At 61.3% G+C, this 57671-nt stretch carries 52 protein-coding genes (1 of these 52 running past the window's edge); 34 read left to right on the top strand and 18 right to left on the bottom strand.

What is annotated here, in order from left to right; genetic code table 11:
• The 3 genes from R3F72_RS10535 to R3F72_RS10525 all read left to right on the top strand — a co-directional run.
• Positions 1-721: the end of a peptide chain release factor 3 gene (locus R3F72_RS10535; protein ID WP_332779596.1), read on the top strand. 869 nt of this gene lie to the left of the window's left edge; only the last 721 of its 1590 coding nucleotides appear in the window; the start codon falls outside the window, past its left edge; the stop codon is at positions 719-721.
• Between the two features lie 145 nt (positions 722-866).
• A complete protein-coding gene (gene mscL, locus R3F72_RS10530) occupies positions 867-1349 on the top strand; it encodes a large-conductance mechanosensitive channel protein MscL (protein ID WP_087719701.1) in 483 nt (160 codons plus the stop codon).
• A gap of 3 nt (positions 1350-1352) precedes the next feature.
• Positions 1353-2123 carry a TatD family hydrolase gene (locus R3F72_RS10525; RefSeq protein ID WP_332779595.1) on the top strand — a complete coding sequence of 257 codons (771 nt, stop codon included), beginning with the start codon at positions 1353-1355 and terminating at the stop codon, positions 2121-2123.
• A gap of 15 nt (positions 2124-2138) precedes the next feature.
• On the opposite strand, the gene ygfZ is transcribed toward R3F72_RS10525, so the two are convergent.
• A complete protein-coding gene (ygfZ, locus tag R3F72_RS10520) occupies positions 2139-3179 on the bottom strand; it encodes a CAF17-like 4Fe-4S cluster assembly/insertion protein YgfZ (RefSeq protein WP_332779594.1) in 1041 nt (346 codons plus the stop codon).
• Between the two features lie 208 nt (positions 3180-3387).
• On the opposite strand from ygfZ, the gene R3F72_RS10515 reads away from it, so the two are divergent.
• From R3F72_RS10515 to R3F72_RS10480, 8 genes are all read left to right on the top strand, one after another.
• Positions 3388-3585 carry a heavy-metal-associated domain-containing protein gene (locus R3F72_RS10515; protein WP_332779593.1) on the top strand — a complete coding sequence of 66 codons (198 nt, stop codon included), beginning with the start codon at positions 3388-3390 and terminating at the stop codon, positions 3583-3585.
• Between the two features lie 101 nt (positions 3586-3686).
• Positions 3687-5720: an excinuclease ABC subunit UvrB gene (uvrB, locus tag R3F72_RS10510; protein WP_332779592.1), complete on the top strand. Its 2034-nt coding sequence runs from the start codon at positions 3687-3689 to the stop codon at positions 5718-5720.
• 45 nt (positions 5721-5765) lie between these two features.
• Positions 5766-6587 carry an endonuclease VIII gene (gene nei / locus R3F72_RS10505; RefSeq protein WP_087719706.1) on the top strand — a complete coding sequence of 274 codons (822 nt, stop codon included), beginning with the start codon at positions 5766-5768 and terminating at the stop codon, positions 6585-6587.
• 187 nt (positions 6588-6774) lie between these two features.
• Positions 6775-8280, top strand: a complete 1506-nt coding sequence (locus R3F72_RS10500) for a fumarate hydratase (RefSeq protein ID WP_332779591.1) — start codon at positions 6775-6777, stop codon at positions 8278-8280.
• A 170-nt stretch (positions 8281-8450) separates the two neighbouring features.
• Positions 8451-9881: a cardiolipin synthase gene (gene cls, locus R3F72_RS10495; RefSeq protein WP_442978344.1), complete on the top strand. Its 1431-nt coding sequence runs from the start codon at positions 8451-8453 to the stop codon at positions 9879-9881.
• 60 nt (positions 9882-9941) lie between these two features.
• The gene (locus R3F72_RS10490) at positions 9942-10859 is read left to right on the top strand and encodes a LysR substrate-binding domain-containing protein (protein ID WP_303854345.1); all 918 of its coding nucleotides are present in this window, start codon (positions 9942-9944) and stop codon (positions 10857-10859) included.
• A 165-nt stretch (positions 10860-11024) separates the two neighbouring features.
• A complete protein-coding gene (locus tag R3F72_RS10485; RefSeq protein WP_256961287.1) occupies positions 11025-12020 on the top strand; it encodes a YihY/virulence factor BrkB family protein in 996 nt (331 codons plus the stop codon).
• Positions 12007-12231: an acylphosphatase gene (locus R3F72_RS10480; protein WP_303854343.1), complete on the top strand. Its 225-nt coding sequence runs from the start codon at positions 12007-12009 to the stop codon at positions 12229-12231. Before R3F72_RS10485 ends, R3F72_RS10480 begins: the two co-directional genes overlap by 14 nt.
• 57 nt (positions 12232-12288) lie before the next feature.
• On the opposite strand, the gene R3F72_RS10475 is transcribed toward R3F72_RS10480, so the two are convergent.
• From R3F72_RS10475 to R3F72_RS10465, 3 genes are all read right to left on the bottom strand, one after another.
• Entirely contained in the window at positions 12289-13245 is a 957-nt protein-coding gene (locus R3F72_RS10475; RefSeq protein ID WP_087719711.1) for a nucleoside hydrolase, read from the bottom strand.
• An 83-nt stretch (positions 13246-13328) separates the two neighbouring features.
• Entirely contained in the window at positions 13329-14273 is a 945-nt protein-coding gene (locus R3F72_RS10470; RefSeq protein WP_303854339.1) for a ribokinase, read from the bottom strand.
• Between the two features lie 11 nt (positions 14274-14284).
• The gene (locus tag R3F72_RS10465; RefSeq protein ID WP_332779589.1) at positions 14285-15217 is read right to left on the bottom strand and encodes a D-2-hydroxyacid dehydrogenase; all 933 of its coding nucleotides are present in this window, start codon (positions 15215-15217) and stop codon (positions 14285-14287) included.
• Positions 15218-15588: 371 nt separating this feature from the next.
• Here R3F72_RS10465 and R3F72_RS10460 point away from each other — a divergent pair, with 371 nt between their 5' ends.
• From R3F72_RS10460 to R3F72_RS10400, 13 genes are all read left to right on the top strand, one after another.
• On the top strand, positions 15589-15864 hold the full coding sequence (locus R3F72_RS10460; protein ID WP_303854336.1) for an FmdB family zinc ribbon protein: 276 nt from the start codon (positions 15589-15591) through the stop codon (positions 15862-15864).
• A 30-nt stretch (positions 15865-15894) separates the two neighbouring features.
• Positions 15895-17676 (top strand): aspartate--tRNA ligase, encoded by a 1782-nt coding sequence (aspS, locus tag R3F72_RS10455; RefSeq protein WP_332779588.1) that lies wholly within the window; start codon positions 15895-15897, stop codon positions 17674-17676.
• Between the two features lie 194 nt (positions 17677-17870).
• Positions 17871-18410 carry a crossover junction endodeoxyribonuclease RuvC gene (gene ruvC, locus R3F72_RS10450; RefSeq protein WP_256961289.1) on the top strand — a complete coding sequence of 180 codons (540 nt, stop codon included), beginning with the start codon at positions 17871-17873 and terminating at the stop codon, positions 18408-18410.
• A gap of 75 nt (positions 18411-18485) precedes the next feature.
• A complete protein-coding gene (gene ruvA / locus R3F72_RS10445) occupies positions 18486-19091 on the top strand; it encodes a Holliday junction branch migration protein RuvA (protein ID WP_087719717.1) in 606 nt (201 codons plus the stop codon).
• A 7-nt stretch (positions 19092-19098) separates the two neighbouring features.
• The gene (gene ruvB / locus R3F72_RS10440; RefSeq protein ID WP_087719718.1) at positions 19099-20166 is read left to right on the top strand and encodes a Holliday junction branch migration DNA helicase RuvB; all 1068 of its coding nucleotides are present in this window, start codon (positions 19099-19101) and stop codon (positions 20164-20166) included.
• Positions 20159-20569 carry a tol-pal system-associated acyl-CoA thioesterase gene (gene ybgC, locus R3F72_RS10435; RefSeq protein WP_087719719.1) on the top strand — a complete coding sequence of 137 codons (411 nt, stop codon included), beginning with the start codon at positions 20159-20161 and terminating at the stop codon, positions 20567-20569. Before ruvB ends, ybgC begins: the two co-directional genes overlap by 8 nt.
• A gap of 13 nt (positions 20570-20582) precedes the next feature.
• Positions 20583-21272: a protein TolQ gene (tolQ, locus tag R3F72_RS10430; protein ID WP_087719720.1), complete on the top strand. Its 690-nt coding sequence runs from the start codon at positions 20583-20585 to the stop codon at positions 21270-21272.
• A 14-nt stretch (positions 21273-21286) separates the two neighbouring features.
• A complete protein-coding gene (gene tolR / locus R3F72_RS10425; RefSeq protein ID WP_087719721.1) occupies positions 21287-21742 on the top strand; it encodes a protein TolR in 456 nt (151 codons plus the stop codon).
• 9 nt (positions 21743-21751) lie between these two features.
• Positions 21752-22933, top strand: coding sequence for a cell envelope integrity protein TolA (tolA, locus tag R3F72_RS10420; RefSeq protein ID WP_332779587.1), 1182 nt, complete (start codon positions 21752-21754; stop codon positions 22931-22933).
• Positions 22934-22944: 11 nt separating this feature from the next.
• Positions 22945-24258: a Tol-Pal system beta propeller repeat protein TolB gene (tolB, locus tag R3F72_RS10415; protein WP_442978343.1), complete on the top strand. Its 1314-nt coding sequence runs from the start codon at positions 22945-22947 to the stop codon at positions 24256-24258.
• Positions 24259-24305: 47 nt separating this feature from the next.
• On the top strand, positions 24306-24818 hold the full coding sequence (gene pal / locus R3F72_RS10410; protein WP_303854764.1) for a peptidoglycan-associated lipoprotein Pal: 513 nt from the start codon (positions 24306-24308) through the stop codon (positions 24816-24818).
• An 18-nt stretch (positions 24819-24836) separates the two neighbouring features.
• Positions 24837-25694 carry a tol-pal system protein YbgF gene (gene ybgF / locus R3F72_RS10405; RefSeq protein WP_087719725.1) on the top strand — a complete coding sequence of 286 codons (858 nt, stop codon included), beginning with the start codon at positions 24837-24839 and terminating at the stop codon, positions 25692-25694.
• A 47-nt stretch (positions 25695-25741) separates the two neighbouring features.
• On the top strand, positions 25742-26500 hold the full coding sequence (locus tag R3F72_RS10400; RefSeq protein ID WP_332779586.1) for a YciK family oxidoreductase: 759 nt from the start codon (positions 25742-25744) through the stop codon (positions 26498-26500).
• 37 nt (positions 26501-26537) lie between these two features.
• On the opposite strand, the gene R3F72_RS10395 is transcribed toward R3F72_RS10400, so the two are convergent.
• Both R3F72_RS10395 and ubiG read right to left on the bottom strand, forming a co-directional pair.
• The gene (locus R3F72_RS10395; RefSeq protein WP_332779585.1) at positions 26538-27215 is read right to left on the bottom strand and encodes an HAD-IA family hydrolase; all 678 of its coding nucleotides are present in this window, start codon (positions 27213-27215) and stop codon (positions 26538-26540) included.
• Positions 27212-27994: a bifunctional 2-polyprenyl-6-hydroxyphenol methylase/3-demethylubiquinol 3-O-methyltransferase UbiG gene (gene ubiG / locus R3F72_RS10390; protein WP_332779584.1), complete on the bottom strand. Its 783-nt coding sequence runs from the start codon at positions 27992-27994 to the stop codon at positions 27212-27214. Before ubiG ends, R3F72_RS10395 begins: the two co-directional genes overlap by 4 nt.
• A gap of 290 nt (positions 27995-28284) precedes the next feature.
• On the opposite strand from ubiG, the gene galU reads away from it, so the two are divergent.
• A complete protein-coding gene (gene galU / locus R3F72_RS10385) occupies positions 28285-29172 on the top strand; it encodes a UTP--glucose-1-phosphate uridylyltransferase GalU (protein WP_087719729.1) in 888 nt (295 codons plus the stop codon).
• Between the two features lie 4 nt (positions 29173-29176).
• Positions 29177-30457: a nucleotide sugar dehydrogenase gene (locus tag R3F72_RS10380; protein WP_087719730.1), complete on the top strand. Its 1281-nt coding sequence runs from the start codon at positions 29177-29179 to the stop codon at positions 30455-30457.
• 51 nt (positions 30458-30508) lie between these two features.
• Here the strand turns inward: R3F72_RS10380 and R3F72_RS10375 are convergent, their stop codons facing one another.
• Positions 30509-31093 carry a superoxide dismutase gene (locus R3F72_RS10375; RefSeq protein WP_303854757.1) on the bottom strand — a complete coding sequence of 195 codons (585 nt, stop codon included), beginning with the start codon at positions 31091-31093 and terminating at the stop codon, positions 30509-30511.
• 356 nt (positions 31094-31449) lie between these two features.
• Between R3F72_RS10375 and R3F72_RS10370 the strand changes: the two genes are divergently transcribed.
• From R3F72_RS10370 to msrA, 4 genes are all read left to right on the top strand, one after another.
• Positions 31450-32475 (top strand): hypothetical protein, encoded by a 1026-nt coding sequence (locus R3F72_RS10370; RefSeq protein WP_332779583.1) that lies wholly within the window; start codon positions 31450-31452, stop codon positions 32473-32475.
• 4 nt (positions 32476-32479) lie between these two features.
• The gene (gene tamA / locus R3F72_RS10365; RefSeq protein ID WP_332779582.1) at positions 32480-34354 is read left to right on the top strand and encodes an autotransporter assembly complex protein TamA; all 1875 of its coding nucleotides are present in this window, start codon (positions 32480-32482) and stop codon (positions 34352-34354) included.
• Positions 34318-38514 (top strand): autotransporter assembly complex protein TamB, encoded by a 4197-nt coding sequence (gene tamB / locus R3F72_RS10360; protein WP_332779581.1) that lies wholly within the window; start codon positions 34318-34320, stop codon positions 38512-38514. Before tamA ends, tamB begins: the two co-directional genes overlap by 37 nt.
• Before the next feature lie 80 nt (positions 38515-38594).
• A complete protein-coding gene (msrA, locus tag R3F72_RS10355) occupies positions 38595-39233 on the top strand; it encodes a peptide-methionine (S)-S-oxide reductase MsrA (RefSeq protein WP_087719734.1) in 639 nt (212 codons plus the stop codon).
• Positions 39234-39292: 59 nt separating this feature from the next.
• On the opposite strand, the gene R3F72_RS10350 is transcribed toward msrA, so the two are convergent.
• From R3F72_RS10350 to R3F72_RS10310, 9 genes are all read right to left on the bottom strand, one after another.
• A complete protein-coding gene (locus tag R3F72_RS10350; protein ID WP_332779580.1) occupies positions 39293-40321 on the bottom strand; it encodes a hydrolase in 1029 nt (342 codons plus the stop codon).
• 8 nt (positions 40322-40329) lie between these two features.
• Positions 40330-41667 carry a Xaa-Pro dipeptidase gene (gene pepQ, locus R3F72_RS10345; protein WP_332779579.1) on the bottom strand — a complete coding sequence of 446 codons (1338 nt, stop codon included), beginning with the start codon at positions 41665-41667 and terminating at the stop codon, positions 40330-40332.
• A gap of 24 nt (positions 41668-41691) precedes the next feature.
• Positions 41692-42600: a LysR family transcriptional regulator gene (locus R3F72_RS10340; RefSeq protein ID WP_332779578.1), complete on the bottom strand. Its 909-nt coding sequence runs from the start codon at positions 42598-42600 to the stop codon at positions 41692-41694.
• 170 nt (positions 42601-42770) lie between these two features.
• Positions 42771-43829, bottom strand: a complete 1059-nt coding sequence (locus R3F72_RS10335) for an ABC transporter ATP-binding protein (RefSeq protein WP_332779577.1) — start codon at positions 43827-43829, stop codon at positions 42771-42773.
• Positions 43826-44842, bottom strand: a complete 1017-nt coding sequence (locus R3F72_RS10330; RefSeq protein WP_332779576.1) for an ABC transporter ATP-binding protein — start codon at positions 44840-44842, stop codon at positions 43826-43828. Before R3F72_RS10330 ends, R3F72_RS10335 begins: the two co-directional genes overlap by 4 nt.
• 4 nt (positions 44843-44846) lie before the next feature.
• Complete coding sequence (locus tag R3F72_RS10325; protein WP_332779575.1) at positions 44847-45788, bottom strand: ABC transporter permease; 942 nt, start codon at positions 45786-45788, stop codon at positions 44847-44849.
• On the bottom strand, positions 45785-46831 hold the full coding sequence (locus R3F72_RS10320; RefSeq protein WP_332779574.1) for an ABC transporter permease: 1047 nt from the start codon (positions 46829-46831) through the stop codon (positions 45785-45787). Before R3F72_RS10320 ends, R3F72_RS10325 begins: the two co-directional genes overlap by 4 nt.
• Positions 46828-48417, bottom strand: coding sequence for an ABC transporter substrate-binding protein (locus R3F72_RS10315; protein ID WP_332779573.1), 1590 nt, complete (start codon positions 48415-48417; stop codon positions 46828-46830). Before R3F72_RS10315 ends, R3F72_RS10320 begins: the two co-directional genes overlap by 4 nt.
• Positions 48418-48673: 256 nt before the next feature.
• Positions 48674-49318, bottom strand: coding sequence for a carbonic anhydrase (locus tag R3F72_RS10310; RefSeq protein ID WP_332779572.1), 645 nt, complete (start codon positions 49316-49318; stop codon positions 48674-48676).
• A gap of 221 nt (positions 49319-49539) precedes the next feature.
• Here R3F72_RS10310 and gorA point away from each other — a divergent pair, with 221 nt between their 5' ends.
• The 4 genes from gorA to R3F72_RS10290 all read left to right on the top strand — a co-directional run bounded on the left by gorA (position 49540) and on the right by R3F72_RS10290 (position 53666).
• A complete protein-coding gene (gorA, locus tag R3F72_RS10305) occupies positions 49540-50901 on the top strand; it encodes a glutathione-disulfide reductase (RefSeq protein WP_332779571.1) in 1362 nt (453 codons plus the stop codon).
• A gap of 349 nt (positions 50902-51250) precedes the next feature.
• On the top strand, positions 51251-51838 hold the full coding sequence (ectA, locus tag R3F72_RS10300) for a diaminobutyrate acetyltransferase (RefSeq protein WP_071230023.1): 588 nt from the start codon (positions 51251-51253) through the stop codon (positions 51836-51838).
• Between the two features lie 84 nt (positions 51839-51922).
• Positions 51923-53188: a diaminobutyrate--2-oxoglutarate transaminase gene (gene ectB / locus R3F72_RS10295; protein WP_332779570.1), complete on the top strand. Its 1266-nt coding sequence runs from the start codon at positions 51923-51925 to the stop codon at positions 53186-53188.
• An 85-nt stretch (positions 53189-53273) separates the two neighbouring features.
• On the top strand, positions 53274-53666 hold the full coding sequence (locus R3F72_RS10290) for an ectoine synthase (protein ID WP_087719747.1): 393 nt from the start codon (positions 53274-53276) through the stop codon (positions 53664-53666).
• Positions 53667-54017: 351 nt separating this feature from the next.
• Here R3F72_RS10290 and R3F72_RS10285 read toward each other — a convergent pair whose 3' ends face one another.
• Together R3F72_RS10285 and lnt are read right to left on the bottom strand one after the other, a co-directional pair.
• Positions 54018-55724, bottom strand: coding sequence for a peptidoglycan DD-metalloendopeptidase family protein (locus tag R3F72_RS10285; protein ID WP_071230020.1), 1707 nt, complete (start codon positions 55722-55724; stop codon positions 54018-54020).
• 138 nt (positions 55725-55862) lie between these two features.
• On the bottom strand, positions 55863-57323 hold the full coding sequence (gene lnt, locus R3F72_RS10280; protein ID WP_071230019.1) for an apolipoprotein N-acyltransferase: 1461 nt from the start codon (positions 57321-57323) through the stop codon (positions 55863-55865).
• Positions 57324-57671 lie beyond the last annotated feature (348 nt).

Below are 57671 nucleotides of genomic sequence, written 5' to 3'. Positions count from 1 at the left end.
GGCCGACGATGGGCGTTTTTCCGGCTTCGTTTTCAAGATCCAGGCCAACATGGATCCCAAGCACCGGGACCGGGTGGCGTTTCTGCGCATCTGCTCCGGCAAGTACGAACGCAACATGAAGATGCGCCACGTGCGTATCGGCAAGGACGTCAAGATCGCGGACGCGTTGACGTTCATGGCGTCCGATCGGTCTCACGTCGAAGAGGCCTGGCCCGGCGATATCATCGGTCTGCACAATCACGGCACGATCCAGATCGGGGATACCTTCACGGCCGGCGAGGACATGCGCTTCCTCGGGATCCCGCACTTTGCCCCGGAACTGTTCCGCCGCGTCCGGCTCCGTGACCCGCTCAAGATGAAGGCGCTGCAGAAAGGGCTCCAGCAGCTCTCCGAGGAGGGCGCGACGCAGGTCTTCCTGCCGCTGGACAATAACGACCTGATCGTCGGTGCGGTTGGCACGTTGCAGTTCGATGTGGTCGCGCACCGGCTCAAGGAAGAGTACAAGGTCGACTGCATTTATGAGCCCGTCAATGTCAATACGGCGCGCTGGATCTACAGCAAGGATGCCAAGAAGCTCGACGAGTTCAAGCGAAAGGCCAGCACTAACCTGGCCCTGGATGGCGGGGACTACCTGACCTATCTGGCGCCGACCCGAGTCAACCTGCAGATGACCCAGGAACGCTGGCCGGAAATCGAGTTCAGGGCCACCCGCGAGCACTGAACCCGCTGTCGTCCGACAGGAGCGGTCGCGTCGATCTTGCCGCTCCGTAGTGCTTGCGCCATGCTGACGAAGTTCACTCCATGCGTCAGAAGGCGCCGTTGGTTTGTGCTCGGCTATTCGGTCGACCAGAAAAAGGAGAATGACGATGGCTTCCAAATTCTTGAAAGAGTTTCGAGAGTTTGCCGTCAAGGGTAACGTCGTCGATATGGCGGTGGGCATCATCATCGGTGGTGCGTTCACGTTGATTGTGCAGAGCCTGGTGAAGAATATCTTCAATCCGGTGCTCGGGTTGCTCATCGGTGGCGTCGACTTCGCGAATTTCTTCGTCGTGCTCAAGGAAGGCGGCATACCGGGACCATATGCGACGTTGTCGGCTGCGCAGGAGGCCGGCGCCGTCACGCTGGACTACGGGCTGTTCCTGAATGCGGTGATCAGTTTCGTCATCGTTGCCTTCGTCGTCTTCCTGCTGGTACGCACCATCAATCGCTTGAAGCGCGAGGAGGCGGTCGCTCCCCAGGCGCCGTCGGACAAGGCGTGCCCGCACTGTTTCATGACGATACCCATCAAAGCGACCAAGTGCGGCCACTGCACGGCCGATCTTCCACCGGAAAATGGCATTGCGAGCTGATCGATGCTGTTCGACGCTCACTGTCATCTGGATTTCGACCGTTTCGACGCCGACCGCGAGGCCGCTTTTGACCGCGCCCATGCGGCCGGCGTTTCGCGTTTCATGGTGCCGGGAACGACGCGCCAGCGCTGGAACCACGTGCTCGAGCTGAGCCGACGCGATGACGTCGTCGCGTCGCTGGGGCTGCATCCCTATTTCACCGACGAGCATGCCGACAGCGATCTGGAAGCGCTGGCGGATGAAATCGGGCGTCACGAATCTCTGGTCGGTATCGGTGAATGCGGCATCGATGCCAGATTCGAGGATACGCTGGAGCAGCAGTGGTCGCTGTTCGAGGCGCAGCTTCAACTGGCCAAACGGCATCGGCTACCCATCATCATTCACTGCGTCCATGCCGACGACCAGGTGGCCAAGCGGCTCAGGCAGCTCGATCTGCCGGCACGGGGATTGATTCATGCTTTCGGAGGTAGCCCGCAGCAGGCCGGGAGATTTCTGGATCTCGGCTATAGTCTCGGGTTGGGAGGCGCGGTGACTTACGATCGGGCTAAACGACTGCATCGGGCGGTGCAGTCGATCCCCGACGACGGCTTCGTGCTGGAAAGCGACAGCCCGGACATGCCGCTATCCGGGCGTCAGGGGCAGCGTAACGAACCTGCTCACCTGATGGAGACAGCCGAGACGGTTGCCCGTCTGCGAGGCCAGACACGGGAATCCGTGATCGCCAACGCCTGGGTCAACACGCATCGACTGTTCGGTCTCGATGCTGACGGGTGAACGTCGGTTCGTGTTTCAGTCGCCCACGATCCGCTCAGGGTCGAGACGCTCCAGCGGATAAGGCAAGTCACGCAGGGTCAGCTTGCGATCCCCCACGAACAGCGCCGATTCGCCATCCACACTGGTATTGATGACAGCGAGGATGTCGCAGTGTTTGGTGTCGTCACCGGCCGTGGCCTGGAAGATTTCGCCCACGCGCTTGTCTTCCGCGCTACGGATCTCGTCGCCGATGGCCGGTACCGAAGCGCCTTCCAGGGTGGCGATCTGCAAGCGTCGTTTGACCTGCCCGCGAAAATGCGCCCGCGCCACGACCTCCTGCCCGGTGTAACAGCCCTTGCGGAAACTGATGCCGCCCAACGCTTCCCAGTTGATCATCTGCGGCAGGAACGCATCGCTGTGTTCGGCGGTTAGCCAGGCGACGCCGGCACCGATGTCCGCGCGCCGCCACAGGGCCGTATCGGCGGGCTTGGCATGCCGACTCAACGTGTCCCACCGCGCAGCGGCCCGAGACGCGGGCAGAATCAACACGAAGCGTGATCGGCTGGCAGGGTGGCGCAAGGCAAGAACGTCGTCCTGCTGCGTCATATGCCAGTCGAGGCGGGGTAGATCGGGAAGATCGGCGTCGGCCCATGATTCGGGCTCGCCAATCATGCCGATGATTGCCAAATCCTCGCGATGACGCAGCGTCATCTTGTAGAAAGGGGCGTATTTTCCCAGCTGTGTGGCCAGCGGTCCCGCCAGGGAGGCATCCAGCAGCAGCCAGTAGCGTTCGGCAGAGACCTTGAGTATCTCGGCATTGGCGATCATTCTGCCCTTGGGCGTGCAGAAGGCCGTCAGCGGGGCAAAAGCGCCATCGGCGTGATCGATGTTGGCACTGGTCTGGCCCTGCAGAAAGCGGGCGGCATCGGGACCTTCGCATTCCAGAATGCGGAAATGCGTCAGCGGTATCAGGCCATTGCCCTCGGCAAGCCGATGACCGCCTTCCGGGAAATGCCAGTCGTGATCGTTCAACTGGCGCCCGCCTGCGGCCTTGAGATGTGCCAGCCAATCGTCCATCCAAACTCTCCTGTAACAATATTGATGATGTACCGGGATATCCGATGCCTGGATATCGGTACAAGTCTGGCGTCAAGATGGCGTCGATTCCCCTCCATTGCAACGTCAGCCCTGAAAACGACGTGCTACGCTATGCTGCTGGCCTGAACGTTGTCTGAACCTTGTCGCAGAAAGGCCGTCGTAAAAAGACCGTAGTGGAGAAACCTGCATGTCCCGGATCAATCTGACGCTGAAAGGGGTATCCACTCCTGAAGATCTCAACCGCGTTACCACGGCCCTGATGATGGTGGACGGTGTCGAAAGCGTCGATATCGGAAGAGAATGGGCCGAAGTCGAGGGGCGTGTCACCCGCGACGCGCTGATCAAGGCCGTTGCCTCGTTGAAGGCGGGTTTCACCGCACAATGATTGATTCAACGGCGCAGTGAGACGTTAGTCCGCAACGCGACAATGGTCGAATGAACCGGCTTGCCCTTGAACGTAGATACTTTGACCCCTAATTAGTGATCATGAACAAACCCTTCAAGATTCAATCCAAGTATCGTCCGGCCGGGGACCAGCCGGCCGCCATCGAAGGGCTGGTTCGCGGCCTCGGTGCCGGCTTGTCGCACCAGACACTGCTCGGCGTCACCGGCTCCGGCAAGACCTTCACGATGGCTAACGTCGTCGAGACGCTGCAGCGGCCGACGATCGTGCTCGCGCCCAACAAGACGCTGGCGGCCCAGCTCTACGGCGAATTCAAGAGCTTCTTCCCGGACAACGCGGTCGAGTATTTCGTCTCCTACTACGACTACTACCAGCCGGAAGCGTACGTGCCTTCTTCCGACACCTTCATCGAGAAGGACGCCTCGATCAACGATCACATCGAGCAGATGCGGTTGTCGGCGACCAAGGCGTTGCTGGAACGTCGAGACGCCTTGATCGTGGTATCGGTCTCCGCGATCTACGGTCTCGGCGATCCCGAGCAGTACATGAAGATGCGCCTGCATTTCAATCGGGGCGAGCAGATCGACCAGCGCAGCTTTCTGCGCCGGCTGGCTGAGCTGCAATATACGCGTAACGATTCGGACTTCCGGCGCGGGACGTATCGTGTGCGCGGCGATGTCATCGATGTCTTCCCGGCGGATGCCGAGGACGAAGGCGTGCGCATCGAGCTGTTCGACGACGAAATCGACTCGATTCGACTGTTCGATCCGCTGACGGGAGAAGTGCGCGGGCAGGTACCGCGCATGACGATCTACCCTAAGAGCCACTACGTGACGCCCCGCGACACGATCCTCGGCGCGATCGAGTCGATCAAGCAGGAGCTGGCGGACCGGCTCGAATATCTCAGAAAGCACGAACGTCTGGTCGAGGCGCAGCGTCTCGAGCAGCGCACGCTCTACGACATCGAGATGATGCTCGAGCTGGGCTACTGCAACGGTATCGAGAATTACTCGCGCTATCTGTCGGGGCGAGCGCCGGGGCAGGCGCCGCCGACATTCTTCGACTACCTGCCGGATGACGCGCTGCTGTTCATCGACGAATCGCACGTCAGCGTGCCCCAGGTCGGCGGTATGTATCGGGGCGACCGTTCGCGCAAGGAAACCCTGGTAGAATATGGCTTCCGCCTGCCCTCGGCGCTGGACAACCGCCCCATGACCTTCGAAGAGTGGGAGGGCATCGTCCCGCAGACGGTATTCGTCTCGGCGACGCCCGGACCGTATGAGGCAGAGCACGCCGGCCAGGTGGTCGAGCAGGTGGTGCGTCCGACGGGGCTGGTCGACCCCGACATCGAGGTGCGCCCGGCGAGCACGCAAGTCGACGATCTGCTCTCGGAGATTCGGTTGCGCGTCGACGTCGGAGAGCGCGTGCTGGTGACGACCTTGACCAAGCGGATGGCGGAAGACCTGACCGAGTATTTCGACGAGCACGATATTCGCGTCCGCTACCTCCATTCGGATATCGATACCGTCGAACGGGTCGAGATCATCCGTGACCTTCGGCTGGGCAAGTTCGACGTGCTGGTCGGCATCAACCTGCTGCGCGAGGGGCTCGATATTCCGGAAGTCTCGTTGGTCGCGATTCTGGATGCCGACAAGGAAGGCTTCCTGCGTGCCGAACGTTCTCTGATCCAGACGATCGGCCGCGCCGCCCGTAACGCCCACGGCAAGGCGATTCTCTATGGCGATCGCATTACCGACTCGATGCGACGAGCCATGGACGAAACCGAACGCCGCCGCAACAAGCAGATCGAGCACAACGAGCGGCACGGAATCACGCCGATGACGGTGACCAAGTCCGTCGCCGATATCATGGAAGGCGCGCAAGCGCCGGGCAGCCGCAAGGGCGGCCGCAAGCGTACCGAGCAGCTGGTGGCGGAAGCCCCGGGCGACTATACCCGCGAAGCTCTGAGCGCGATGAACGCGCCGCAGTTGACCAAGGAAATCGGCAAGCTCGAGGATCGTATGCACGAGGCTGCACAGAACCTGGAGTTCGAGCAGGCCGCGAAGCTGCGTGATCAATTGCATACCTTGAAGGCGCGTCTGCTGGAACTGGGATAAATCGACGTCGGGATAGACGAATCTGCATCGAGGTAGCGTTGTTTTATGCCGGAAGGCCCAGAAATCCGTCGCGTCGCGGATCGATTAGGCAAGGTATTGGTTGGTGTGCCGCTGACGCAGGTCTGGTTTGCCTTCCCTGAGCTTGAAGCGATGGCAGGGCGCTTGCGGCAGACTCACGTGACCGCGGTCGATTGCTGGGGCAAGGCGCTGCTTGTGATATTTGCCGACGGTCACGTGCTCTATTCCCATAACCAGCTCTATGGCGTCTGGCGTCTCCATCGGAGCGACCAGCCGCCTCGGACAAATCGCATCCTGCGCGCCCGGTTGTCGACCTCTCGGCATACGGCGAGCCTCTACAGCGCTTCCGATATCTCGTTGTGGACCACAGAAACCCTGGAGCGGCAGCCATTTCTGGCGCGACTAGGCCCGGACCTGCTGACGCATGATGTCTCGACAGGGGATATCGTCGCGAGACTGGGCGAGCGTCGGTTCGCGAGCCGAGGCCTGGGCAGCTTGTTGCTCGATCAAGGGTTCTACGCAGGCATCGGCAATTACCTGCGCTCGGAGATCCTGTTCTATGCCGGGCTCAGGCCCATGAAGCGGCCCAAGGATCTGTCTGATACCCAGCGGGAAAAACTCGCGAACAGCATCCTGACGACGATTCACCAGGCGTATCGCGAAGCGGGCGTGACCAATCGGCCGGTCTGGCGAAAGCGAATGCAGCAAGCCGGTGAGCGTCGCGCCCAGTGGCGATTCGCCGTTTTCGATCGTGATGGAAAGCCTTGCCACGCCTGCGGCGCCACTATCCAGCGTGAGTCTGTCGCGTCTCGCCGGTTCTATTATTGTGCTGTTTGCCAGCAGGGCTGAAGAAATCGCATGGGGTCGTATTAGAGAATCAGATGAAGTAAAAGATTATACCGTTATCTTTTATACTGACACCTTGTAACAAACTGCCAATTTCCAGTTGCTCAGGTATAATTCCCGCGCTTGAAATTACCGACTCACGGGCGATGAACCCGTCGGGCAGTTACCGTGACCAGCCAGGAGTACCTTGATGACCATGATCCGCCAGGAGGATCTCATCCAAAGCGTGGCCGATGCGCTGCAGTACATCTCCTATTACCATCCCAAGGATTTCATCGATGCCATGCACGCGGCGTACCAGCGGGAAGAGAATCCCGCCGCGCGCGATGCCATCGCACAAATCCTGATCAACTCGAGGATGTGTGCCACCGGCCACCGTCCGATCTGCCAGGACACGGGCATCGTCACGGTCTTCGTTCACGTCGGCATGAATGTTCGCTGGGAAGCGGACATGAGCCTCGACGACATGGTCAACGAAGGCGTTCGCCGCGCCTATACGCTGCCGGATAACGTCCTTCGCGCATCAGTCCTGGCCGATCCCGATGGCAAACGCCAGAACACCGGCGACAACACGCCGGCGATCATCCATCACAAGCTGGTGCCGGGCGATACGGTGGAAATTCATGTCGCCGCCAAGGGCGGCGGCAGTGAAGCGAAATCCAAGTTCGCCATGCTCAATCCGTCGGATAGCGTCGTCGACTGGGTCATGGAACAGCTGCCCAAGATGGGGGCAGGCTGGTGTCCGCCGGGCATGCTGGGTATCGGCATTGGCGGAACCGCGGAAAAGGCGATGGAACTGGCGAAGGAAGCGCTGCTCGATCCCATCGATATCCAGGCGTTGCAGGCTCGTGGCGCCAACAACCGGGCCGAGGAGCTGCGTCTCGAGCTGTTCGAGAAGGTCAACCAGAGCGGCATCGGTGCTCAGGGGCTGGGCGGTCTGACGACGGTGCTCGACATCAAGGTCAAGGATTACCCGACCCACGCCGCCAACAAGCCGGTCGCCATCATTCCCAACTGCGCGGCGACGCGCCACGTCCATTTCACTCTCGATGGCAGCGGTGCTGCCGAACTGCCGGCGCCGAAGCTCGACGACTGGCCGGAAATCACCTGGGAGGTGGGCGAGGGCGTGCGCCGCGTCAACCTCGACGAGATCACTCCCGAAGCCGTGCGCGAGTGGCAGCCTGGCGATACCGTGCTGCTGTCGGGCAAATTGCTGACCGGGCGTGACGCTGCCCACAAGCGAATGGTCGATATGCTGGCCAAGGGGGAGAGCCTGCCGGTCGATCTGAAAAACCGGTTCATCTACTACGTCGGGCCGGTCGATCCGGTGGGTGATGAAGTGGTAGGGCCGGCAGGGCCGACCACCGCCACCCGCATGGACAAGTTCACGCGTACCATGCTCGAACAGACCGGCCTGCTCGGCATGGTCGGCAAGGCGGAGCGCGGGGCAGTGGCGATCGAAGCCATTCGCGACAACCAGGCGGTGTACCTGATGGCTGTCGGTGGCGCGGCGTACCTGGTGGCACAGGCCATCAAGAAAGCGGAAGTCATCGCTTTCGATGACCTGGGTATGGAAGCGATCTACGAGTTCGAGGTCGAGGACATGCCGGTTACGGTCGCCGTGGATCACCTGGGAACATCGGTCCACCAGACCGGACCTGCCAAGTGGAAAGAGATCATCGCCGAGCGAGTTTGACGGCTACGCACGGCATCATCGTGGTTGCGCGGGACCCTGGCCGAAGCGTCAATCGGAGAGGGAAACGCTGAAAGAAGAGAGCCCTGTGGGGCTCTCTTCTTTTTTCGGTATGATGCTGGTTGGCTTGACGATTTCGGCGGGAGCGATGACATGATGCGATATGGTGAACGATGGCGGACATGACCTGGCTGATCGGTATGCTGCTGTTCGTCTCCCATGTTGCGGGCATCGTTACGGCAGTGGTGGCGCTGATGTCGAGCCGCACTTCTCAAGGCGCCGTCGCATGGATCGTCACGTTGATCAGCTTCCCTTACATCGCCGTGCCCATTTTCTGGACTTTCGGTCGTCCGCGGTTCTACGGCTATGTCTCCGCTCGGGGCGAACGCGATACCGTGCTTCGCCAGGTGCTGCAGCGCTATCGTCCGCAGACCGAACCTTACATTTCCCGGCCGGAGACCGTCAGCGGGCGCATTCGCGCCGTCGAGGAGCTGGCACGGATGCCGATGACCCGGGGCAATCGGGCCGAGCTGCTGATCGACGGCGACGAGACTTTCGAAAGCCTGTTCAACGGTATCGATCGTGCCGAAACCTACATTCTGGTCCAGTTCTTCATCGTCCGCGCCGACGAGATCGGCATGGTCTTCAAGCGGAAGCTGATCCATCAGGCCGAGCGTGGCGTCAACGTCTACTTTCTCTATGACGAGATCGGTAGTCGAGGGCTATCCGGTGGCTATCTACGGGATCTCGAAGAGGCGGGCGTCCGCGTTTCGGCCTTCAATTCGTCTCGCGGTTGGCGGCATCGTTTCCAGATCAATTTCCGCAACCATCGCAAGATCGTGGTGATCGACGGTCACGAGGGGTGGACCGGCGGATTCAACGTGGCCGATGAATACCTGGGGCGCGTCGAGCGGTACGGCAAGTGGCGTGACACGCACCTCAAGCTGCAGGGGCCGAGCGTGCTGGCACTGCAGGAGGCCTTCTGGGAAGACTGGTACTGGGCAACGGGGGATATCCTGGCGCTGGGCTGGCAGCCCGAGGCCGTATCGGGAGCGTCTCAACACGTAGCCGTCGTGCCTTCCGGCCCGGCGGATGGGCGCGAAACGGCAAGCCTGCTGGTGCAGCATGCCATTCACGGGGCCCGGCATCGCCTTTGGGTGACCAGCCCGTATTTCGTTCCCGATCATGGCGTTCAGGACGCGCTGACGTTGGCAGCGCTGCGCGGTGTCGATGTTCGTGTTTTGATCCCTGAACGACCGGACCACCTCCTGGTGTTTCTCTCGGCCTTTGCCTTCTTGCCGGAGATGATTCGTAATGGTGTAAAAATATACCGTTATCAACCGGGTTTCCTACACCAGAAAGTCCTCCTCGTGGATGACCACACCTCAATGGTGGGAACGGTCAATCTCGACAACCGGTCCTTCAGGCTGAATTTCGAGGTCACCGCCTATATACCCGACAAGATCTTCGCGGCTGCCGTGTTCGATATGCTCGAGAAGGATTTCGCCAACAGCCGCCAAGTCAGCCAGCGTGAGCTTGCCGAGCGTCCGCTCTGGCGCAAGCTGCTCTCGCGGGCCACTTATCTACTGTCACCCGTACAATGATGACGCAGCCTTCACTACCGGCCCGGTGGCCGGGTAGCAGAAGGGATGCCGGAGGCTTCATTGAATCTTGAAACCAAATGGCTCGAAGACTTCATTGCCCTAGCCAATACGCGCAGTTTCTCGGGATCCGCGCGTCAACGCCATGTCACGCAACCGGCTTTCAGTCGCCGGATTCGTTCGCTGGAGCAGGCGATCGGCGCCACTCTGGTTGACCGCTCGACGACACCGGTAAGCCTGACACCAGAAGGCCAGCTCTTCCTGGTCACCGCACGCAATATCGTCGAACAGCTCAACGATAGCCTGGCCCATCTTCGTGGCCTGGCAATGGACAACGAGGCGCTGGATATCGTCGCCGCGCATTCGCTGGCACTGGCCTTCTATCCACCCTGGATTTCACGCTTGCAGAAGGGGGTAGGTGAACTGCCGACGCGTCTGGTGGCCATGAATGTGGGCGATGCCATCCATGTGCTGCGAGAGGGCAATTGCGACCTGATGCTGGCGTATCACGATCCCTATGCCACCATGCAGCTGGATGCGGAGATATTTCCCTCGTTCTCCATCGGCCAGGTCAAGATGCTGCCCGTGAGCGTGCCGGATGCCGCCGGCGGGCCGAAATTCTCCTTCGATGGGGAAGGCGCGATACCGTTTCTTTCCTACACTCAGGGCGCTTTTCTTGGCCGCAGCGTACGCATGCTGCTCAAGAACGAGCCAGGGCGCATGCGACTGAAAACGGTCTATGAAACTGCGATGGCGGAAGGGCTCAAGGGCATGGCTCTCCAGGGTGTCGGCCTCGCCTGGATCCCCGATTTCTGCATTCGCGACGAGTTGGCCAGCGGCAAGCTGGTCCGTGCGGCGGGGGAAAACTGGGATATCCCGCTGGAGATTCGTCTCTATCGTTGCTCACTGGTGCACAAGCCGGGCGTGGAGAAACTGTGGCGGCGGATGATGAAGCTTCCGAGCGACTTCCTGCGAGCATGAGCCGAGCCCGGCGCGTGAAATTGCCGAGTGCCGAATTTGCTCATGGGCTGGGTACGGCCGCGATCTCGTCTAGACTGTTGATGTATCGACAAAACAGCCCATGACCAGTGATTCCCGGAGTTCGTCTGCACCTCGCCGGGTGACAGCCAACAACAAGGAACCAACGTGACAGCCCTCCATTCCAACGCCATCTCCTTCTTCAAGTACTGGGTCGCCGTGGTCCGCGATTCCGTCAAGCTGTGGCTCGATCGTAATGCCTTCAGCTATGCCGGTTCGCTGGCGTTCTACACGCTGTTTTCCTTGGCACCGACGGTGATCATTGCGGTCAGCGTGGTCGGATTGTGGTTGGGTGAAGATGCTGCCCGCGGGGAAATCGTGGCCCGGTTGCAGAATACTCTGGGGCCTTCCGCAGCCAACGCGATCGAGGATGCCGTAGCGCAGTCCAGTATCGAGGCTTCAGGCATTCTGCCCACCATCATCGGCTTCGTGACGCTGCTGATTGGTGCGACCACGGTTTTCGGCCAGATGCAGTTCTCGCTCAATACCATCTGGGGCGTCGCGCCCAACCCGGACCGAAACAGCGTTCTACTGTTTGCCAAGAAGCGCCTGCTATCCATGGCGGTGGTACTGGCCATCGGCTTCGTGCTGATGGTGTCCCTGGTGTTGGGCGTGATCCTGCGGGTGACCTTCGACTACGCGGGTGACTGGGTGCCGGGCAGCGTATTCCTGCTGGACACGGCCCAGTTCGTCCTGTCCATCGTGGTCGTGACGCTGTTTTTTGCCGCGATTTTCAAGGTGTTGCCAGATGTCGTGCTTTCCTATCGCGATGTGCTGCTGGGTGCTCTGGTGACGGCGGTGCTGTTCATCATCGGGCGCAATGCCATCGCCGCCTATCTGGCACATACCGCAACGGCATCGACCTATGGGGCGGCCGGCTCGGTCGTGCTGGTTCTACTATGGGTGTATTACTCATCGCTGATTCTGCTGTTTGGCGCCGCGTTTACCCGGACGCATGTCCTTGCCAAGGGCGGTCATATCGTGCCTCGCAACACAGCGGTAGTGATACGCCATGAAGTGATTACAAAGGAGAATTCATCTCATGACCCATCGGACGATCAAGGCTCGGGTGAGCGGGCGAGTGCAAGGCGTGAGCTATCGTGAGCATGTGCGTCGCCATGCGGAACGCTGGGGCATCACCGGACATGCGATCAACCTCGAGGATGGCCGGGTCGAAGTGGTTGCCTGCGGTGAAGCTGTCGCCATCGCCGAATTGATCGATCAACTGTGGGAAGGTTCGCCAGCGGCCGACGTGACCGACGTCGCCGTGGAAGAAGCCACGCTCGCGGCGCCGGCGAGCTTCACTACGGGCTGAAGCCGAACGGCAACGAACTCGCCCGATCGCCACGAATAGCGACCGGGCGAGCGCGCATCAGGGAGATGGGTAGGTCGTGAGCGTTTCGACGATCCAGTCGATCACGCCCGGGCCGTTGGCGCTCAGGCAGACCTCAGCCGCCGTACCCTGCGACCAACGCGTGTCCACGAACTCGCGCTGCTCCGGCGCCATCACCGTCTGGCCTTCGGCCAGCCCATCGGTAACCACGCTCAAATGGCCTCGTTCGACGCTGAAGAGATCGGGTCGAAGTAGCCAGACCAGCGCGCAACTGTCGTGGGGGCAGCAGCCATCGATGCCCAGCGCCTGCTGGTAGAACTGGCGGTAGAAGGCATAGCTTTCATCCAGCACCTTTCCCAGCGCCCCTTGGGCTTCGACGATCCGCGCCATGCTCTGCGGGTCCAGCACGCAGCGATGCGTCGCGTCCAGCCCGACCAGCGTAAGCGGCCAGTCCGCCTGCAGGACCCTGGCGGCAGCGTGAGGATCGTTGAAGATGTTGGCTTCCGCGACCGGCGTCACGTTGCCGCCTTCGCGAATCGAGCCCCCCATCACCACCACTCGCTTGACCTTGTCGACCAGACCGGGGTCGAGCTGCAGCGCAGCAGCGAGATTCCCCAGCGGCCCGACGGCCACCAGAACGACTTCACCAGGGCGGGCATTGACCTGGTCGACGATGAACTGGGCGGCGCTCTGTTTCAGCGCCTGTGTCGTGATTTCGGGTAGCGCGATATTACCCAGGCCGTTGTCTCCATGGATGTGACCCGGCGGCGGATTCTTGCGCTTGACCATGGGGCCCGCCGCGCCCTGAGCGACCGGGATCGATTGACCGGCCAGCTCGGCGAGCAGCAGCGCATTGTGAGTCGCGACCTCTATCGTGACGTTGCCGAAAGTCGTCGTCAGCCCCAGCAGTTCGATCTCGGGGTGAGCCAACGCGATGGCGATGGCTTGCGCGTCGTCGACGCCGGGATCGGTGTCGAAAATGATGGGTATGGGCATGCTAGTTCCTGGGTTCGATCTTGTTGCAAGCCAGCCAAGGCGCTGGCCATGAAGGGTTGATGATCATCGATGACGGCCCTCGATCAGCCGCTCCGTTGCTCGAGGGTGAGGGCAGGCAGCGTCGTCAGCGCCTCTTCGACGGCGGCGACGATGGGGATGCTCGGCTCGGCGCCGGCCTGCTGGACGCACAGCGCCGATGCGGTCGTCGCCAGACGAAGAGCCTGCTCGATGCCGTCGCCCCGTTGCCTAGCCGCCATGAAATAGCCGATGAAGGTGTCGCCGGCAGCGGTCGTGTCGACGGCCTCCACGCGATGAGCGGCCAGCGTCACCCGCTCGCCACGGTACTGATGGCAAACGCCCTCGCTACCCAGCGTCAGCACGATCTCGACGTCCGGCAGCCGTGTCGTCAATGCTGCCAGCAGGGTGTCGGCATCGGCGTTTTCGTCCTGCGCCACCAGCGCTGCCGCCTCGCCACGGTTGAGAAACAGGATCCGGCAGAGCTCCAGCGGCAGGTCGACGACATCGGGGGAGAGCGGTGCGGGATTGAAGGCGACGGAAAGTCCGCGCTCTGCCGCGAGACGCAGCATACGCTCAGCGGCGTTGCACTCGTTCTGCATCAGGACCCAGTCGCCGGATTCGGCAGCATCGACCAGCGCGCTCAGACGACTCTCCTCGAAGCCGTGATTGGCGCCGGGGTAGAGGATGATCGCGTTTTCGGCAGCGTCATCGACCTGAATCAGCGCATGACCGCTGGCTCCGGCAACCAGTTCGACATCGCTCACCTCGACGCCCGCTTCGATCAGCGGGGCCAGCGCCCAGCGGTCGGCCTCGCCGAGGCGGCCCCAATGGACGACGCGCCCGCCGGCACGTGCCAGTGCCAACGACTGGTTGGCTCCCTTGCCCCCCAGGACCTGATGCAGGCTGGTGCTGGAAAGCGTCTCGCCGGGCCGAACCAGGTGGGGAACCCGATAGACGTGATCGATATTGATAGAGCCGTAGTTGTAGACCACCGGTGTTTCGTGTGCCATTTCGTTGCTCCTCAAGCCAGCCAGCCGCGCAGATTGTCTGCCGTCAACTCGACGACGCGCTGACGCGCTTCCGGCGTGATCCAGGCATTGTGAGGGGTCACGATGAGATTGAGCGGCTCGGCTAGCGCGTCGAGTAGCATATGGCCCTCGCGCGGCGGCTCGCTGGGCAGACTGTCGACGGCCAGGCCACCGAGACGTTGATCCCGCAAGGCGGCCAGAGCGGCGGCTTCATCGATGATACCGCCGCGCGCGCAGTTGATCAGCAGCGCATCGGGCTTCATGGCGGCCAGCGCAGCGCTGTCGACGAGGCCGCGCGTCTCGTCGGTCAGCGGGCAGTGCAGGCTGAGAACATCGGCGGTGTCGAGCAGCGAGGCAAGCGCCGGGCGGGAATCGTTGGCCTCGTTACCGGGGCGGGCACTGAACGTGACCCGCATGCCGAACGCTTCGCCCAGCCTGGCCACGGCGGTGCCGAGTACGCCACTGCCGACGATGACCAGATGCTTGCCGGCGAGCTGCAGCGTACGCTGATCCAGCAGGCAGAAAATGTCGCTACGCTGCCAGGCGCCAGCCTTGACCTCGTTCTGGTAAAGCGGGAGCCGGGCGGCCAGCGCCAGCATCAACATCAGAGTATGCTGCGCAACGCTCGCCGTACCATAGGCAGAGACATTGCGCACGACGATTCCCCGTCGCTCGGCGGCTGCCATGTCGATATTGTTGGTGCCGGTCGCAAGTACGCAGATCAGCTTAAGTTCCGGCAGCGCATCGATCAGTTCGGCATCGATGACGACCTTGTTGGTCAGGGCGATCGTGGCACCGGTCAGGCGCTTCCGCGTCTGCTCGGGCGAGGTGAGCTGATGGACATCGAGATTCTCGACGAGGGCGCGAATCGGGGTGAGATCGACATCGTCACCCAGTGAGGCGGCATCCAGAAGAACGGCTTTCATGCTTCTTTTTCCTTGTCTCTTTCCTGTCTCGAATCGCATGGCATGGCAATCGCTGGCGTGCGAACGACGACATTGGCGTTATCAGCCGGTAATATTGCCCGCGACCGGCTGCTGCGCGCTATACTATGCGGCTTTCGAACGCGGCTTGGAAAGCGCGACGCCAGGTGCCGCCTCGGTCGCCTTCGAGATCGACCGAAAGACGCGCTTGAAAAGGCGGAAGCAGCCCCGATTTTCAAGAACGGTTTGAAACGCGGCGCCCCCATCAGTCGTGGTGGCAGGGCGACGCGCAGAGGCCCCGGCGACGGGGCGCGTCGATAGCAGGGCAGTGCCGAAGCATGAAGCGGCGCTATCCCGTATAGAGTGATGAAACCATGCCCATCTACGAATATGAGTGCAAGGCCTGCGGCCATCGCCTGGAAAAACTCCAGAAGCTCAGCGCGGCGCCGCTGACCGACTGTCCGGCCTGCGAGCAGTCGGAGCTGTCCCGTCTGGTGTCGGCAGCTGGATTCCGGCTGGCCGGAGGTGGTTGGTACGAAACCGATTTCAAATCGGGCAGCAAGAAAAATCTCGTTGGCGATAGCGCCAGCCCCGCACCGGCAGGCGAAAGTGGCAGCAAGTCGAGCGGCGACAGCAAAGCCTCAGCCTGAGTTACAGTCTTTACCAATCTAGGATCCAGCATGCGCAGTCATTATTGCGGCCAATTGAACGAGTCATTGATCGATCACGAAGTCACGCTATGCGGGTGGGTGCATCGCCGCCGCGACCATGGCGGTGTCATTTTCCTCGATATGCGCGATCGAGACGGTGTCGCTCAGGTGGTAGTGGATCCCGATACCGCAGAAGCGTTCGCCAACGCCGACCGCGCGCGTAGCGAATACGTGCTGCGTATCGTCGGCCGTATTCGACTGCGCCCGGCAGGCACCCAGAACCCCAACATGCCAACTGGCATGATCGAGGTGCTGGCCAAGCAGGTCGATGTCCTGAATACCGCCGCCACGCCGCCTTTCCAGCTCGACGAGCATGGCAAGGTGGGCGAGGAAGTCCGGCTCAAGTATCGCTACATCGATCTGCGCCGTCCGGAGATGATCGAGAAGCTGCGCCTGCGTTCGCGGATCACCCACAGCGTGCGGGCGTATCTTGAGGAGCAGGGCTTTCTCGATATCGAGACGCCGATTCTGACCCGCGCCACGCCGGAAGGTGCGCGTGATTACCTGGTGCCGAGCCGGACTCACGACGGTCACTTCTTCGCGCTGCCGCAGTCTCCGCAGCTGTTCAAGCAGCTGCTGATGGTGTCCGGTTTCGATCGCTACTATCAGATCGCCAAGTGCTTCCGCGACGAAGATCTGCGTGCGGATCGTCAGCCCGAGTTCACCCAGATCGACATCGAAGCCTCGTTCATCGACGAGCAGGACATCATGGGCACCACCGAGCAGATGGTGCGCCAGCTGTTCCAGGAAGTGCTGGACGTCGCGTTGCCGACGTTCCCGCGCATGCCTTACAGCGAAGCGATGCAGCGCTATGGCTCCGACAAGCCGGATCTGCGCATCCCGCTTGAACTGGTGGATGTCGACGACCTGATGCAGTCGGTGGACTTCAAGGTCTTCTCCGGCCCGGCGAAAGCGGAAGACGGTCGTGTGGCCGCGCTCAAGGTCAGCGGCGGCGCCAAGCTGTCACGCAAGGAGATCGACGACTACACCAAGTTCGTCGGCATCTACGGCGCCAAGGGGCTAGCCTGGATCAAGGTCAACGAGCGCGCCAAGGGGCTCGAGGGTCTGCAGTCGCCGATCGTCAAGTTCATGGAAGATATCGTCGAGCAGCTGCTGGATCGCGTCGGGGCGGAAGATGGCGACATCATCTTCTTCGGCGCGGACAAGGCCCGCATCGTCAACGAGGCGATCGGCGCGCTGCGCGTGAAGCTGGGCGAAGATCTCGATCTCTATACTGCCGAGTGGGCGCCGTTGTGGGTCGTCGATTTCCCGATGTTCGAAGCGGACGATAACGGCCGGCTTTCGGCGTTGCACCATCCGTTCACCGCGCCGTCGTGTTCGCCGGAAGAACTGCAGGCCTCGCCGGCCACGGCGCTATCGCGCGCCTACGATATGGTACTGAACGGCACCGAACTGGGTGGCGGGTCGATTCGTATCCACGACCAGGCCATGCAGCGTGCCGTCTTTGAAGTGCTCGGCATCGGCAAGGAGGAAGCCGAGGAGAAATTCGGCTTCCTGCTCGACGCGCTGCAGTTTGGTGCGCCGCCTCACGGCGGCCTGGCCTTCGGTCTCGATCGTCTGGTGATGCTGATGACCGGCTCGCGTACCATCCGCGATGTCATCGCCTTCCCCAAGACGCAGAGCGCCGCCGACCTGATGACCGATGCCCCCGGCGAAGTCAGCAGCCAGCAGCTCCGGGAGCTGCATATCCGCCTGCGCCAGAAGGCGAAGCCGGACAGCGCCGGCGAATAACGAGTCTCGTGGTCAAAGATGCCGGCGCCCCCAGGGGCGCCGGCGTCGTTTCGAGGGGCATTGCTGGGTGCGCGTTCTATCCTGGCATGCTCGGCGATGTATTCCTTGGTGTCGATCGGAGCGGTTCATCGATATCGATCGGAGAGAAGCATGGCAATGACGATTTACGGCCGGAGGGTCGGGGAGTTCAACACGTGATTCTGCTGGGTATCGACCCCGGTTCACGGGTGACCGGCTATGGCGTGATCGATGTCGCCGCCAAGCCGCGCTATGTCGCCAGCGGCTGCATTCGCATCGAGGGCGCGGATCTCGCCCAGAAGCTGGCGCGGGTCTATGCCGGCGTCAGCGAGTTGATCGGCCTCTATCGGCCGGCGGAGTTCGCCATCGAGCGCGTATTCATGGCCAAGAACGCGGACTCCGCGCTCAAGCTGGGCCAGGCCCGCGGCAGTGCCATCGTTTGCGCCGCCAATCATGGCCTCCCGGTGCATGAATACGCCGCCCGTCAGGTCAAGCAGGCGGTCACGGGCAATGGCGGTGCCGAGAAAGCCCAGATCCAGCATATGGTGATGGCGATACTCTCCCTGGAAGCGCCACCGCCTGCCGACGCCGCCGATGCGCTGGCCATTGCGCTGACCCACGGATATGCCTGTCAGGGATTGTTGGCAGTGTCTCCCCAGCGTCGCGGAAAGACGTCGCGAGGCGGGCGGTGGCGAGACTTCAGGCCCGATGATTAGAGGCAATGAAGGTAGCTAGTCAGTTGAATCGGCGATGCGTATAGTGGACGCCGTCAGAGTAAGGATACGGATGGCATGATTGGACGTTTGCACGGCACGCTGCTGGAGAAACATCCCCCCTGGATCGTCATCGATGTGCATGGTGTCGGTTATGAGCTCGAAACCTCGATGACCACACTGGTCTCGATGCCCGGCGTGGGGGAAGAGGTGCGACTCTACACGCATCTCAGCGTGCGGGAAGACGCCCACCTGCTCTACGGCTTTGCCCGCGACGAAGAACGACAACTGTTCCGGGCGCTGATCAAGGTCAATGGTGTCGGGCCCAAGCTGGCACTGGCCATTCTGTCGGGGATGGATACCGACGCCTTCATACACTGCGTGATGGAAGGTGACAGCAAGGCGTTGACCAAGCTGCCCGGCGTCGGCAAGAAGACGGCGGACCGGCTGATCGTCGAAATGCGCGATCGTTTCCCCCACTGGCAGGAAGGCCAGGGGTCGCTGCTCGAGGGTGACTCCGCCATGACCAGGCGCGCGTCCGATCCGCAGGCGGATGCCGAGGCTGCGCTGGTCACGCTGGGCTACAAACCCACGGAAGCGTCACGCATGCTTTCCGGCCTGGACAAGACCCTACCGACCGAAGCGCTGATCAAAGCGGCGCTGTCACGCCAGCTGGCTGGATAACGCCCCCATGATTGAACCCGACCGTCTGATCGCGGCACCGCCGCAACAGGGCGAGAAGCAGGTCGACCATGCGATTCGGCCGCGCCGACTCGGTGACTACATCGGTCAGCCGCGAGTGCGCGAGCAGCTCGATATCTTCATTTCCGCCGCGCGCCAGCGGGGCGACAGTCTCGATCACACTCTGGTTTTCGGCCCGCCCGGGCTGGGCAAGACCACGCTCGCCAATATCATCGCCGCCGAAATGGAGGTCGACATCAAGTCGACCTCCGGTCCGGTACTGGAGCGGGCCGGCGACCTGGCCGCCATGCTCACCAACCTGCAGCCGGGAGATGTGCTGTTCATCGACGAGATTCATCGTCTCTCCGCGGCGGTGGAGGAAGTGCTCTATCCGGCGATGGAGGATTTCCAGCTCGACATCATGATCGGCGACGGTCCGGCCGCGCGATCGATCAAGCTGGATCTGCCGCGTTTCACGTTGGTCGGGGCGACCACTCGCGCCGGGCTGTTGACCTCGCCGCTGCGCGACCGATTCGGCATCGTCCAGCGTCTCGAGTTCTATGCCATCGACGAGCTGACCGAGATCGTCACCCGCTCGGCGCGACTGCTGGGCGTTCAGGCGGATGTCGCTGGGGCCCGAGAGATTGCACGCCGCGCGCGTGGCACGCCGCGGATCGCCAACCGCCTGCTGCGGCGGGTGCGCGATTTCGCGGAGGTCAAGGGCGACGGCAAGGTCAGCGCTCCCGTCGCCGACCAGGCGCTGAACATGCTCAATGTCGATAGTCACGGGCTCGATCACATGGATCGCCGGCTGCTGCTGGCGATGATCGAGAAATTCGATGGCGGACCGGTCGGGGTCGACAGTCTCGCGGCGGCCATCAGCGAGGAGCGCGACACGATCGAGGACGTCATCGAACCCTATCTGATCCAGCAAGGGTTCATGATGCGTACCGCCCGAGGCAGGATCGTGACTCGCTCCGCCTATACCCATTTCGGCATCGTCCCGCACGAGCACGTGCTGGGCGAGCCGGCAGCCCGAGCCGGCATGTCCCGCGACGACGGAGCCGGCAATGCGTGAGTTCACCCTGCCGGTGAAAGTCTACATCGAAGATACCGACGCCGGCGGTATCGTGTACTACGTTAACTATTTGAAATTCATGGAGCGTGCGCGTAGCGAATGGCTCAACGCGCTAGGTTTCGGTCAGCGAGGGTTGATCGAGCAGGGCGTGCAGTTGGTCGTCCATTCGTTGAACTGTCGCTATGCACGTCCGGCCAGACTCGACGATCGACTGGAGGTAACAGCCAGCGTCAGTCGTGTTGCTGCCTGTTCGTTACAATTCGAGCAGGCAGTTCGGTACGACGGGGATACATTATGCGAAGCAACGGTCGATATTGCCTGTGTCGACGCGCAACGCCTGAAACCGATACGTTGGCCCAGCGAACTACGCGCGGTCCTGACGTCCGACATTCCAAGCCAGTGATTCGAGGTTTTTCGTGAACGACTCCATGTCCATCCCCCATCTGATCATGAATGCCAGTCTGGTGGTCCAGCTGGTCATGCTCCTGCTGTTGGCGGCTTCCGTGGCCTCCTGGATCGTCATCTTCCAGCGCAGTTTCGCGCTGAGCCGAGCCAGAAAGGCGCAGAAAGCGTTCGACGAGCGATTCTGGTCGGGTGTCGATCTCAACGAGCTCTACCGTGATGTCCCGGAGAACTACGAGGCCCAGGGCTCCGAGCATGTGTTCCGTGCCGGTTTCCGCGAGTTCAATCGCCTGATGCCCAAGACGCGCAGCAGCGAAGCGGTGCTCGACGGCGTCCAGCGCTCGCAGCGCGTGGCTCTGTCACGCGAAGAAGATAGCCTCAACGCCAATCTGACACTGCTGGCGACCGTGGCATCGGCCAGCCCATACATCGGCCTGTTCGGCACCGTCTGGGGCATCATGGGTTCCTTCCAGAGTCTCTCGATGGCACAGCAGGCCACGCTCTCCACCGTGGCGCCGTGGATTGCCGAAGCGCTGGTTGCAACGGCCATGGGGCTGTTCGCGGCAATACCGGCGGTCATTTTCTACAACCGCCTGTCATCCATTGCCAGCCGCCTGCTCGGCGAGTACGAAGACTTCGCCGAGGAGTTCCATTCGATCCTGCACCGTAACCTGCAAGGTCGCGGCGGCAACCAGGCGGCCTGAGCCGGAGGTTCGACATGGGTGGACCCTATAGCCGCCATCATCGGCGCAAGCCGATGGGCGAAATCAACGTCGTCCCGTTCATCGACGTCATGCTGGTACTGCTGGTGATCTTCATGATCACCGCGCCAATGCTGACCCAAGGGGTGCAGGTCGATCTGCCTCAGGTCACGTCGGAGCCGATCGACACCGAGGAGCAGGAGCCGATCATCGTCTCCGTGGACAGCCAGGGTGAGTACTACATTTCTCTGGGCGAGCAGGACAAGCCAGTTACGTTGCAGACCGTCGGCGACCAGGTGGTGGCGATTCTCGAACGCAAGCCCAACACGCCGGTCATGGTCCGAGGCGACAAGAATGCCTCGTATGGCCAGGTCGTGACGCTGATGAGTACGCTGCAGATGGCAGGTGTGGCGAATGTCGGATTGATTTCCGAGCCGCCGCAAGGCGAGTCGTCTTCGAGTGGCAAAGGGTAAGGAGTCAGCATGGCGAAGCGAAACCGCCGTGTGGGTTACGGCTTGCCCGTCGTCCTGGCGATCGCCGTTCACGTGGTGGCGCTACTGATGACGATGCTGCGCCTGCCGGACAGCGAGCCCACGCCGAGCTCTTCGTCCGTGGTGCAGGCGACACTGGTCAGTGACGTGACGGCAACGGATCAGGCCCAGTACGCTCAGGAAGCGCGCGCGCGTACTGCACAGCGCCAGGCCGAAGAAGCCGCCCAGGCGGCGGCCGAACAGGAGGCGCAGGAAGCGGCCCGGCAGGCAGCCGAGCAGCAAGCGCAGGAAGAAGCTCAAGCCGAGGAGGCTGAACGGCAAGCGGCAGCGGCACAGGCCGAAGCGGCGGCCCAGCGTCGTCAGCAGGCAGCCGAGCAGGCGGCGGCCGAACGCGCCGCGGCGGAAAAGCAGCAACAGGCGGCCGAGGCGAAACGCCAGGCGGAAGCCAGGGCGAGAGCGGACGCAGAGAAGAAGCGTCAGGTTGAAGCGGCGGCAAAAGCCGAGGCGGAGAAGAAACGCCAGGCTGAGGAAAAGGCGAAGGCTGAAGCCGAAGCGAAAGCCGAGGCGAAAGCCGAGGCGAAAGCCGAGGCGGAAAAGAAACGTCAGGCCGAGGAAAAGGCGAAAGCTGAAGCCGAAGCCAAAGCCGAGGCGGAGAAGAAACGCCAGGCCGAGGAAAAGGCGAAAGCCGAAGCCAAGGCAAAAGCCGAGGCGGAGAAGAAACGCCAGGCCGAGGAAAAGGCGAAGGCCGAAGCCAAGGCAAAAGCCGAGGCAGAAAAGAAAAAGGCCGCGGAAGCGGCCGCGAAGAAGGCCGCCGCCGAAGCGCTGAACAACTCGATTGCCAACGAACAGGAGCGGATCGCCAATGCCCAGCAATCCGACCAGGCGTCGAACAGCTTCATCAACCTGGTCAAGCGTGCCGTCGAGGACCGATGGCACTTGCCGGCCAATGCGGACAATGGTTTGGTAGCCCAGGTACGTGTAAGACTGGGGCCTTCGGGTGAGTTGCTGGCAGCCAGCATCACTCGCAGCAGCGGCAATCCCGGCTTCGATCGCTCGGCGACGCAGGCCGTGGAAGCCGCGGCGCCATTCCGTGAGCTTCAGCAGCTTGACGCGGGGTTGCAGCGGCGGTTCCGTGACTTCAATCTCAAATTCACCCCCGGGGATATACAGTGATGAAACGATGGATGTCTCAAGGATGGAAAACCCTGGCCAGCGGTTGGCTGCTAGCGCTGACGGCAATGCTTTGCCTGACGACTACGGCCCAGGCACAGAATCTGACCATCGAAATCACTCGCGGTAGCGATCAGGCAACGCCAATCGCTGTCGTGCCGTTCGAGTTCGGTGGTCAAGGCGGGTTGCCACAGGATGTGGCGCAAATCGTCAGCGACGATCTGGAGCACAGCGGCCAGTTTTCGCCATTGAGCCGCAGCTCTCTCGTTTCCCTGCCCAGCAGCAGTGAAGACGTTTTCTACGACGATTGGAAACGTGTCGACGCCCGCTACCTCGTGGTTGGCAAGATCGAGCCGCAGGGCGGTCAATATCGCATTCAGTACGAGCTCATGGACGTTCTCGGCGGCAAGCGGATGCTGGGCGAGACGGTGACCTCGTCCAGCGGCAATCTGCGTGCCAGTGCGCATTACATCAGCGATCAGATCTTCGAAGCGATCACCGGTATTCGCGGCGCCTTCTCGACCCGGATCGTCTATGTCTCGGCCAGCGGGGCGGGCGAGAACGCTCGCTATGCGCTTTATGTGGCCGATGCCGATGGTTACAATGCGCAGCAGGTTCTTTCTTCCGATGATCCGATACTCTCGCCGGCCTGGTCGCCCGACGGCCAGAAGATCGCCTATGTCTCCTTCGAATCCGGCAACTCGGCTATCTACGTCCAGAATGCTTCCACTGGCGAGCGCGTGCGGCTGACATCGTTCCCCGGCATCAATGGCGCGCCGGCCTGGTCGCCGGACGGCCGCAAGCTGGCGATGTCGCTCTCCAAGGATGGTCAGCCCGAGATCTACGTGATGAATCTGGCAACGCGCCAACTGACCCGCCTGACCAACAACTCCGCCATCGAAACGGAGCCGGACTGGACGCCGGATGGCCGATCCCTGATCTTTACTTCCGACCGCAGCGGTGCGCCGCAGCTATATCGCATGTCGGCCAGTGGCGGACAGGCGGAGCGGGTGACGTTCACCGGCGGCTACAACTCCGACGGGCGCTTTTCGCCCGATGGCAAAACTCTCTTCATGGTCACTCGTGACGACAGCGGTTATCACGTGGCGAAGCAGGACATGGACACCAGTCGTGTCACGGTTCTGACTGATTCACAGTGGGACGAATCGCCCAGTGTCGCACCGAATGGCACCATGATAATCTTCGCTACCCAGCAAGGGGCGCAAGGTGTGTTGGGGGCAGTTTCTTCGGACGGACGCGCGTCTTTCCGGCTGCCTTCGACGCAGGGTGACGTACGCGAACCCGCGTGGTCGCCGTTTTTGAACTAAACGACTACAGTCATTGTGTCATTCGACATCCGAGCAAGGAGATGACAATGCAAATCAAGACCTACGCCAAGACGTTAGCGGTCGCGCTTTCACTCGCCGTAGTGGCTGGCTGTTCTAGCAGTGGCGGCACCCAGGAAGGGGACATGGATGGCACCTCTGGCAGCATGTCTGGCCAGGGCATGACCTCCGGCCAAGGCACCTCGGGCTCCCAGATGGGTGCCGGCGAGCAGATGCCTAGCGTCGACACCATCTATTTCGCATTCGACAGCGAAGAAATTCGCCCCGAATTCGAATCCGTACTGAGCAGTCATGCCCAGTACATGATGGCCAACCCGAACACCAACGTGACTCTGCAGGGCTATGCCGACGAACGTGGTACTCGCGAATACAACCTGGGCCTCGGCGAGCGCCGCGCACAGGCTGTCGAGCGTTACCTGACCGTTCAGGGCGTATCTCCGTCCCAGATCCAGATCGTCAGCTACGGTGAAGAGCGTCCGGCAGTTCAGGGCCACACCGAAGAAGCTTACGCCAAGAACCGTCGCGTCGTGTTCTCGTACTAAGTACCGACGGAGAGAAGCATGAAACACGGTCTGAAAAGACTGTGCGGCGCGGGAGCCCTGGTGCTCCCGCTGTCCGTATGGGCTCAGCAACCAGTCGTCGATGACCTTACCGGTCAATCGAATGGCTTCTATAGTCAGACGGAGGCTCGCCAGAGCGGCGGGGGAACGCTGACGATTCTCAACCAGTTGCAGGACAATCAGCAGCAGATCCAGCAGCTTCGTGGTCAGGTAGAAGAGTTGCGTTATCAGCTGGACCAGCTCAAACGGCAGACCCAGCAACAGTACCTGGACCTCGACGACCGCATTTCCGGCGGTGGGATGGGGGCTGGTGACAACGACACCAGCAATGGTTCGGAAGGCGCCGATCTCGACAGCGGCAGTGTCGACAGCAGTAGCGCAAGCGATGTCGCGGACAGTCCGGTACCGGCCGACGATGGCGCAACTGGTGCAGCAGCGGATGACCGTTCGTCCAGCAAGCCGAATGCGAGCAGCGGTGGCGGAGATGGGCGCGAAGCCTACCAGGCGGCGTTTCAACTGGTGCAGTCACGCCAGTTCGATTCGGCCATCGATGCGTTCCAGGGGTTCATCAGTGACTATCCGCAATCCAGCCTGCTACCGAATGCGCACTACTGGTTGGGCGAGCTTTACTCCGCACAATCCCAGCTCGATCAGGCCGCCGATGCGTTCGACACTGTCATCAGCGATTATCCGCAAAGCAACAAGATGCCGGATGCGCTATACAAGTTGGGCTTGCTGAAAGCGCGACAGGGTGACACCGACGGCAGTCGTCAGTTGCTCGAGCGCGTCCGCGGTGACTACCCGGACAGCAATGCCGCGCAGATGGCAGGAGACTTTCTCAATCAGATGGGTGGCTGATCGAATCCGGCCACCTGGTTTCCGGCTCCGCGGATCAGGACATCCTTATGACGTGTCATATCGATTACCAGGCACCTGACGGGTTGCTCGACGGAAAGATCGTGTTGATCTCTGGTGCCAGTGCCGGTATCGGTCGGGCTGCAGCGATGAGCTACGCGCGCCATGGGGCTACGGTCATACTGCTCGGCCGTAGCGTCAGTCGTCTCGAAGTGGTTTACGACGCCATCGAGGCAATGGGTGCACCACAACCGGCAATATTTCCGCTCAACCTGGAGAGCGCGACCTCGCAGGATTATCGAGCGGTCGTCGCGAAGCTTGAGAAGGAGTTCGGCCGTCTCGATGGTCTGCTCCACAACGCGAGCATTCTCGGGGAGAGGGTGGCGGTCGACGCCTACGACCCGGAACTCTGGGCGAAGGTGATGCAGGTCAACTTCACCGCCACGCTAGGCTTGACGCAAGTTCTGCTGCCGCTGCTGGGACAGTCCGCCAGCGCGTCCGTCATATTCACCTCTTCCAGTGTGGGGCGGCGCGGGCGCGCCAACTGGGGCGCCTATTCGACCTCGAAATTCGCCACCGAAGGATTGATGCAGATTCTCGCCGACGAGCATCAGGGCTCGGCCATCCGCTTCAATTCGCTCAATCCCGGCGCGACACGCACGGTCATGCGCCAATCGGCCTATCCGGATGAGGACCCTCGGGTGCTTCGTACGCCGGAAGAGATCATGCCGACCTACCTTTGGCTGATGGGGCCGGACAGCGAGTCAGTCAGCGGTCAGGCTTTCGACGCCCAACCGCCGAAGACGTGAGGCGGGCGACTAGACCCGCCGCCTTGCCTGGATTCGCTCAGCGTTCCGCGAGTGAAGCCAGGAGAGTCTCAGCAAGCGACTCGGAGGTATCGAACCAACGCGCCGCCGGCCAGTCATCGATATTCTCGTCGTCCGGGATATAGCCATAACGGACCGCCACCGCGGTCATGCCTGCGCGGTCGGCCGCTTCCATGTCGCGCCGGTGATCTCCCACATACCAGCACTTTCCTGCATCGACGCCGAGCTGCCTGGCAGCGAACAGCAGGGGTTCGGGATCGGGCTTTCTGACCGGCAGGTCGTCGGCGCACACGAGCACGCCCGGTCGCAATCCGAGCGCCTCGACCAGCGGCTCCGCGTACAGCCTGGGCTTGTTGGTCACGATGCCCCAGCCGCGCTTCCCGGCTTCCCAGCGCTCGATGACGGCTTCCAGCCCCGGGTAGACGCGGCTATTGTCGGCGACGACTTCCGCGTAACGCTCGAGCAGATATCGGCGGGCCACGGCATGCTCCGGGTGATCACTGGCGAGTTCGAGGGCAAGTGTCACCAGCGCGCTACCGCCGTTGGAAACCTGGGCGCGAATCACCTCGTAGGGCAACCGCGCCAGGCCATGATGTTCGCGGAGGCGATTGGTGGCTTCGGCCAGGTCGGGTGCCGTATCGATCAAGGTGCCGTCGAGATCGAACAGCAAGGCTTGAGGCAAGACACTCGACCTCATTGCCCGCCGCCGCCGGTCCGCTCTTCTCCGGTCCATTCGGGGCGCACATGCACCATGTAGTTGACCGAGACATCATGGGCGGTCAGGCGGTATCGCCGTGACACGGGATTGTAGGTCAGACCGGTCTGGTTCTGGAGCCGCAAGCCATGTTGACGGCACCAGCTCGACAGCTCCGATGGACGGATGAACTTGCGATATTCGTGCGTACCGCGCGGCAGCAGGCCCAGCACATATTCGGCGCCGAGGATCGCAAAGGTGTATGCCTTCGGGTTGCGGTTGATCGTCGAGAAGAACAGATGACCGCCGGGCTTGACCAGCCTGGCGCAGGCTTCGATGACCGAACCGGGATCGGGCACGTGTTCGAGCATTTCGAGGCAGGTCACGACATCGAATTCTCCGGCATGCTCAGCCGCCATCGCCTCCACGCTGATGTGACGGTAGTCGACTTCCACACCGCTCTCCATCTGGTGCAGCCTGGCAACCGACAGCGGCGCTTCCCCCAGATCGATCCCCGTGACCCGAGCGCCACGCATGGCCATGGCTTCGCTGAGAATGCCGCCACCGCAGCCCACGTCGAGAACCCGCTTGCCGGCCAGTGAAACGTGCGATTCGATGAAGCCAAGACGCAACGGGTTGATATCGTGCAATGGCTTGAACTCGCCCTCACGATCCCACCAGCGACTGGCCAGCGCATCGAACTTGGCGATCTCGGCCTGGTCCACGTTGCCATGGAGGGCGACGTTGTCGTGAAGCGCGGCGTTATCAGATGATGGTGTCATGAATAGGTCTTCCTTCCCTGGGATGTCGGCGCACCGTCGGATGGGTCGATCGACCGCTGCCGCGACTCGAAGCCGGTTCAGCGGTGCGTGGCTTTGCGATATTCTACTATGGACGGTAGCTTGGCTGGATGCCAAGTTAGCAAAAACAGCTGGTAAAAGGGCGGCACGATTTTGTCACCATTCTGCGACTGTGCTTTCGGCTTCTTGCCCGCTAAGCTAGCAGTAAGGATCCGATATCGGGACGCCAACAAACCGCTGATTTCATACCCAGGAAGGGAAGGACCTCAAAAATGATTCGCAAGGCCGTACTGCCCGTCGCCGGATTCGGCACACGTTGTCTGCCCGCCTCCAAGGCGATTCCCAAGGAGATGATCACGATCGTCGACAAGCCGGTGATCCAGTATGTCGTCTCCGAGGCGGTAAAGGCAGGCATCAAGGAGATCGTGCTGGTGACGCACTCTTCGAAGAGCGCCATCGAAAACCATTTCGATAAGCATTTCGAGCTCGAGACGCAGCTGGAAGCCAAGGGCAAGGACGAACTCCTCGAAGAGCTTCGCAACATCATCCCGGACGACGTCAATATCATTAGCGTGCGTCAACCCGAAGCGCTCGGCCTGGGTCACGCCATCCTCTGTGCGCGCCCGGTCATTGGCAACGACCCGTTCGCGGTGCTGTTGCCGGACGTCGTCATCGACGATGATGGCATGGCCAGCAACGATCTCACCGGCATGATCAAAGCCTTCGACGAAACCGGCAAGGCCCAGATCATGGTCGAGACCGTACCGAAGGAATTGACCTACAAGTACGGTATCGTGGCGCTGGAAGGCGACGAGCCGGCTGCCGGCGAGAGCGCACCGTTGACGGGCATGGTCGAGAAGCCGAAGGTCGAAGAGGCACCGTCGACGCTGGCCGTGATCGGTCGTTATCTGTTGCCGGGCGAGATCTTCCCGATTCTGGCCGAAACGCCGCCCGGTGCGGGCAATGAAATCCAGTTGACCGACGCCATCGAGACGCTGCGCAAGAAAAGCGGCGCGGCCGCCTATCGCATGCAGGGCCAGACCTATGATTGCGGCAGCCAGCTCGGTTATCTCGAGGCGACACTGGCGCTGGGACGTAAGCACCCGACGCTGGGTGAAGGCTTCCGTCAATTGATCAAACAATACGCGGCCGAGGACTGAATCGATGCGGGTGGTCGTACATGGTAGCGAACTGGCCGCGGCGACTGCCGCAGCCGCATTATGCTCGGTCGGGCATCAGGTTACCTGGATGCCGCATGCCGATTTCCCCTGGGAAAGTCTGGCCAATGCCGATTGGGTGATCAGCGAGCCGGGACTCAAGGATCAGATCCTTGCCGGCCAGAACTCCGGCCAGCTGGTGATCGTCGAAGAGGTGCCGGCCGATACCGATGCGGACGTCCACTGGCTGGCCCTGTCGCCGGATCAGCGCGAAGCCGCCGAGAGTTACGTCAGGCAGGTGCCGGGGCGCCAGAGCACGCCCCTGGTCGTCGTCAACAATTCCACCTTCCCCGTAGGGCAGACGGAGAAGCTCGAGGCACTGCTGGGGCACTCCGGGCAGGTCGCCGTCGCGCTGCCGGACCGTATCGAGGAAGGGCGCGCGTGGGAGACGTTCACGCGCCCGGCGCACTGGTTGCTGGGTAGCGAAGAAGAGTGGGGCACCCAGCAGATTCGCGAACTGCTGCGCGCCTTCAATCGGCGTCACGAAGTGTTCCAGTTGATGCCTCGTCGTGCCGCGGAACTGACCAAGCTCGCCATCAACGGCATGCTGGCCACGCGTATCAGCTTCATGAACGAGCTGGCCGGTCTGGCCGACTCGCTCGAAGTGGATGTCGAATACGTGCGCCAGGGGATGGGGGCCGATACGCGTATCGGTTTCGAATATCTCTACCCCGGCTGCGGCTTTGGTGGCCCCAACTTCTCTCGCGATCTGATGCGTCTGGCCGATGTCCAGCACTCGACGGGGCGTGAGTCCCACTTGCTCGAACATGTCCTCGACATCAACGAGAGCAAGAAAGAGACGCTGTTCCGCAAGCTCTGGAACCATTTCAAGGGCGAACTCGAAGGTCGTACCGTCACTATCTGGGGGGCGGCGTTCAAGCCGGGCACCGCTCGGATCGATCATGCTCCCGTGCTGACGCTGCTGGAAGCGCTGTGGGCGCAGGGTGTCACGGTCAAGGTGCACGACCCGGCAGCGTTGCATGCGCTGGGTCAGCTCTACCCCGATCACCCGCAGTTGGAGTTGTGCGAAGGCGACTTCTACAGCGCCTGCGAAGGCGCCGATGCCCTGATGCTGGTGACCGAGTGGAAGTGTTACTGGAACCCGGACTGGCGACGCCTGCTGCAGGCGCTCAACACGCCGCTGATCCTGGATGGTCGCAATATCTACGATCCGGCCTATGTCGCCTCGCGGGGATTCGTTTACCGCGGTATCGGGCGGCGGGCCTAGGTTCCCGTCAGCAGCATCCTTCAAACCCGCGCTGGCCAGTCCGGCCAGCGCTCATTCAGCCACTTCGCTGTTGAGTTGCGCGTACTCCCAGTTCAAATGCGGCCATAGCGCATCGAAATACTCTCCTCGCAGACCTCGATGGTCGATTCGGTAGGCATCTTCGGCCAGCGTGATCGCCAATAACGGGATCGTTCCGACGGGAAAACGCCCCGGCGCCGATGTCGTCAGTTGCAACGTGTTTTCGGCATCGATCACCAGCCACGACCACCCGGCCTCGCTCGCGTCGATCCGGGCTCGCCACTGATATTGCAGTGCCCCCACGCCGCCGAAAGCGGTATCGATCCGACGGGCCAGTGCCCCGGGTACTTCCACGCCACGCGCGCTCAGTCCGTGCCAGAAGAACACCAGGTTCCAGGCTTCCTGGGCATGATGGCGCACGGTTTCGTCCCCCGTGTTCGCCAGCGCGGCCAGGGAGAGATTGTCATCTGGCGACTGTCGCGCATTGAGGGCGTCGATGTGACGGCGATGGTGATGGCTATAGAGCAGGTCGACCTGGGCTCTGGACACTTCGGGCTCCAGCGAATGGCGCTCGAACGGAAGTGCAGGTAATTCGAATCGGGACGCGAGGTGGGACATCGTACTCATCGACAGGGTTGGAAGACGGTTAGCGGCAGATACGGGCCGAAACGGGCGAGGCAGATCGCGGGCATGCTACCGCGAACCCAGCCGAGATCCCAATTCGATGCCTATATCTCCACCGCGGCTGTTATCATGCGAACCCTGCGTTGCCAAGCCTAGGCTTCGCAACGGCTTTCACGTAACGTAATCCTTCGGCCGTTCGAGGCCGGCTTCCGACGCTGATTCCCCTGGCGCGATGACGCCGAAAGTAGGTGGCCGGCGAGACGATTTCCGGTGTCCGCACCAGCGAACGCCAAACACATCGCCCGTTTCCATCAGCGACAGCATCACTATTGGCAAGGTATACGACGTCAATGCCATCACAATCCGACGAGCATCGCGCACCCCCGACCATCGTTCCCGATCGCAGCGACATGACGACACCCCGAACGGGCGCGCGCCATTACCAGGGATCTCCCGGGCGGCGCGCGCCCAAGGTGTGGCCGTTGTGGTTTCTCATCCTGCTGTTGATCGCCGGGGCGGGGGCAGGAGGCTGGCAACTCTGGCAGAGGTTGCAGGCGCAGGATGCCCAGATCGCCAAGCTCAATCAGCGCCTGGATGCGACCGGTTCGACATTGGACGCTTCCGGGGAAAGTCTGCGCGCCGAGTTCGATCGGCTGCGCGATCAGTTCGAGGCGACCCGAGCGGCGGTGGGTAGTCTGGAAACCAGAGTCGCGAATTCTGGCGAAAATGACCAGACCGCGCAGCAACTCGAATCGCTCCAGCACACCGACCAGGACCTGCGTGATTTGATCGCGACGCTGCAATCCTCGTTCACGGCACTGGAAAGTACTGGCGAGGACGAACGCGGCGCGCTATCGGCAAGGCTGACCACGCTCGAAGGCGGTCAACAGCAGCAGGACGAGCGCATCACCGCCGTGAACGACGCTCTGGATCGGCTGGAGCAGGCCAGCCAGACGCAATCGGACCAGCTCGTCGCCTCGCTCGATACGCTGCGTCAGGATCAGCAAGCGCTCTCGAAGCAGCTCGAAGAGATCGAAGGCTCGAATACTCAAGCCGCGCTGACGGACCTGCAGTCCACGCTGGCGACGTTGGAAAGCCGGGTCGATACGCTCTCGCAGCAGGAGACACCGTCCACGGACGAGCTCGAACAGATTCGCAGCTCGCTGACGGAACTTCGGCAGGGGCAAACCGCTCTCAATGCCAGTCTCGAATCCTTGCAGTCACGCGTCGACAATCTACCCGCCGGGGTCAGCGCTTCTCAGATTCGCGAACTCAAAGAAAGACTGGGATCCCTCGAGGCCAGTCGCGCCCAACTGACGCGACGCGTCGCCTCGCTGATCACCAACGTCTCTGATCTACAGCGCGGCGGAGGTTGAGTCGATGTTTCAAGTCAAGGTCCCGTCTCATATCAATGTCTTGAGGATGGGACTGATCTGCCTGGGGCTGCCTGCCGCGGGGCAAGTCTGGGCGCTGGATGTCACCGTGCAGGGATTGAGCGGGGCGCCTGCGGACAATGTCGTCAATATGCTTTCCGAGCTCGAAGCCGACAGCCAATCTACTCGCGAACGCCTCGACGGCGTAGTGAGAAACCGGGCGGAGCAGGCCCTTCAGGCATTCGGTTACTACAACGCCGAACTCGCCACTCGCTATCCCGACGAGGATAACGAGCGTGTCGTCATCGATATCGATCCAGGCAAGCGTACCGAAATCACGCAGGTCGACGTCTCCCTCGACGGTGATGCCAGGGAGGACGAGGCGTTCGAGAACGCGATGCAGTCGAACCCGCTCAAGGTCGGCGACCCGTTGTTGCATTCCCGCTATGACGGCTTCAAGGGCAGACTGTCGACGCTGGCCCTGGAGCGAGGCTATTTCAATTCACGCTTTCGTCAGCAGCGTATCGAAGTGCGCCCCTGGGAAAGCAGCGCCCGCATCCTTCTCGACTTCGACAGCGGCCAACGCTACCGATTTGGGCATGTCCACTTTCGAGGCAGTCAGATCCAGCAGCACCGCTTGAAGAACATGGTCCCGTTCGAGCCGGGAGAGCCCTATCTCGCCGGCGATCTGGCCACGCTCAATCAGAATCTGGGGAAGACCAACTGGTTCAGTGGCGTGGCAGTGCGACCGCGCGTCAACGAAGAGTTGTCTCCCGCGGCCCCCAGCCAGTGGTGGCGCGAGGCGACCGGCCGTGACACGACCGCCGATCCCGATTCGGTGCTGGGCGGGCCGGGCTTGAACGTCGCCAGGGAAATAACCGATAGCCGACCCATGGTCGGCCGACCCATGGTCGTGCCTGTCGATGTGGAGCTGACCCCGGCAGATCGCCATCAGTTCGAGGTCGGCGTGGGTTATGCTACCGACGTGGGGCCGCGCACGCAGTTTTCCTGGACCATGCCCTGGCTCAATCGCTATGGCCACAGTCTGACCAACTCGCTGTATCTGTCCGCGCCCGAACAGCGCTTCTCGGGAGAATATACGATTCCGCTCGAGAACCCGCTGAGAGACAGTTATCGCGTTCGCTACGGCCTCAAGAACATCGATAACGAGGACACCAAGAGCTTCGAGAGTTCGGTCCAGATGGCGAGACACTGGGAATTCTCCAATGGTTGGGCGCAGGATCTCTACTGGCAGACCACCTACGAGGACTTTACCCAGGCCGACCAGGACGATGCCGTACTGCTGCTCTATCCCGGCATCAGCTGGTCGCGCACCCGCAAGCGCAACCAGACCTTCCCGAGCTGGGGCGACAGGCAGCAGTTGACACTGGAATGGTCGGACCCGGCCTGGGGATCGGATGCTCGTTTCGTGCGGACCACCTTCGATTCCCAGTGGGTGAGAATGCTCGGCAGCGAGAACCGTTTCGTCGGCCGTATCGGTGGTGGCGCCATGGCCACCAATACCTTCGACAAGATCCCGCCATCGCTGCGCTTCTTCGCCGGGGGCGACCAGAGTATCCGCGGATACTCCTACGAGAGTCTTTCGCCCGAAAACGAGGACGGCGAGCTTCTCGGTGGTCAGCACATGCTGACCAGCAGCATCGAGTATCAACGCCACCTGACCGGCAACTTCTGGAGCGCCACGTTCGTCGATACGGGCAACGCGTTCGACGAATGGTGGCCGGACGAACTCAAGACCGGCGCTGGCGTCGGCGTACGCTGGATATCACCCGTCGGGCCGATCCGTTTCGATATCGCCCATCCGTTTGACGACGAGGAGGACTCTTGGCGTCTCCATTTCTCCATCGGACCGGAATTCTGATTCGGCTGCTGCTGTTCCTGGTCCTGTGGCTGCTGGGCCTGATCCTGACGCTCGCCGGGTTGAGCCTGTCGCCCTGGGGTAGCCAATGGCTGTTCGAGCAGGCCCAGTCGCGCGGCTGGGTCGAGGCGCAACGTTTCGAGGGTGCACCGCTCGATGAGCTGACCATCGAGGGGCTACGCCTGTCGGCCGGGACGTTGGATATCGCCGTGGACAGTTTTCATCTTGCCTGGGCCGACGACTGCCTGCTCAAGGGCCGCGTGTGTCTCGACGATCTGAGCGTCACCGGTGCCCATGTTCGGCTGGGCAAGAGCGATTCCCAGTCTCCACCGGCGCCCGTAGCGGAAGAGAGCGGCGGCATGCCGTCGATTGCCGTTCCGCTGCCTATCGAGATTCGCCAGGTTCGTCTGGATGACGTCGGCATTCGGCTGGTCGATGGCACCAATATCCATTGGCAGCACTTCCAGACGGGCGCCGAAATGTCCGGCAACCATCTGAAACTGTTACCGACGTCGCTCGAACAGACGCGTATTCGACTGCCCGAGAGTCCGGGCCAGACGCTCGCCATGCCCGATCTCGGCACCGGCGTTCTGAGTCCGGATGCCATCGACGCCTCGGTCGCCATCAATGCTGTCGGCGACACCGCGACGATGTCATCGACCTCGATCACCGACGCGCCACCGGCCTCGATCACCGACACGCCGCCGGCAGCGCTTCCCGACACGCTTCCCGACAACCCCGTGACGATGGCATTGACGCCGCTGACGCTGGCCGCTGCCGCCAACGTTGCCGAGGCAGACCCCGACCGGACCGACGCCCGCGTCGAACGGATCGAGCAGAGTCTCGCAGCGCTTCGCGAGCAGTTGCCCGGTCTCCAGTTGCCGCTGGAGATCGAAGCACCGAGCGTGACGATCAGCGACGTCAGCCTCGAAGGCCCGAGTCCGCAACGGTTGAACCGACTGGCGCTCTCTTTCTCCGCCGTCGATCGCAGGATCGAGATCCAGCGGCTGATGCTGGATGCACCGGATGGCCATGCCGAGCTTACCGCCAGTGCCGAGCTCGAGGGGGATATTCCGCTTGTCCTGTCGTTACAGGGACGGGTGACCCGCGCGCCGGTCTACGGCCAGACGATGACACTCGATGCCAAGGGCACGCTCGACGATCTGGATATCCAGCTGCGCACGGCCGGTAATGCCGAGGCAGCGCTAGATGCCCGGATTCAAGCCTTCGAACCGGGGCTGCCGTTCTCCGTGAACCTCAATGCGGATCGGCTGCGTTGGCCGCTGGCATCGCGCCCATTCGCGCCTTTCACCGACCTGGACGATGGCCTCGATGAGGCCGCCATCCTCGCGGCCCGCGAACTGCAAGACGTGCAGGCCATCGAGCAGACGGCGCCGCAATATCAGCTCGACCACCTGGCGCTGAACGTCGATGGCACGCTGGCGAACTATCGCGCCGATCTCGACCTCGCCGGACAGGGCGCCGGGTTGCCGCCCGCCACGCTGAAACTCGCTGGCAAAGGCGATCTCGACCATTTCGCCTGGCAGCCGATGCAGGTGGCAAGCCAGGGAGGCAAGCTCGAAAGCCAGGGTACGGTGCGCTGGGCGCCGGCACTGTCCGCCAGCGTGCATCTGGATTTCCAGCAGCTGCCGCTGGGCGCTTTTTCACAGACCATAACCGGGCAACTGAATGGCCAGACTCAGGCGGCTTTCGCGATGCGCGACGACGGCGGCTGGCAGCTCGCGCTACCTCGGCTGGCGATCGACGGTCGGCTTCAGCAGCGGGCTCTCAGTTTGCATGCGCAGGTCGATGGCAACAGCGAGATGCAGTGGAATATCCGCGAGCTCGATTTGCGCCAGGGCGATAATCGGATCACCGCCAGCGGGCGAGTCGACCGGAATCTCGACATCGAGGGGCATATCGATGCGCCCGCGCTGGGCACGATCCTGCCGGATCTCTCTGGCGCACTGAGCGGCCAGTTCCAGGGCCGCGGGACGCTGGACCGCCCGCAGATCGCGGTCGATCTTCGGGGTCGCGATGTCGGCTATGCCGAGAACCGGCTCGACCAACTGGCACTGAAAGCTGACTCCACGGGAACGCAGGATCCGCAGTTCGACGTGGATCTGACAGCGAGCGGCATTCAGACGGCGGGACAGCAGATTCGATCCGTCGAGCTCGATCTCGCCGGGCGACTGTCCCGGCATCAGCTGTCGCTCGATGTAAGCGGTGGCGAGGGCCTTCCGGTTTCGCAGGCGTCCATCCGCCTTCAAGGCGGCCTCGATAGCGCTTTCCAGCATTATCAGGGCGCGTTCTCGAGATTGTCCGCCTCGACCGACTATGGTGATATCGCACTTCGCGATTCCCTGGACTTTACGGCCAATCTCGCTGATTCCAGTGCGACGATTTCCCCGTTCTGCCTCGACCGGCAGCAGGGCGGCGCGCTCTGTCTGACCGAGCGCATGAATGCCTCGGCAGCTCAAGGGCGAGCCGCGCTGTCGATTGACGATCTTCCCATGGCGCTGCTCAACGATTTCATGCCCGAAGAGTGGCAGGTCGAGGGCCAGACCAACGGTGATATCGTCGCCAGCTGGTCGCGAGGTGGTCAGGCCTGGGCCGCCGACGCCGATATCGACAGTGACGTGACGGTCAGCGGCGTCGATGCACGAGGCGCGCCGTGGCAGGTGCCGGCGGCGACGATATCGCTGTCGCTGGATGCCGATCAGCAGCGGGCCCGGACCCAGCTCGATCTGCAACTGGAAGACGCGGGCCGGATTCGGCTGCAGGCTCGGATCGACGATCCCGCGGGCGACGGCACGCTGGAAGGGCGTCTGCAGATGAGCGATCTCCGTTTCAGCCCCTACCGACCACTGGTGGCGGGAATCGACCAGTTGGAAGGCGCCATCAATGGTGATGTCGCGCTAGGCGGCACGCTTGCCATGCCGGCGCTGAATGGCGATATCACCATCGATGGCATCCAGGTCAAGGGCGGCGTATCGCCGGTCGCGATCACCGACGCCCAGCTGTCACTGGCCCTGCAAGGCCAGTCGTCGACGCTGCAGGGCTTCGTGCAGAGCGACGAGGGCCGGCTCGATCTCTCGGGGAATGCCAACTGGCAGGATCCGGCCAACTGGCAAGCCAACGTCGACATCGACGGCACCGAAGCACCGCTGATGGTAGCGATGCCGGCCTACGGCCGCCTGAGGGTTGCCCCGGATCTGCAGATTCAGGCGATGCCGCAGCGGCTTCAGGTTCGCGGCGATGTCAGCGTCCCCTGGGCGCGTCTGGAGATTGGCCAGATTCCTTCGTCGGCGCAGGCGCCCAGCAGCGATGCGGTCATCATTACCGAGGAGGAGGATCGCCAGCAGCAGGCCGCAGCTGCGGCCCGGCAAAACGAAGAGGGCGCCGGTACGGCTCAGGCCCTGGCCGATGCGGGGATGCAGCTCGATGTCCGCGTCAACCTGCATCTCGGGCCGGACATGCAGTTGGAGGCCTACGGTCTCGAAGCCGGGCTCACCGGCGAGCTGCAGGTGCGTCAGGGCACCGGTCCGGTCCAGCTTTATGGCGACGTCAATCTGGTCGACGGCACCTACACCTCGTTCGGGCAGGATCTGATCATTCGCCAGGGGCAGGTATTGTTCAGCGGGCCGGCGTCCCAGCCGAGTCTGCAGTTCGAGGCCATCCGCAATCCGGATACCACCGAAGACGACGTAATCGCCGGCTTGCGGGTAACCGGCTCGGCTTCGTCACCGCGTCTGACGATCTTCTCCGAACCCGCCATGACGGAGAGCCGCGCCCTGTCCTATATTCTTCGGGGCCGAGCGCCCGAGGATTCCGGCAGCGGCGACGACGCCTTGACCGCGGCGTTGATCGGGCTCTCGCTGTCGCAGACCGGCAGTGCCGTAGGACAGGTCGGCCAGGCGTTCGGCGTGCAGGATCTGAGTCTCGATGCGTCGGGGTCGGGCGACGACAGTCAGGTGGTGGTCAGCGGTTATGTCTTCGACGACTTGAAGGTGAGCTACGGCGTCGGCATATTCTCTCCCATCGCCGAGCTGACCCTGCGTTATCGCCTGATTCAGAATCTCTATCTGCAGGCCGTTTCCGGCGCCGCGCAGGCCGTCGATCTGATCTACACCTTCAGCCTGGGCCGCGCCAGCGATACCTGAGACGCTCATCCAAGGGGCTCGCCCGACATTATCGGCGTCCGGCAATGCCGGGCGCCTCTTCGATCATCCGGAGGTAAGCCATGTTTCAACGACGTTCCGAATCGCTACCGACTGCGGAGACAGCACTCCCGGGCCGCGATACGCCCATTCAGATCAGCGGTGAACACCTGATCAATGGCGCTGCGATGCAACCGCCTTTCCCGGCCGGCACCGAGCAGATCGTATTGGGGCTGGGGTGCTTCTGGGGGGCGGAGCGGCTGTTCTGGGAACTGGATGGCGTCGTCGTCACTGCCGTGGGCTATGCCGGCGGCATCACGCCGAATCCGACCTATGAAGAGACCTGTACCGGCAGGACGGGCCATGCCGAAGTCGTGCTGGTCGTCTACGATCCGGGCCGTGTCACGCTCGAGTCGCTGCTGGGCGCCTTCTGGGAAGCTCATGATCCGACCCAGGGAATGCGGCAGGGCAACGACCTGGGCACGCAATATCGTTCGACGATCTATACCACCAACGAGAAGCAGCAAGCGGTGGCCGAGCGGAGCCGGGACGAGTATCAGACGGCGCTGCAAGCCCAAGGCCTGGGGGAGATCACCACCGAGATCCGTCCGCTGGATACGTTCTACTACGCCGAAGAGTATCACCAGCAGTATCTCGCCAAGAATCCCAATGGCTACTGTGGTTTGAAGGGGACAGGCGTCACCTGTCCGCTACCGGCCTGATCGCCGATCAGGCATCGCTTGAGTCTGCGGCTCTCTTCGCTGCCTGGCTTACGATCGGTTCAGTGATCGAGCAGAGGGGAGGGAGCCGTCTGGCTTAGCTTGCGCGGCGCCCACTGCTGCAGCTGCGCTTCGATGCGTCGGGTCAGCCAGGACCCCAGCCGCCCGCCGCGTCTTTCCACGTACCCGACGTGGCCGCCGTGGCGGGCAATTTCCACCCGCACCGACGGCGAGGGTGCCGGCAGGCGGGCGAACAGATCCGGCGGCATGAACGGGTCGTCGTCCGCATGCAGAATCAGCGTCGGCAACTCGATTTCCCCCAGTAACGGCCCCGCCGAGGCTCGTCGATAGTAATCGCTGGCAGAGTGAAAGCCGTGCAGCGGGGCGGTGACCTCGTTGTCGTAGGCCCAGAAGCTGTCCAACTGTCGAATCTGCTGCGCGCTGATCGTCAACGGCAACGGGGTCGTCCGCAGTCGGGTCAGAACCTTGCGCTTGAGTTGGCGCAGCAGATAGCGCTGATAGAGCCGTGAGAACCCTTGATTGAGCGCATCGGCACTCGCGGCGAGATCCAGCGGGGCGTTGATCGCGATGGCGCCCTCCAGCGGCAGACCGTCGCCACCCTGTTCGGCCACCAGTTTCAGCAGCATGTTCGCACCCAGAGACACTCCCGCTGCCACCATGAGTGCCTCGGGATAGCGCTGTGCCAGCTGACCGATGACCCAGTAGGCATCGGCGGTATCCCCCGAATGATAGGCTCGCGGCAACCGGTTCGGCGTTTGTCCGCAGCCGCGAAAATGCATCAGCACGGCGCGCCATCCCATTCGCGCCGCGGCATGGAGCAGCTCGCGGGCGTAGGGCGAATCGAAGGAGCCCTCCAGACCATGGAATAGCAGGAAGATCGGCGCGTCGTCGCGAGGCGGGGCCGGGCGGGCCCAGGCCAGTTCGACGAAATCGCCATCCGGCAGTTTCACGATCTCGGTATCTTTCGCCAGGAAACCGCCGGGCAGCAGCCGCGGCAGCAGTGTCTGGACGTGCGCGTTGCGCAGCCCCGGCGGCGCGCGAAAATCAGCCGATACGATCGTGCTTGCCATGAATGGATTCAATCCTCGGCGATCGGTCTGCCCTGGGTCAGATTGTCGTGACCCTCTGCCGTGACGATCACGTTATCCTCGATCCGGATGCCACCGTGATCCTGAAGCCGGTCGACGGCGGCCCAGTCCACTGCTTCACGCTGCGCGCCCTGGCGAAACGGCTCGAGCAACATGGGAATCACGTACAAACCCGGTTCTATGGTAACCACCATGCCGACGTCAAGCGTGCGTGTCAGGCGCAGAGCAGGATCCTCGGCCGGCGGCGGCAACGGCGTTCCCTGTCCGTCGCGCTGCCGGCCGCCCACGTCATGAACCTGAATGCCCAGGCTATGGCCGAGCCCGTGAGGACAGAAGGCGCGTGTCAGACCGCTCTCCACGGCCGCTTCGGCGCTGATCGAGATCAGTCGAGTTTCGACCAGCAGCTCGGCCAGATGGCGGTGCATTTCCCGGTGCAGTTCGACGAAATCCAGTCCCGGAGCCAGCCGCGAAATCAGACGCTGCTGGTAGTCGGTGACACCCTGGATGAGTCGCTCGAACAGCGGGTCGGCGTGAACGGAAGCCCAGGTGCGGGTGATATCCGCCGCGTAGCCAGCGTGGGAATGGCCGGCGTCGACCAGCAGCGACTTCGGCGTGCCGGGTGCCTCCACGTCATAGTGTTGATAGTGCAGGGTGCCCGCGTGGTGATCGATGCCGATGATGTTCTGGTAAGGCACCTGAGATTCCCGCTGGCGCGTCGCCGCGAGATAGGCGAGCTGGATATCCAGTTCGCTGGCGCCCGCGGCAAAGGCATTGCGGGCTGCATCGTGGCCCTTCAGGGCCCACTGGTTGGCAACGAACAGGCAATGGCGCTCGTAGTCGTCCTTGCACATGCGCAATTCGTCCAGCGCCGCCAACAGCGCCGGCGGATTGAGCTCGGCCCCGGCCGGCAGCGACGATGCTTCCAGATTACCGATCACGGCCAGGCGGCGGGCAGTCATATCGCTTTCCGGCGGCCAGCCGGTATCGCGCAGCGGCTGTAGCGTCATGACTTCTGCCAATACGCCCGTCGGCGCCGGTGTGGCCAGGTGCCAGAAATCCGCCGGCGCGTAGTAGTACCAGCGAGGCGAACTGCCCGGCTGAATCAGCAGCCAGTCGTGCTGATGATGGCTGGCCCCGGTCCAGTGGACGAAATGGCCGTAGCTCTTGAAAGAGGCTTCCTGATCATCGGCAAAGTGGACGCCGGCATGGCCGCTGTAGATCAGAACGGCATCGAACCGTTGGGCAGCGAGAATATCGGCGTAGGCCATCTGGAGGCGTTCCAGATGGGCGCGTTGAAGCATTTCGACGGTGTCGTTGCTAGGAGTCATGGGCGTTTCCTGTCGTTGGATTTATCATCGAGCGGCAGCGAGTCGGGTCAGCAGGCCCGGTAGCGTGGGATGTCGACTGTCCTGCCGAAAATAGAGGCGTAACGATAGTGGCACGTCCCAGCGTCGATCGCCTGCACGTGTCAGTTCGCCAGTTTCGAGAAGATGGCGAACCGTGCGCCAGGGTAGCCAGCCAAGCCCGTAACCCTGCTGCACCAGTTCGCGAATGTTGGATGTCTGGACGTTCTCGTTGAGCGTGGTCAGATGCACTTCCTGGCGTGAGCGTCCCCAGTGGGCCTGCAGCGCCGCGGCGATCAATCCGCTGGGATGATAGGCGATATGCGGTACCGGCTCCCGCTTGTGGCCGGGCAGGGCGAAACGCGGCTGGCCATCGACATCGGCCAGGCAGACGGGGACCATCCGCTCCTCGCCGATCTCGAGGTAGCGCACGCCGCTGAGGTCGATATCGAGTGCCGTACGACCTTCCGGCCAGTAACACAGCGCCAGATCCACCTCGCCACGTTCCAGCGCCTGGAAATACTCCCCGACCAGCCAGCTCGTGGCACGCAGATAGGGCTCGACCTGCGACTGGATGGCATTCGTTTCCAGCCATGAAGGGACGAAATGCGTCACCAGGCTCTGGGGCGCCGCCAGCTTGACGCGACGCGAGTCCTCCCGGGCGAGGTTCTGCAATCGCTCTCGCGTGACCCGCACCCGCTCGGTAATCTGCTTGCACAGAATCAGGAACTCTTCGCCGGCCGGGGTCAGACTGAGTGGCAGCGTCTGACGATTGATCAGCGTGGCGCTCATCGACTCCTCGAGCAGTTTGATGCGCCGCGAAAAGGTCGGTTGGGTGACGTTCTGTTGAGCGGCGGCACGAGAAAAATGACGCGTTTCGGCCAGGACGATGAAGTCCTCCAGCCAACGTAGTTCCATGGTGTTCTCTATCGTAAATCACGCGGTTGCGATGCGCCGGACGGTGGGTTGGCAAATCACTTCATCGACATAGAACTGTCTCGAAAAAACTGTCTCGAAAAAGAACCGACTCGAAAGAACCGACTCGAACCAGCCTACCCGATACGCCGTTGAGCGACTATTGAAGGCGATCATGGAATGCGTCCTTCCTGGACGGCGTGGCACGCGACCCGCTGGCCGTCCCGGATAACGAGCGCCGTCGGCGTCTCCCGCTGGCAGCGAGCGTTGACGTGAGGACAGCGCTCCCGGAACACGCACCCGCGCGGCGTCCCGATCGGGGGTGGCGCGTCGTCACTCAGACGCAATGGCTCGGCATCGCTATCTTCCAGACGAGGGCTCGCGGCCAAGAGCGCCCGGGTATATGGGTGCCGGGGGTGCGCGAAGAGCGTGTCGGCATCCGCCAGTTCGCAGATCGTCCCCCGATACATGACCGCGACTTGCGTGGCGAAGTGCTCGACGACCGCCAGATCATGGGTGATGAACAGGTAGGTCAAACGACGTTCCGCCTGAGCGTCCATCAGCAGATTCATGATCTGGGCCTGAACCGAGACGTCCAGGGCGGAAACGGGCTCGTCGGCCACGATGAATTCGGGATCCACGCTGAGCGCCCTGGCGATGGCGATACGTTGCCGCTGCCCGCCGGAGAGCTCATGGGCGAAGCGCTCGCCCCAGCCGATATCGATACCCACGTCGGCCATCAGCGCATCGGCCCGATGGCGAACCTTCGAACGCAGCCAGTCGGGATGATGGAAACGAATGGGCTCCTCGAGGGTCTGGCGCATCGTCAGACGCGGATTCAACGACGAATGAGGGTTCTGGAAGATCATCTGCATGCGTCGACGAAAAGGGCGCCACTGCTTCGCGTCGAGACGGTCGACTCGCTGGCCGTCGTAACACACTTCCCCGTCGTTGGCCTTCAGCAAGCCCATGATCAAGCGTGCCAGGGTCGATTTGCCACATCCCGATTCCCCCACCACACAGAGCGCATCGCCGCGCTGAATATCCAGGTCGACGCCGTTGACCGCATGAATCTGTTGGCGGTGCCAGCCGCGTCGACGCTTGTCAAACCGCCACGGCAGCAGGCGGCCGGGATGCAGCGCGAAGCGCTTGTGCAAGCCACGAACCCTGACCAGCGGGGCGGACACATCGGCCGCGCGCCCCAGGGTCTGCAGGGAATCGGCGAGGTTCATGTCGCTTCTTCCTCGATCGGCACGGTCATTATCAGCTCCTGAACCCAGTGGCAGGCAACCTGGCTGCCGCCGGAGGAGACGGCCTCGGGCACCCGTTCCACGCATGCCTGCCGCAGTCGCCCGCGGGACGTAAAACGATAACGGCATCGCGGGTGAAAGGCGCAGCCATCCGGCACCCGGGCAAGGCTCGGCATGTTGCCGGGGATCTGCGCCAGGCGCTGTCTGGGCAGCGTCATCTGGGGCAGGGCATTGATCAATCCCTGCGTATAGGGATGCTGGGCATCATTGATGATCTCCCGGGTCGGCCCCTGCTCGACGATACGGCCGGCATACATGACCAGCAGGCGCTGTGTCAGTTGGCCGATGACGCCGAGATCATGGGAGATCACGATCAGGCCGACGTTGTGCTTGTCGCATAGCTGCGAGAGCAGGGCGATGATCTCGGCCTGGAGGGTGACATCGAGAGCGGTGGTGGGCTCGTCGGCAATGATGATGTCTGGGTCCAGCAACAGCGCGATGGCAATGACCACGCGCTGACAGAGCCCACCGGAGAGCTGGTGCGGATACTGCTCGAAACGCTGCTCGGGGGAGGACACCTGCACCTGGCGCAGCTTGTGCAGCGCGATGGCCCGTGCGCGGCGCCCGGAGATCCGGCGGTGGGCCTTGAGACTCTCGATCATCTGCCGACCGATGGTCAGGGCCGGATTGAGCGTCGTCAGCGGATCCTGAAAGATCATCGCCACACGGTTGCCCCGGATCCTGCGCAGCTGACGATCCGAAAGCGTCGTCAGTTCACGTCCTTCGAACCGAACGCGGCCGCCGGCGATGTATCCCGGTCGCGAAAGCAGTTTCAGCAGGCTGAAGGCGAGCACCGACTTGCCGGCGCCGGACTCGCCCACGATACCCAGCCGCTCGCCACGTTCGAGTGCGAAACTCACGTCACGCACCGCGCGGATCTCGCCGTGCCGCAGCGGGAAACGGACATCGAGGCGATCGACCTCCAGCAGCGCCATGGCGTTATCCCTTGTGAAGACGAGGATTCATCGTATCGCGCAACCAATCCCCCAGCAGGTTGATGACCAGGACCAGCGTCACCAGAAACAACCCCGGCAACAGCGTGATCCACCAGGAACCGGACTGCAGGTAGTCGAATCCCGACTTGATCAGCGAGCCCAACGACGGTTCGGTCTCCGGCATTCCCAGACCCAGAAACGACAGCGCCGCTTCGGCCATGATGGCGTTGGCGACCTGGACGGTGGAGAGCACGAAAATCGGGGACAGGGTGTTGGGCAGAATGTGTCGCCACATGATGCGGCAACTCGGGAAGCCCAACACGCGAGCAGCGTCGACATAGTCTTTCTGTTTCTCCGCCAGTACGTTCGCCCTGACGGTACGAGCGTACTGGGGCCATTCGCTCAGGCCGATGATCAGTATCAGAATCACGACGCCGTAATCGCCATAGAACGCACCGCCGAATGCTGCCTTGACCACGGCACCGATGATAATCGCCATCATCAAGGTCGAGAACGACAGCTGGATATCGGCCAGCCGCATCAGTAACGCATCGACGAGGCCTCCCCGATAACCCGCGAGCAGCCCCAGCGCCGTGCCCAGCACGGATTGCAGCAGCACCGCGCCGAAACCGATCGCAACCGACACGCGTGCACCGTAAAGGATGCTCGAGAGCAGATCCCGGCCCTGCGCGTCGGTGCCCAGCAGATGGACAGGTTCACTGCCCGCGATCCAGAACGGTGGCAATTCGGAATCCAGCAGGCTGATTTGTGCGAGATCGTAAGGGTTGCTGGGCGCGATCCAGGGGGCTAGCAGTACGCTTGCCATGATCAGCACGAACAGTGCCAGGCAGACCTGAGCGCGACGGTTTCGCTGCAACCGGTAAAGGAAACGGGAGCCGCGGAAGCGACGCCAGACGGTTGCCGATGAGCGGGTTTCGAGACTCATGCGGTCCTCCCGCTCAACGTGATCCGCGGGTTCAGCAGCCGATACAGCAGATCGACGAGAGTATTGATCACCACGAAAAGCAGGCCGACCACCATCAGGTAGGCCACGATCAGTGGCATGTCGGCGCGCTCGATGGCATCGAGAAACATCAAGCCTGCTCCTGGCCACTGGAAGACGGTCTCCGTCAGCAGGGTATAGGCCACCAGCGTGCCGATCTGTACCCCGCCCAGCGTCACTACCGGCAGCAGCGTGTTCTTCAGCGCATGCAGAAAATAGATTCGCGATGGCCGCAGCCCTCTGGCTCTGGCGTATTTCACATAGTCCGACTCCAGCACCTCCAGCATCTGGGCATGAATCAGGCGGATGAACAGCGGCAGCATGACCAGCGCCAGCGAGAAGGCCGGGAGTAACAGATAGAGAATGCCCTGCAGCGAGGCGAAATTGGTGTACCAGACCCCCAGAACGTGGACGGGATTGCCACGCCCATAGGCAGGCATGCCGCCGTCGATGGAGAAAAGCTGGTTGAGCCAGTGGCCCCAGCCGGTGTCCGCGGGAAACAGCGTTACCTGGATGCCGATCGAGAAGACCTGGATCAGCACCATGGCGGTCAGAAAGACCGGCACGGAGATACCGATCACCGATAGCCCCATCAGGGTCTGCGACAACCAGCTGCGTGGCCGAATCGCGCAGAAAACGCCCATCGGCACGGATAGCAGGAGTGTCAGTACGGCACTGGCCGCCACCAGTTCGAGGGTCGCCGGCAAATAGCGAGCGATCACGCTGAGCGCGGGTTCGTGGAAGAAGTAGGAGTGGCCGAAATCCAGGTGCAAGGCATCATTCGCGAAAGCCAGGTATTGCACCCACAGCGGGTCGTCGAGGCCAAGCGAGTGGCGCAGTGTCGTGGCTTCTGCCTCGGTGGCCGCTGGCCCGAGCCTCTGCTGCACGGGGTCGCCCAGTCCGCCCTGAATAGCGAAGCCGATCACGCTGATGATGAACATCACCAGAATTGCCTGGCACAGCCGCCGAATCAGAAACAGGATCATCGAGATTGCACGACCACGTCGCCCAGATAAGGCATGTTCATGACGTTCAACACGGGCGCGATATCGATATGATCGGCCGCCGCCCAGGCGAGATTCTGCCAGTAAAGGGGAATGAACGGAGCATCGTCATGGATCGCCTGCTCGGCCTGCCTCAGCAACTGGGCGCGAGCGTCCGGCTGGGTTGTGAGGTTGGCCCGGTCGACCAGCGCGTCGATCTGCGGGTTGCAGTACTCGCTGGCGTTGTAACGCCCGGCGCCCGTATTCGGATCGGGACAGAAGGTCAGGTACTCGAAGAAATTGGCGGAATCGCCGGTATCGGAATACCAGCCCATCATCATCATGTCGGCGGCACGGTTATCGTATTCGACCCAATACTGATTCTTGGGTAGCGTCTCGAATTCGACGGTGACGTTGATCTTGGCCAGCATGGCGGCAATCGCCAGCGCTACCTGAGCGGTCTGGGCATCGTTTACGTAGCGGTTGTTGGGTGCCATCAGGGTGACCGAGAATCCTTCGCCATAGCCGGCCTCACGCATCAGTTCGCGGGCCCTGGCGAGGTCGTAGCGTGGCGTCAGCGCCGATACGTGCCCAGCGTAACCCTTGGGCGACATCTGCGCCGCGGGTGTCGCAAAGCCTTTCAGCAAGCGCTCGGCAATGGCCGTCTGATTGACCGCATAGGCAAAGGCGCGCCGCACGCGCGCATCGCGAAACGCCGGTACCCGCTGCTCGTTGAGCTGCAGCATGGTGATACGCGTACCGGGAACGGTGACCAGCTTGACGCCATCCGCGTGATGCAATCGCTGCACGGCATTGAAGGGCACGGGCGAGATGAAATCGACATCACCGGCGAGCAGGGCGGCGACGCGCGTGGCATCCTCCGCAATCGGCGTCATGACCAGACGATCGACATTGCCGGGTGAATCGCCGTCCCAGTAATCCGGATAGCGCTTGAACTCGATCCGGGCGCCCGGCCGGCACGACACGATCTCGAAAGGACCGGTGCCCGACAGGTGGTTCGAGGCAAACGAATTGCCGTTCTTGACGATCTCGCTCTTGTCCTGCCCCTTGGCCGAAGTGCCGGTATAGAACTGGCTGTCCATCGGAAAGATATAGGTTGCGAGGTTAAGCAGCAGCGGATAGGGCTGACGCGTCTGCAGGTCGACGGTAAAGTCGTCGACCGCTTGGGCTCGCTCGATGGGATCGAAAATGGCTCTGAAATCCGGGCTTCGCTTGAGGCGCTGCACCGTCCATACGACATCCCTGGCCGTGAAGGCGTTACCGCTGTGGAAGGTGACGCCGTGACGCAGGTGCAATCGCATGGTCGTGTCGTCGAGTCGTTCCCAATCCGTGGCCAGCCGAGGCTCGAACTGAAGATCCCGGTTCCAGCGGACCAGCGGGTCGAAGGCCAGGTGGGACAGCTGGAGCATGCCGATGGAAAGCTGCTCGTGAATGTCCAGCGACACCGGATCGGTGTCGTAGGCCACTTTGAGCAGGGTGCCCTTGTCGTCGGCCATGGCCGCGCCGGTCAACGGCAGCAGAGACAGGCTTCCCATCAGAAAGCCGAGCAGGATCGTCGTGAGACGCATTGCGGGTCCGATGTTGTTATAAAATCACGTCATGACGTCGGGAATATCGTCAGTGAGTGCCGTTATGAATGCGTGCTGCATGGATCATTGGCGACGGGCTAGATCGAAAATGCCCGGCAGATCCGTCGTGTCATCCACTTTACCTACGGATGACCGACGGACCCAATCGAAATCTCGAACCGCGCCATTCACTTAGTGAATCGCCCGACTCACGAAATACCTTGGCTCTGGATGACGCAGTCCTGCTGGCTGGCGTTCACTCCTGAGCTGAGAAGGTCGGCAGAATACGGATACCGCCCATCTGATCGGCGCGAGACACGGTGCAGCCCAGGTCATTGACACGACCATCCGTGAGGCCATAGACCCAACCATGTACCGACAGCGGCTGCTTCCGCTCCCAGGCACGCTGGATGATCTTGGTACGGCACAGGTTGGCGACCTGGAGGCGGACGTTGTGTTCGCACATGCGGTCGACCTGCTCGTCCAGCGGGAGCGACTCGAGTGTCGGCCGGTACTGCTGGTAGAGCTCGCTGATGCTGTTGAGCCAGTAGTCGACGATGCCGTGCTCACCGCCGGTGATCGCAGCCCGGACCCCGCCACAGCCGTAGTGTCCGACAACCATGATGTGCTTGACCTTAAGCACGTCGACGGCGAACTGAACCACCGACAATGCGTTCATGTCGTTGTGATAGATCAGATTGGCAACGTTACGGTGAACGAAAACCTCACCGGGTGGCAGGTCGACGATCTGGTTGGCAGGTACGCGACTATCCGAGCATCCGATCCAGAGGTAGTCGGGGTTCTGCTGCTGGGAAAGCTCCGCGAAGAAGTTCGGAGAGCGCTGCTGCACACCGTCGGCCCAGCGCCGATTCTGTTCGAGAAGAGTCTGGATATCGCTCATGACAGTAACCTGAGTACGTGGCTGGCGAACGTCTTGTGTCGCCGTCAAGAGAACGATTCTAGGCCATCCGGCGATATTTTCGAAGTCGCACCACCAGACAGCCCGATCGCCAACGTCACGCCTTGCAAAGCTTTTTTTATATCGTCTCGATAGTCACGGACTTTTCCGACACCGGATCGAGGCTGGTATCATCCCCGCATCATGTCTCAAGGAGTTTCACTGTGGCGAATTACGATTACGATCTTTTCGTGATAGGGGCCGGTTCCGGCGGCGTGCGTGCCGCACGGACGGCTGCAGCGACGGGCGTCAAAGTGGCCGTTGCCGAAGATCGCTATCTTGGCGGTACCTGTGTCAACGTCGGCTGCGTGCCGAAGAAGCTGTACTCCTACGCGGCACATTTTCACGATGCCTTCGAAGACAGCAGCGGTTTCGGCTGGACCATACCGCAGGCGCCAAGTTTCGATTGGGCCACGCTGCGCGATAACAAGATCGAGGAGATCAAGCGTCTCAACGGCATCTACAACCGCCTGCTGGACGGAGCCGGCGTCACGCTGATCAATGGCCGGGCCAAGGTCGTCGACGCCCACGCGGTCGAGGTCAATGGCGAGCGCATCACGGCGGAGAAGATCCTGGTCGCGGTCGGCGGCTGGCCGTGGATGCCACAGTTCGAGGGCAGCGAATATACCGTCAACTCCAACCAGGTATTCGACCTCGACGACTTCCCCAAGCGTTTCCTGGTCCTGGGCGGTGGCTATATCGCCGTCGAATTCGCCAGCATATTCAATGGCCTGGGCGCCGATACGCACTTGGTCTACCGTGGCGCGCTATTCCTGCGCGGATTCGATCATGAAGTTCGCGAGTTCACGCGGGACGAAATGGCCAAGAAGGGCGTCAACCTGCATTTCGAGGCGAATATCGAGCGTATCCGCAAGGTGGAAGGCGGACTCGAAGTCACGCTGACCAACGGTGAACAGCTCGAGGTGGACGCCGTGCTCGCCGCCACCGGGCGTCGTCCGCACCTGGAGGGGCTGGGCCTGGATTCGCTGGGCGTGGAGCTCAACACCGATGGCACGCTCAAGGTCAACGAGCGCTACGAATCCTCCGTGCCGTCGATTCTCGCTCTCGGCGACGTGACCGGCGGCCCCGAGCTGACGCCGGTCGCCCTGGCAGAAGCCATGCACCTGGTTCAGCATCACTACGGCGACAAGACGCCGGGGCCGCTCGACTACCAGAACATCGCGACGGCCGTGTTCTGCCATCCCAATATCGGCACCGTCGGTCTTTCCGAAGAAGAAGCGCGCGAACGATTCGGCGCAGTGCGCATCTACAGCGCGGATTTCCGTCCGATGAAGCACACGCTGTCCGGCAGCGACGAACGCTGCCTGATGAAGCTGGTGGTCGATGATGCCAGCGACCGCGTCGTCGGCGCCCACATGGTAGGCGACGAAGCGGGCGAAACCATACAAGGCATCGCGATCGCCGTGCGCGCCCAGTTGACCAAGACGGATTTCGACGCCACGGTGGGCATCCACCCGACGGCAGCGGAAGAGTTCGTCACCATGCGCAGTCTGACGCGCCGCTAATCACGGCTCCGCCGCTGCTGCATTCAATGGCCGCCCTCGAGGCGGCCGTTGTCGTTATGTCAGTGTGTCGTTATGCTCAGTGTCGGGCCTTCGTCACCAGCGCGATCCGAATTTGCCATGATGGGACAAGCTTTTCAGAACGACCCCGGGCACCGGGGCGCAATAACTTTCAATATTTCCTCCGATACTTCGCCAGCCTTCGTCTAGACTGGGATTGCCGGAATTCCCGGATGCTCATCCAGCATATAAATATTCATTATTGAACTGGCTAAGTAAAATAACCTGCGGTTTGAAGCTTGCCTCGCTCGCTGTTATCCTTGAACTTAAATTCGCCATAGCGACGATGACGATGACCAACCCCAATCCGGCATTTACGCCGTCGGCAGACTTGGCAAGGCCTACCGTGGCCGACGCCGTCGTTGGCAAGCCCGATATGCCACTGTTCATTCGCAAGCCCACCACGGAAGACGGGTGGGGGATCTATGAACTGGTCAAGGCCTGCCCGCCGCTTGATGTCAATTCCGGTTATGCCTATCTGTTGCTGGCAACGCAGTTCCGCGATAGCTGCGCCGTCGCGACGACAGAAGATGGGGAAATCGTCGGATTCGTGTCCGGCTATGTCAAAGCGGCCGCACCCGATATCTATTTCCTGTGGCAAGTCGCCGTCGGGGAAAAGGCGCGGGGCACCGGCCTGGCCAGGCGCTTGGTGGAAGCCGTACTGACTCGGCCGGAGTTGGCAGAGCTGAACCATCTCGAGACCACAATCACGCCGGACAATCAGGCCTCATGGGGCTTGTTCAAGCGTCTAGCGGATCGCTGGCAGGCCCCCCTCATCAGTCGCGAATACTTTTCGACCGACCAATTGGGCGGAGAGCATGACCCGGAAAACCTCGTCCGGATCGGCCCGTTCGACCCCCAACGTATCCAGGGCGGGTAAGGTCTGCGTTGTCACGCATGTCTTATGCAAGCACGCCTTATTCACGCTCCCCACGACTATCCACACTCCCATTACGGAGGTTGTATGCAGACTCAAATTCTCGAACGCATGGAGTCCGAGGTCCGGACTTATTCTCGCTCTTTTCCGATTGTTTTCACCAAGGCCCAGGGCGCGCGTCTCACTGCCGAGGACGGCCGCGAGTACATCGATTTCCTCGCTGGCGCCGGCACGCTCAATTACGGTCATAACCATCCGAAGCTTCAGGAAGCGCTGGTCGAATACATCACTTCCAACGGCATCGTCCATGGTCTGGACATGTGGACCGCCGCCAAGCGTGACTACCTCGAGACGCTGGAAGAAGTGATCTTCAAACCGCGCGGACTGGACTACAAGGTTCATCTGCCGGGACCGACGGGCACCAACGCTACCGAAGCCGCGATTCGCCTGGCTCGCGTGGCGAAGGGGCGTCATAACATCGTCACCTTCACCAATGGCTTCCATGGCGTCACCATGGGCGCACTGGCGACGACCGGCAACCGCAAGTTCCGCGAAGCGACCGGTGGTATCCCGACCCAGGGTGCCAGCTTCCTGCCGTTCGATGGCTATCTCGGGGAAGGCACTGACACACTCGACTATTTCGAGAAGCTGCTGAGCGACAAGTCTGGCGGGCTCGACGTGCCGGCCGGCGTGATCGTCGAGACGGTGCAGGGCGAGGGCGGTATCAACCCGGCAGGCCTGGATTGGCTGAAGCGTCTGGAAGGCATCTGCCGCGCGCATGACATCCTGCTGATCGTCGATGACATCCAGGCAGGTTGTGGCCGTACCGGCAAGTTCTTCAGCTTCGAGCATGCCGGCATCGTGCCGGACATCGTCACCAACTCGAAGTCGCTATCCGCTTACGGGCTGCCGTTCGCCCACGTGCTGATGCGCCCTGAACTGGATAAGTGGAAGCCTGGCCAGTACAACGGCACGTTCCGCGGCTTCAACATGGCTTTCGTGACGGCGACCGCCGCGCTCAGACATTTCTGGAGCGACGACACGTTCGAGCGCGATATCCAGCGCAAAGGCCGTATCGTCGAAGAGCGCTTCGCCAAGATTGCCGCGGCATTGACCGAAATGGGCTATCCCGCGAGCGAACGTGGCCGCGGCCTGATGCGCGGTATCGACGTGCGCGACGGCGACGTGGCGGACAAGATCACGGCGAAAGCCTTTGAAAATGGACTCATCATCGAAACCGCGGGGCAGGGTGGCCAAGTCGTGAAATGCCTGTGTCCGCTGGTGATCAGCGATGAAGACCTTCTCGAAGGCCTGGACATTCTGGAACGCAGCGCCAAGGAAGCCTTTGCCTGAGGCGGAAATGACGCTGAAAGGCGGCCTTCGATGGCCGTCTTTCATACCGCCTTTTCACGTAGTCACCCACCAGGAGTTGTAATCGATGATCGTACGTAATCTTGCAGAGTGTATGAAAACCGATCGTTTTGTCGAAGCCGAGAACGGTAACTGGGACAGCACTCGCTTGATGCTGGCTGAAGACGGCTGTGGGTTTTCATTCAACATCACGCGTATTCATCCGGGTACGGAAACCCACATTCACTACAAGAACCACATCGAAGCGGTGTTCTGCTACGAAGGTGAGGGTGAAGTGGAAACCATCGCCGATGGCAAGATCCATACCATCAAGGCCGGCGACATGTATTTGCTCGACCAGCACGATGAGCATTGGCTGCGTGGCAAGGAAAAGGGCATGACCGTGGCCTGTGTCTTCAGCCCTGCGCTAACTGGCCGTGAAATTCACCGCGAAGACGGCTCCTACGCACCGGCCGAGTAAATCTCAACGCGCCATCGTTCATTCAGGCACAAAAAAAGACCGCTTATGCGGTCTTTTTTTGATCCTGACCTCCTCCCAGAAACCGGATCCACCGGCAATGTGAAATTCCCGCTACGTTTATTCTGATAGCACGAGATCTCGCGATGGAGCCTCGACTTGGTGCCGTGAAAACAGAATACCAACGGACTAATTCGCCAGTAATTTTGAAGGGTACGGCCTTTCGAGAAGTCATCGACGCTGAGCTGCGGTAGGTCGTAGAGAGGCTCAACAACCTGCCCGCAGCGTCTGGGTTATCAGACTCCGGTCCAAGTATTTTGAGTGGATACTCAGGCTCATTGGAAATGCGTTTTTCTAAGGTAATTTCGATTGGCTAGCAATCATAGATAAAGTTGTGTCGTGATCAATCTGAGCTAAGAACTGCTTGGCCTCCTTTTGAAAGGCTGCTAATGCTTGTCCAGATAGCTGCTTGCCTTCCGGCAATTTGACGCGCATGGCGTCGACTTGATTATTGTTAACCATTAATTCGTAATGAAGATGAGGCCCCGTGCTACGACCCGTATTGCCGGATAGTGCAATCTTCTGGCCTCTGGAAACGCGCTCGCCTTCAGATACCAAGCGTTTGGATAGGTGCATATAGCGAGTCTTGTAGCCGTTGTCATGGCGGATCACAACGTAGTTTCCAGCGCCATTTGCTTGATAGGCCGATTTGACAACACGTCCATTTGCTGGAGATTGAATCGAAGTGCCAATGGTTACTGCAAAGTCAGTGCCTCGATGCGGACTAACTCGGCCAGTGATTGGGTGCTTTCGCCGCAAGTTAAAAGGCGAGCTTATCCTGTAGTCGCCTTTAAACGGCTTCCGGTTAAATGCCGGGGAGAGGCTGTAGCCTTCAGAGGTATAAAAATTGTCATCAGCAGGATTCCTAACGATAGCTAGGTCTCTTTTATTGCCTTTGTAGTGAGCAGCAAGGATGCGCGAATCAGCAGCCTGACCCTCAATCATATCGGTTTCTACCAAAACTCGGAATTGATCTCCTCGCCGGGCAGCACGGCGAAAATTTATCTTTTTCGAAAGTAGATCGCTCAGATCAGACACTTCTGAGTAAGATAAGCCAGTGGCGCTGGCTGACTGAGCAAAACTGCCATTGACGGTTCCTGAAAACAATCGCTCCGTTTTCCGAGCCGTTTTTTCAAGACGAGTAACCTCAAAGCTCTTGCTGTCGTGGTCGCGTTCAATCAGGAGGCCGGAATGTGCATCCTCCATGATTCGCAGTGCCAATAATTCACCAGATTCGTTAATTTTAAAGTCAAAGTTATCACCGACACGCCAGCGAGTGAATGTCCTTTCGTCCGGGATTTCTTCGAGAAGCTGCATAACTTCATCATAGCCTAGTCCCAGAATGCGTTCGGCCATGTCCGCGAAAGTATCGCCGGATTGAATGGTATAAGTTTCCCAAGATGGGACGAATCTTTCGTTGGCTACCAGTTCTTCTTCCATGTCTACTTTTTCATCGTTATGTATTAGGTCGACAGATAAACCAACATCGGAAGTCCCGCCAACTTTGCGATCGTTGGCTTCTGTTGACGAGTCGGTAAGTCGAATCGCCATGTGCAGCGCCTGGCTATCCAGTTCGCTAGCGTCTTTAGTACTTTCCGGCTTGGTTGTAGGAACGCTGGGGTTTAATGGTGTAGCCGCACGAACAACGCTGTCTTGGACAGTTGTTTCAGAAACGCGAGTAGTTTCAACTTCGTCTGTTACCAATAGGAGGCTTTGCGGCGAGCCTGCCGTGGGCTTGGTAAGTCCGGTGGAAGCCTGAGCGGGGCCCGTATATTTGTAGTTGGTGCTGACTTTAACAGCTGTCATGGTGTCAGCTTGAGCTTGGAAGCGAGTAGATAACTCAATGCTTGGCGAACTAGCCTCGTTAAGGGGCGCATCATCTCCATTAGAAGCTTTTAACACAGAGAAGATTTCCTGCGCTCCTAGTAACGTGACTAGCGTAGCTATAGGTAAAATCAGTAATTTTCGGCTGCGAGGCAGGAAGCGAAGGATTCTTAGCATGAGAGCTTATGATAGACCAAGTGAAGTGAAATGGCGGCACTTTACCCCAAACAACACGATGTGCCTACCCTACAGGGCAAGCCTCTGCGCATAATGACATTTTGTAGTGGCTTGCCTAACTGTCGATAACGGTGTCTTTTAGCTATTTCGCCTGCGTACCCCGGATATAACCAGCGCTGCTGACAATAGCCAGGTTGGCCAGCTTCCGGTGCGTGTGAATGGCGTTTCTCCCCGCATGGCCCGGATTTCTCCGTTGAGGGTGGTCATCCTGAATTGAGTCGCGCGATCGATAATGCGACCTTGCGGGTCGATGATGGCCGTCACCCCATTGTTCGTTGCCCGCATAACATAGCGACCATTTTCAAGGGCGCGTAGCCGGGCCATTTGCAGATGCTGAAGCGGCCCGATGGAGTCACCGAACCAGGTGTCGTTGGACACCGTGAGCAACACCTCAGCGTTATCGGCGCGTTGTGCCACTAAGTCCGGGAAAATAATTTCGTAACAGATCGCCGTGCCGATGCGCAGTCCAGCGGCTCGGATCGGGCCTTGTTCGGAATTGCCTGCCGTGAAGTCTGACATCGGCAGATCAAAGAAAGCGATAATGCCACGTAGCTGTTTTTCCATCGGGATGTATTCACCGAACGGTACCAGATGCGACTTGCGGTACACATCCGTAACCTCGCCGGCACCGACTACGGCATTGTAATAGCGGCCCGAGTCGTCGCGCTGCACGATACCGGTGAGTAGTTCGGCTCCTGATGGCAAAGTAGCCTTAACCCGCTCCAACAGCGGCTCGGCTTGACGCTGATACATAGGAATCGCCGTTTCCGGCCAGATAACCAGATCTATGTCTTCAGCAATGTTGCGGGTCAATCGGGCATAGGTGCTGACTGCGTTACGCTGCCCCTCGTTTGTCCATTTGCTTAGCTGGGGTAGATTGCCCTGTAACAGGCTCACTTGTACGGGCTCCTTGCTGGGTATGGTCCACTGAGTAGGAAGCATCAAGGGGAACAGCCATAGAGCGGCGATCGTGCCCCCTGCCCACCAGCGTCGACGCAGGAACTCCACCCCCAGCGTGCCCGTCAGGGCGGTAACCAATGTCAACAGCAGCACCCCGCCAACCGGGGCCAATGGTGCTAAAGGAGAATCGACGTGCGCGCTCCCCAGCAATAGCCAAGGGAAACCGGTGAAAAGGTATGTCCGTAGCACTTCAATCAACACCCACGCGCCGGCGAAGGAGAGAAAGGCTAGACGCGAGCCAGTAAAGCGCCGATAGAACCAGAAGGGAATGGCATAGAAAAGCGCCAAGGTGGCGGCAAACAGGGCTGTAAGGAAAACCGATAGCGGCACCCCCGTGTAACCGTACTCATGGATCGACACGTAGACCCATGAGGTTCCCGTGGCGAACAGCGCGATGCCATAACACCAGCCTCGCAGGGCTGCCTGACCCGGTGTCAGGTCATCCAGGCCTGAGTAAATGAGGCCGACGGCGACCGGCCCCAGCCACCAAAGCTCGAAGGGAGAGAAGGTTAGCGTCGTTAGAGCCCCTGCGAAGACCGCTAACACGCATCCCATCCAGGGGCGACAGGAAAATCGCATGGGTTGCTCCTTAACGTGACGGGCCACTTTTATCAAAAACGCCTCGGAAAAACATTATGGCCATTCTCAAAAGTCATGCTTCTATTGGCCGTCGCAGTCGTTCGCAAGTCGTTTTCTACCCGCCTCGCATGCTTCACTACCAGTAAGACGATGCGGCTTGACTCTATAGCCACTACGCTTTGTCTGAAAAATGATGTCTTGCTAGCCTTTCCTCCCTCAGACTTGGAGGTATTGTCATGGCAGGACGTTACGAGATTTCCGATCAGGGTTGGACATTGATTGAAGATATCGTTTCGCCTGGCACGCCCGCTGGGCGTGGACGCCCACGCCGCGATGACCGGCAGATGC

It is taken from the genome of Salinicola sp. 4072 (assembly GCF_036663415.1).
GTDB classification, from domain to species: Bacteria; Pseudomonadota; Gammaproteobacteria; order Pseudomonadales; family Halomonadaceae; genus Salinicola; species Salinicola salarius_A.
Note: the sequence above shows the minus strand (reverse complement) of the source record. Positions and strands in the feature narration are given on the sequence as shown.

Excerpts from the sequence above, each read along its gene's own strand:
- mscL (WP_087719701.1), top strand. The coding sequence starts at position 867 with ATGGCTTCCAAATTCTTGAAAGAGTTTCGAGAGTTTGCCGTCAAGGGT.
- R3F72_RS10525 (WP_332779595.1), top strand. The coding sequence starts at position 1,353 with ATGCTGTTCGACGCTCACTGTCATCTGGATTTCGACCGTTTCGACGCC.
- ygfZ (WP_332779594.1), bottom strand. The coding sequence starts at position 3,179 with ATGGACGATTGGCTGGCACATCTCAAGGCCGCAGGCGGGCGCCAGTTG.
- R3F72_RS10515 (WP_332779593.1), top strand. The coding sequence starts at position 3,388 with ATGTCCCGGATCAATCTGACGCTGAAAGGGGTATCCACTCCTGAAGAT.
- uvrB (WP_332779592.1), top strand. The coding sequence starts at position 3,687 with ATGAACAAACCCTTCAAGATTCAATCCAAGTATCGTCCGGCCGGGGAC.
- nei (WP_087719706.1), top strand. The coding sequence starts at position 5,766 with ATGCCGGAAGGCCCAGAAATCCGTCGCGTCGCGGATCGATTAGGCAAG.
- R3F72_RS10500 (WP_332779591.1), top strand. The coding sequence starts at position 6,775 with ATGACCATGATCCGCCAGGAGGATCTCATCCAAAGCGTGGCCGATGCG.
- cls (WP_442978344.1), top strand. The coding sequence starts at position 8,451 with ATGGCGGACATGACCTGGCTGATCGGTATGCTGCTGTTCGTCTCCCAT.
- R3F72_RS10475 (WP_087719711.1), bottom strand. The coding sequence starts at position 13,245 with ATGCCCATACCCATCATTTTCGACACCGATCCCGGCGTCGACGACGCG.
- R3F72_RS10470 (WP_303854339.1), bottom strand. The coding sequence starts at position 14,273 with ATGGCACACGAAACACCGGTGGTCTACAACTACGGCTCTATCAATATC.
- R3F72_RS10465 (WP_332779589.1), bottom strand. The coding sequence starts at position 15,217 with ATGAAAGCCGTTCTTCTGGATGCCGCCTCACTGGGTGACGATGTCGAT.
- R3F72_RS10460 (WP_303854336.1), top strand. The coding sequence starts at position 15,589 with ATGCCCATCTACGAATATGAGTGCAAGGCCTGCGGCCATCGCCTGGAA.
- aspS (WP_332779588.1), top strand. The coding sequence starts at position 15,895 with ATGCGCAGTCATTATTGCGGCCAATTGAACGAGTCATTGATCGATCAC.
- ruvA (WP_087719717.1), top strand. The coding sequence starts at position 18,486 with ATGATTGGACGTTTGCACGGCACGCTGCTGGAGAAACATCCCCCCTGG.
- ruvB (WP_087719718.1), top strand. The coding sequence starts at position 19,099 with ATGATTGAACCCGACCGTCTGATCGCGGCACCGCCGCAACAGGGCGAG.
- ybgC (WP_087719719.1), top strand. The coding sequence starts at position 20,159 with ATGCGTGAGTTCACCCTGCCGGTGAAAGTCTACATCGAAGATACCGAC.
- tolR (WP_087719721.1), top strand. The coding sequence starts at position 21,287 with ATGGGTGGACCCTATAGCCGCCATCATCGGCGCAAGCCGATGGGCGAA.
- tolA (WP_332779587.1), top strand. The coding sequence starts at position 21,752 with ATGGCGAAGCGAAACCGCCGTGTGGGTTACGGCTTGCCCGTCGTCCTG.
- tolB (WP_442978343.1), top strand. The coding sequence starts at position 22,945 with ATGTCTCAAGGATGGAAAACCCTGGCCAGCGGTTGGCTGCTAGCGCTG.
- pal (WP_303854764.1), top strand. The coding sequence starts at position 24,306 with ATGCAAATCAAGACCTACGCCAAGACGTTAGCGGTCGCGCTTTCACTC.
- ybgF (WP_087719725.1), top strand. The coding sequence starts at position 24,837 with ATGAAACACGGTCTGAAAAGACTGTGCGGCGCGGGAGCCCTGGTGCTC.
- R3F72_RS10400 (WP_332779586.1), top strand. The coding sequence starts at position 25,742 with ATGACGTGTCATATCGATTACCAGGCACCTGACGGGTTGCTCGACGGA.
- R3F72_RS10395 (WP_332779585.1), bottom strand. The coding sequence starts at position 27,215 with ATGAGGTCGAGTGTCTTGCCTCAAGCCTTGCTGTTCGATCTCGACGGC.
- ubiG (WP_332779584.1), bottom strand. The coding sequence starts at position 27,994 with ATGACACCATCATCTGATAACGCCGCGCTTCACGACAACGTCGCCCTC.
- galU (WP_087719729.1), top strand. The coding sequence starts at position 28,285 with ATGATTCGCAAGGCCGTACTGCCCGTCGCCGGATTCGGCACACGTTGT.
- R3F72_RS10380 (WP_087719730.1), top strand. The coding sequence starts at position 29,177 with ATGCGGGTGGTCGTACATGGTAGCGAACTGGCCGCGGCGACTGCCGCA.
- R3F72_RS10375 (WP_303854757.1), bottom strand. The coding sequence starts at position 31,093 with ATGTCCCACCTCGCGTCCCGATTCGAATTACCTGCACTTCCGTTCGAG.
- R3F72_RS10370 (WP_332779583.1), top strand. The coding sequence starts at position 31,450 with ATGCCATCACAATCCGACGAGCATCGCGCACCCCCGACCATCGTTCCC.
- tamA (WP_332779582.1), top strand. The coding sequence starts at position 32,480 with ATGTTTCAAGTCAAGGTCCCGTCTCATATCAATGTCTTGAGGATGGGA.
- msrA (WP_087719734.1), top strand. The coding sequence starts at position 38,595 with ATGTTTCAACGACGTTCCGAATCGCTACCGACTGCGGAGACAGCACTC.
- R3F72_RS10350 (WP_332779580.1), bottom strand. The coding sequence starts at position 40,321 with ATGGCAAGCACGATCGTATCGGCTGATTTTCGCGCGCCGCCGGGGCTG.
- pepQ (WP_332779579.1), bottom strand. The coding sequence starts at position 41,667 with ATGACTCCTAGCAACGACACCGTCGAAATGCTTCAACGCGCCCATCTG.
- R3F72_RS10340 (WP_332779578.1), bottom strand. The coding sequence starts at position 42,600 with ATGGAACTACGTTGGCTGGAGGACTTCATCGTCCTGGCCGAAACGCGT.
- R3F72_RS10335 (WP_332779577.1), bottom strand. The coding sequence starts at position 43,829 with ATGAACCTCGCCGATTCCCTGCAGACCCTGGGGCGCGCGGCCGATGTG.
- R3F72_RS10330 (WP_332779576.1), bottom strand. The coding sequence starts at position 44,842 with ATGGCGCTGCTGGAGGTCGATCGCCTCGATGTCCGTTTCCCGCTGCGG.
- R3F72_RS10325 (WP_332779575.1), bottom strand. The coding sequence starts at position 45,788 with ATGAGTCTCGAAACCCGCTCATCGGCAACCGTCTGGCGTCGCTTCCGC.
- R3F72_RS10320 (WP_332779574.1), bottom strand. The coding sequence starts at position 46,831 with ATGATCCTGTTTCTGATTCGGCGGCTGTGCCAGGCAATTCTGGTGATG.
- R3F72_RS10315 (WP_332779573.1), bottom strand. The coding sequence starts at position 48,417 with ATGCGTCTCACGACGATCCTGCTCGGCTTTCTGATGGGAAGCCTGTCT.
- R3F72_RS10310 (WP_332779572.1), bottom strand. The coding sequence starts at position 49,318 with ATGAGCGATATCCAGACTCTTCTCGAACAGAATCGGCGCTGGGCCGAC.
- ectA (WP_071230023.1), top strand. The coding sequence starts at position 51,251 with ATGACCAACCCCAATCCGGCATTTACGCCGTCGGCAGACTTGGCAAGG.
- ectB (WP_332779570.1), top strand. The coding sequence starts at position 51,923 with ATGCAGACTCAAATTCTCGAACGCATGGAGTCCGAGGTCCGGACTTAT.
- R3F72_RS10290 (WP_087719747.1), top strand. The coding sequence starts at position 53,274 with ATGATCGTACGTAATCTTGCAGAGTGTATGAAAACCGATCGTTTTGTC.
- R3F72_RS10285 (WP_071230020.1), bottom strand. The coding sequence starts at position 55,724 with ATGCTAAGAATCCTTCGCTTCCTGCCTCGCAGCCGAAAATTACTGATT.
- lnt (WP_071230019.1), bottom strand. The coding sequence starts at position 57,323 with ATGCGATTTTCCTGTCGCCCCTGGATGGGATGCGTGTTAGCGGTCTTC.